The sequence below is a fragment of the Acinetobacter pullicarnis genome (genome assembly GCF_006352475.1).
GTDB classification, from domain to species: domain Bacteria; phylum Pseudomonadota; class Gammaproteobacteria; order Pseudomonadales; family Moraxellaceae; genus Acinetobacter; species Acinetobacter pullicarnis.
This window is the reverse complement of record NZ_VCMZ01000001.1, coordinates 461,374-519,044: the sequence shown is the minus strand read 5'-3', so window position 1 is coordinate 519,044 and position 57,671 is coordinate 461,374. Positions and strand designations below refer to the sequence as shown.

Sequence of the window (57,671 nt, the reverse complement as noted above, 5' to 3'; positions counted from 1 at the left end):
TTCCTTTGTCTTAACCCCATGCAAATAGTTACATTATGTAAAAAACCGCAATAGCTAGACTAAAGTTTAATTGACAAGAAAAAACCATATTAAAAAAGATAAACCCTTATATTTCAACATGCTTCAAAGCGTATTTATTCAGACTTCACCCCTTAGCATCTATTTTTTATATGAGTCGTAAAAATCACCCTATACACTAATACTTATCTTACATTTTCATATCGCTGTTTTATATCAATCCCGCCCTCTTCTCCCCATTAAAACAGCAACATCAGCTTTGTTTAAATCCTAAGCACGTCCCGTCCAAATTGAGTCGTGACGTTCCTCAATATTTTCAAACAACATTTACTCATGCACTAGCCACAAATAAAAAAACGCCAGTTCGCATACCGCGAACTGGCGTCAATTCCCAAATGTCTTACCGCGACTTAGCTTTGTGCTGCCTTGGCTTTAGACATGGTCAAAGCGAGATCTTCGATCATATCTTCCTGACCGCCCACGGTGCCGCGACGACCAAGCTCCATTAAGATTTCACGTGCTGAAACCCCATATTTTGCTTCTGCACGTTTAGCAAACAATAAGAACGATGAATACACCCCAGCATACCCCAGCGTCGCTGCATCGCGATCCGCACGAATCGGATTGAGCATCATTGGAATCACCAAGTCTTCTGCAATATCTTGAACCTTAAACAGATCGACACCCGTTTCCAAGCCCATACGATTGGCAACGGCAATAAACAGTTCAAGTGGTGTATTGCCTGCACCTGCCCCTAAACCAGCCGCCGCCAAGTCCACCCGAGTCGCCCCAGCATCAACTGCGGCCACGGTGTTAGCCACTCCCATGCCCAAGTTATGATGCCCATGAAAACCAATTTCAATTTTGGCATCTAGACTTTGGCGTAAAGCTGCAACACGATCCGTCACATCTTGCGGCAACATATAGCCAGCAGAGTCGGTGACATAAATACAGTTAGCACCATAGGACACCATTTTTTCAGCTTCTTGCAACAGCTGCGCAGGTGTAGCCATATGTGCCAACATTAAGAAACCAACCGTATCCATCCCCAACTGTCGTGCCGTATGGATGTGTTGCTCGGACACGTCCGCTTCCGTACAGTGCGTGGCGACACGAATGGTACTCACCCCAATCTCATGCGCCATTTTTAAATGGTCGACCGTGCCAATTCCCGGAATCAGTAAAGCTGAAATTTTAGCCTGCTGCATGCGCGGCACCACCGCAGTCAGATACTGCTCATCCGTCGCGGCCGCAAAACCATAGTTCACTGACGAACCACCCAAGCCATCACCATGTGTCACTTCAATCAGTGGCACCCCTGCTTGGTCTAAAGCAGTTGAAATGGCAATCATTTGTTCAATACTTGTTTGATGACGTTGTGGATGCATACCATCACGCAAGGTCATATCGTGCACAATAATTTTAGACATGCGCAGACTCCTCAGCACGTTTCACAAGACGTTCAGCAAACATTTCCGCAGTGCGCGCAGCAGCAGCGGTCATAATGTCGAGATTACCGGCATAAACAGGTAAGAAATCACCAAGACCCTGAACTTCCAAATACACCGAAACACGATTATCTTCAAAGATCGGGCCATTCACCAAGCGATAGCCGGGTACATATTGCTGTACTTGGGCAATCATGGCGTGGACGGATGCGGTAATCGCAGCTTGATCTGGCTCACCTTCAACCAAACAATGCACCGTGTCGCGCATCATTAATGGCGGCTCAGCCGGATTGATAATAATAATGGCCTTGCCTTGCTTGGCACCGCCCACCTGCTCAATCGCCCCTGCCGTGGTTCGAGTGAATTCATCAATGTTTTTACGTGTTCCCGGCCCAACCGACTTGGTCGATACCGTTGCAATAATCTCTGCATAAGCAACCGGCTGTACTTGTGAAATTGCCGCAACCATAGGAATGGTGGCTTGTCCACCACAAGTCACCATATTCACATTGGGTACTTGTCCAGCATCTAATAAGGCATTCAAATTCACTGGTGGTACACAGAAAGGACCGATTGCAGCAGGCGTGAGATCAATCATCAATACGCCAAGTTCATTGAGCTTACGACTATTTTCCGCATGCACATAAGCCGATGTCGCATCAAATGCAATTTGCACTTCATCCGCCAAAACGTGTGGCAACAAGCCATCCACCCCATCACTGGTGGTTTTTAAGCCCATTTGCGCTGCACGAAGCAAGCCTTCAGACTGCGGATCGATCCCCACCATCCAGACTGGCTCTAAAATTTCACTACGTTGTAATTTATACAGTAAATCTGTACCAATATTGCCTGGGCCAATTAAGGCGCATTTTATCTTTTTCATTTAGCGATTCTCTTTTCTGGTTCCATCAATTCGATGCCGCAGCGAATACCGCACTGAGCTCACCCAATCCTTCGATCTCAACCTTAAATACATCACCCGCTTGCACCACCACCATGGGTCCCAGTGCTCCGGTCAAAATCAAATCTCCCGCACGCAGTGGACGACCACGACGTACCATTTCATCTGCCAACCACACCGCAGCATTCAATGGGTTGCCCAAACAAGCACGCCCAGTCCCCTGTGAAACCACCTCATCACCACGGGTCATCTGCATTTTGCAATTGAGTAAATCCAAGTTTTCCAGCTTGACTGGACGTGAACCCAATACAAAGGCCGCTGAAGACGCATTGTCCGCAACGGTATCAATAATCGAGATTTTCCAGTTTTCAATGCGGCTATCAACAATTTCAATTGCAGCCAAGGCATAGGCGGTCGCACTGATAATATCGGCATAGTTGTGCTGCGCCTTATCAAGATCGTGTTGCAACACCAAGGCAATTTCAGCTTCAACTTTGGGCTGAATAAACTGATCTATTGCAATGCTTTCACCATCGCCATAAGCCATATCGGCAAATAACATTCCAAAATCAGGCTGATCAACCCCCAACTGGGTTTGCACGACTTTTGACGTCAGCCCGATTTTCCGTCCAACCAAGCGACGACCCTGCCCTAAAGCGGCTTGCGTATTGATTTCTTGAACAGCATAAGCAGCATCCAAGTCTGCATATTCACCACCAAGTTCAGCACGAACGGGAGCAATCGCAGCCTGATGATGCGTGGCTTGTCTCAAGGCCAAGGCAACTGATTCAATCAGCGTAGAATTCGACATCAACGTTTCCTTAAACTGCAAATAAAAACAATCATGTTTTCAATGGGGAAAGCCTTTCAAATGCAATAAAGACTTCACCGGCACAGGAAGCTGCAACGATGGTTTAAGCATCAATGAGAGATTCAATAAAATAAGTGGCTAGCATCCTGCATATGCAATTTTTGAATATGAATGTGCAGCTGAGCTGTCCTGTTTTGATCGCTCAATCGAAGCAGTCCCTTGAAAACAGAGGTGTATATAAACAATTTAAGAATCGTGAATTTAGGCGTTGAATACCAATACTTATTATATGAACTAGGATAGCTGATAACTATTAGTGCCCAGATCGTCTTTAGCGTCGACGACAGCAACTTGATTCATCCATGAGTCTGCTGATTTTTTTATTTTACCCAAACAATAAGGTCGCTGCTTAAGCAACGACCTTATTGTTTGCAATAAACCAAATGATTAAATGCTTTACCCCTGTGCAAGCACAGTACGGTGACTTTGTAGCAATTGATTAAGGTAGTCATGCAAGGCTGCAACATCGGCCACAATATTAAGCGGAGCAAACTGTGCAAGCGACTCTACTGGATGCACACCATAGCCAACACCGATGCTTTTCATTCCAAGATTTCTTGCCATCTCAAGATCATAAGACGTATCGCCAACCATCACAGCTTGCTCTACAGCAATACCTGTTTCGGCCAGAATCTCTTCAAGCATGCATGGATCGGGCTTCGATTTGGTCTCACTGGCGGCACGGGTGGTCACAAATAAATCATGACTATCGGTATGATTCAGCACACGATCTAAGCCACGACGACTTTTTCCGGTCGCCACAGCCAATTGCACGCCTTGCTGCTTTAGATCCTGTAGCAGTTCCGCCACACCATCAAACCAACGATCGTCGGCTGAATTTTCTGCATAGTGACGGGAATAGGATTCAAGTATGCCTTGATGTAATTCAGGTGCTTGTGGAAATAAAACCTGCATCACCTCAGGCAAGCCCAAACCAATAATGCTTTTGGCAGCATCATCGGTTAACGGTTGCTGAAATTGCTGTGCAGCAAAATGTAGACTTTTTACAATCTGGCCAACCGAATTATACAAAGTGCCATCCCAATCAAAAATAACCAATTGAATTGGGTCAACACTCGGATTGATTTCGCGCTCCTGTTGCACAGCCACAGCAACATCAACATCTAGACTCATTGTGACTGCGCTCTTAATTGCGCGACCAAGCTTTGCATATCTTCAGGCAATGGTGCTTCAATCACAGGAAAACCAGGAATATCAAGGCGCATTGCATGTAAACACAGGCGACGCGGTGCAGGTCCTTTATATTCGGTCTGATGACCGTACTTATCATCACCAATCAAGGGATGACCAATACTTAGACCATGTACACGAATCTGATGGGTTCGGCCCGACAATGGTGAGGCATAAACCAAGGTCCCATGACGAAAACGTTCTTTTACTTTCCACTGGGTCTGGCTTGGCTTACCTTCTTTGGCAATGCGCACACGACGCTCACCATTAGACAACTCGTAACGCAACAAAGGTGCATCAATCAATTGTTTATCGAGGGCGACCTGACCTTTTACAATCGCAGCATAGGTTTTTTGGATCTTATGTTCACGCAACAAGTCTTGTAGCGTTTTTAAAGTACTGCGCTTTTTACTGATCATCACCAACCCAGAGGTATCACGGTCAATACGATGAATCAGTTCTAAATACTTTTTACCTGTCGCTGCACGCAAGGCCTCAATGAGACCATACGCCACGCCGCTGCCGCCATGCACCGCAATGCCTGAGGGTTTATTGATCACCAATAAGCCTTCATCTTCATAAACAATGCGATTTAACAGACTTTGTGCAACTTTATCGGACACTGGAACATCGGTTTCTTCTTTTTGTTCATAGCGAATTGGTGCTACACGGATTTGATCACCTAGCACCAATTTGGTTTCTGCTTTGATTCTTTTTTTATTGATACGCACCTGACCCTCACGCATTAAGCGATAGATTCGGCTTTTAGGCACCCCTTTGAGACGGCTAAATAAAAAGTTATCAATGCGCTGACCGACTTGATGTTCGTCGACTTCAAACCAAGTGACACTTTGCCATTGCTGTGTAGAATCCATACAGTTACTCAGAGCTATAAAAATTAAATTTGATTGAAAATTGATCACTTAGATGATGTTTTTCACAAGAAAACTAAGCTTACCCCATAGGCAGATGATCGAAGGTTTGCTATAGTCGGGCAACGGATACCACCGTAATAGAGTCGCTTTTTAGACATTTCAAAATAAATGAAATTCAGTACTAATCCAGCCACTCGTTTTTTACGCGGAAAGGTCCCCAAAGAATATGCCGACGCCGAAGGCTTTATTATATCGGCAAAAACACAAACTGTTGCGTTTAATTGTGCTTTTGCACATAAATCGACATGTTGAAAAACATTATGTTGCCAACTTCGATGTTGGTTTTTAAAAGTAAACTGATCCACATCAGCCAAATTGTGACCAAGAGTTTTCAGAACACAAGCGTTTGAGGCATTGGAACTGTGCCATTGTAAAGATACGACGATCATTCCGTATCAAGACATACTGCCTATCATGCAGTTGATCTTCGAACAAAGTACAGTGAAAGTAACGCATCTAATGCACCGCTTGAAGTTTCAGTGAAAATATTGGGAACTTTAATCGAAGTCAGATTAAAGTGGACTTGCCTACATTTATAGGTGAATCAAAGCAAAGCCATAAAGGCCGCTATACTCAAAAATTGCACGGTAAGTAAATGTGATTGAGTGTTGTTTCATCTTCAAAGATGTCCGCAAATCTGCTTAAAACAATTTGTTGGTGTGAATCACTATTAGGTGTTACACCCATGAAACGTATGTTGATCAATGCAACACATGCCGAAGAAGTTCGCGTTGCACTTATTACTGGTCACCGTCTTTACGATTTTGATTTAGAAAATCGTACCCGTGAACAAAAAAAAGCCAATATCTACAAAGGTCATGTGACTCGCGTAGAACCATCGCTTGAAGCTGTATTCGTTGAATATGGTGCTGGGCGTCAAGGTTTTTTATCGATGCGAGAAATTGCTAACTCGTATTACAAAGCTGACCCACGTCAAACCTCAAATATTCGCGAATTGATTACCGAAGGCACTGAGCTTTTAGTCCAAGTTGAGAAAGAAGAGCGCGGTAATAAAGGTGCAGCCCTTTCGACCTTTATCTCATTGGCTGGACGTTATTTGGTCCTTATGCCAAACAACCCGAAAGGTGGTGGCATTAGCCGTCAAATTTCTGGCGCAGTCCGCGACGAATTAAAAGAAATGTTAGCTTCCCTCAATGTCCCACGTGGCATGAGCGTAATTGTACGTACTGCAGGTATTGGTCGTACTCAAGAAGAATTACAACTTGACTTACAACACTTGCTTGACCTTTGGACGCAAATCCAAAGCACAACCAATAGCGGCCCTTCGCCAATGTTGGTACACCAAGAAGCTGGCGTTGTCACTCGCGCTATCCGTGACTATTTACGTGATGATGTGACAGAAATCTTAATTGACAATGAGCAAGCTTATAACGAAGCCTATAACTTCGTAAAAGCAGTGATGCCAAATCAATTAGACAAACTCAAAACCTATACTTTAAATGAGCCTTTATTTGCACACTTTGCAATTGAAAGCCAAATTCAAACGGCTTATGAGCGTGAAGTAAAACTTCCTTCAGGTGGTTCAATCGTTATTGACCAAACCGAAGCGTTGGTTTCAATCGATATCAACTCAGCCAAATCAACACGTGGCCATGATGTTGAAGAAACTGCACTCAGCACCAACCTAGAAGCAGCCGAAGAAATTGCCCGTCAACTTCGTTTGCGTGATATCGGTGGTTTGGTGGTGATCGATTTCATCGACATGAGCAAAGAACGCAATCAACGTATGGTTGAAGCGAAATTACGTGAAGCCACTCAAAGTGACCGTGCACGCATTCAGTTCGGCCAATTGTCTCGTTTCGGTTTAATGGAAATGAGTCGCCAACGTTTACGCCCATCGCTTGAAGAAGCGACTGGTTATGTTTGCCCACGTTGCCACGGTACTGGCATGGTGCGTGACTTACGCTCACTTTCGCTTTCGATTATGCGTAAAGTAGAAGAAATTGCATTACGCGAACGTCGTGGTGAAGTTCAAGTCGAAGTTCCTGTTGAAATTGCAGCTTTCTTGCTCAATGAAAAACGTCATACTTTGGTGTATTTAGAGCAATCTTCAGGTGTTCGTGTGACCGTGCTACCGCACCCGCATTTAGAAACACCACATTATCAAATTTCTTATAATCCGGATGGTTTCGCACCAACCAGTTATGAACGCACAGAAGCAACTCGCTCTAGCGAAAAAGAACTGGGCTATGCTTCATCAGAATGGCATTTAGAAGAAGAAAATAGTGCACAAATTGCTCCAGCAACTGCACAAGCAGCAGCGCCAGCAAATAAAAAACCAGCTGTGGCAGCACAACAGCAACACGCCAGCAAAGCTGTGGCTGCACCAGTGGCACAAGCCACCAATAGCAGCAGTCCTTGCGCATGGTTAGAAAACTTGTTTGTACAAAAACAAGCCAGCACAACAGATCAAAACCGTAATGCAAACAATGCAGCAGCTGCGATTGAACAAATGATTAACAACGGTGCCGTTAGCCGTGGTCAATTTGGGCAAGTCAATCCTGCAACGGGGCGTGAACAGGTTCAAGTGAGTGAGCAAAACAATGCTTATATCAGCGCGAACAACGCAAAAACTGAGCCACGTGAATTTCCAGAGCGATCTGTTGAAAAAGACGAGCGCAACCCGCGTAACAACAATAAAAAACGCACCAAGCAAAAAGAACCACGCGATCAAAACGTTGATTCGAACGTCGATGAGAACCTACAGAGTTCACGTTCAGAACAACGCGTAGATTCACGCCAAGATCAGCGTCAAGACTCACGCCAAGATCAACGTCAGGACTCACGCCAAGATCAACGTCAGGACTCGCGCCAAGATCAACGTCAGGACTCGCGCCAAGATCAGCGTCAGGACTCGCGCCAAGATCAGCGTCAAGACTCACGCCAAGATCAGCGTCAGGACTCACGTCAAGATCAGCGTCAGGACGCTCGTCAAGATGCTCGTCAAGAGCAGCGCGATCAAAAGCGCCCTCAAAGACGCCAGCAAAACAATGAGCAACAATTTGACGCACCGACTGAAAACGTTGTCCCACGCCGTGACCGCAATAGCCCACAGCGTCCTCAACGTCCAACTCGTCAACGCGATCAAACTGTTTTCAATGAGCAAGCGCCATCAAACGTAGCGACTACACCTGTTGTAAATGATCCACAACAACCTGTTGTTGCCATGATTGATGTTCCACGTCATGAAGCGCTCACCACTGCATTGGTCATTAATGTTGATCAACAGCAAAGTGAAATTGTTGCCTTAAACTCGGTTGCTACACCGGTACAACAGCCGCGCGTTGAGACCGCAACTCGTCCAGTTGCTCCAGCTCCTGTCGTCGAACCACGTCCAACTGAAGTTAAAAAACCAGTTGTGGTTGAGAAAGAGGTTGCGCAAGATCCACAGCAACCAGCCGTACGTGCCAGCAATGATCCACGTGCACGTCGTCGCCAACGCGATTTGCCAAAAGCAAAAACGGCAACCGTTGCGAAGCTAAATCCTTCTCAAGTACCGTCACTTGCAAAATACACCGTAGGTAGCTTGATTCGTCATGTTTATGGTGAAGACTGCTCGGTATTGATCGAACAATTCGGCTTAATCCCGACCTTCAACCGTGCGTTAATCAAGTTCACTGATGAGTATGCAGCGACGATCGCGACCGCAACTGAAGTCAACAGTCCAGCTGAAGCAGAGCAAGCGCCTGTAACACGTGATGCTGTTGTGACCAAAGCACAGCTTGAAGTGGCACCTGCTGCAGTTCTTGACTTAACCCCACCATCACCAAGTGCTGAAAACCGCGTTGCGAACGATCCTCGTGAGCGTCGTCGTCTTGCAAAAATGGCTGCAGAACAAGCTTTTGAACAAGCAAAGCAAGTTCAAGCATCAGCCATCGCGCAAACAGCACCGGTTGAAGTCGTGACTGAAGCAGCAGACGTCGTAACAGCAGCACCAGAGACGATTACTGCGCCTGAAACCGTTGTTGTACCAGCCGAAATCGTTGTCGCTGACACGGTCGACACCACTGTAGCACCGGTCGTGACGCCAATTGAAACAACAGTTGAGTCTAGCCCTGCTGTTGTTGTCGCTGAGGAAACTCCAGTCGCAGCTGAAGTTGAAGCCGAAGTGATTGCACCCGTTGTTAAGGCTGAAAAAGCAGCGACGCCAGCGAAGACTCGTGCACAAACCGCAAAAGCAAAAGCAGAGCCAAAACAGCCTGACTTAGCTTTAGCACCAGAAGCCAGCCAAGACGAAAGTGAAGCACTTGCGGCAGATGGAGACAAACTACCTGCACGTCCGCGTCGTCCACGTGGCCGTCCACCAAAAAAAGTAACCCCAGTGGCTGAATAACAATTCGCTTAATTTAAGTCACTTTCTAAAACCTAGTCATTTCGGTGACTAGGTTTTTTTTGTTATTTTGGGCAGATTAGGTTGTTTGCACTAGACGATTCGTCTTAAAAATGCAGGTTGGGCGATGAGTTTCGAATATGAGACTCAAACCTTTAATTGGATGAGCAAAATAAAATAGGATTCATATGAGCCAAACAACACAAAGCGACCTCATTGGCCTCGCAGATGTGGCTGCTAAGCTGCCAAAATTTATCAACAAAGTTCCAAATTTATTGACGGGGTTAAGACAAGCATATTTACGTACACCCAATACACCTGCAGGCTTAGCTTTAGCCTTTGAAAAGGCTGTTAAAAAGCACCCACAAGCCACTGCACTCTTGTTCGAAGAACAGCGATTTAGCTATCAAGCCCTCAATGAATGGGCCAATCAAATTGCGCACTATTATTTATCGATTGGTACACGCAAAGGCGATGTGATTGCCATCATGATGGAAAATCGCAGTGAATTGCTTGCGACTGTGATTGCACTGGCCAAAATTGGTGTGATTTCAGCACTGCTCAATACTTCACAAAGCGGTCAAGTTTTGGCGCACAGCATTAATCTGGTAAAACCATTTGCTGTGATTGTGGGCGATGAATGCCATCAAGCCATACAGGAAGTGCGTGAAGCGCTTTTAGTAGCAGATGACCGACTACATTGGTTTGCAGATCAATACACGCTGATTACGCCAGGACAAGCGCCTGCTGGCTTTATTAACCTCGCCACGCAAATCACCCACTTTCCAAAGTTTAATGTACCAACCACGCAAACCGTTAAAGGTAAAGATGGGCTATTTTACATCTACACCTCTGGTACAACTGGCCTGCCTAAAGCCGTCACTTTTACCAATAGCCGCTGGACCTTGGCCTATGGTACTTATGGTCATGTGCTCAACCTAAACCAAACCGATGTCATGTATTGCACATTACCGCTTTACCATGCCACTGGCATGGTGGTGTGTTGGTGTAGCGCCATTGCAGGCGGTGCAGCCCTCGCCATTCGTCGTAAATATTCAACTTCGGCTTTTTGGAGCGATGTTAAAAAATTCGATGCCTCTGCCATTGGCTATGTTGGTGAATTATGTCGTTATTTGATGGATGCACCTGCCTCAGAACTTGATCGTAAACATCGTGTTCGCAAAATGATTGGCAATGGCATGCGTCCAAACATCTGGAATAAATTCAAACAACGCTTTGCAATTGAAGAAATTTTAGAACTCTACGCATCCAGTGAAGGCAATGTTGGTTTCAGCAATGTTTTCAACTTTGACAATACTGTCGGCTTCTCACCAACGCCTTATGCCATTGTGCAGTTTGATAAAGATAAAAATGAAGCGGTGCGCGATGCCAAAGGCAATTGCATTCGCGTCAAAAAAGGTGAAGTGGGCTTACTGATTGGAAAAATTACCCGTCGTTCACCTTTTGATGGCTATAGCGATCCGGAAAAAAATCGCGCAGTAACCATGAAAAATGTGTTCCATCAGGGAGATGCTTATTTTATGAGTGGCGATTTAGTCCGTGACATCGGCTTCCGTCATGCACAATTTGTTGACCGCTTAGGAGATACCTTCCGCTGGAGAGGTGAAAATGTTTCCACCACCCAAGTCGAAAATATCTGTAGCGACTATGAAAAAATTGCCGAAGCTGTGGTGTATGGGGTTGAAATCCCACATACCAATGGTCGTGCTGGCATGGCAGCCATCACATTGCATGAAGGTGAACAGCTTAACGTGCAAGACTTAACCCAAATGGTGAGCTTATTTAAGCAACATCTCCCGACTTATGCCGTTCCCGTGTTTTTACGTGTACAAAAAGCAGCCGAAACAACGGCAACGTTTAAGTATCAAAAAAATAAATTGAAGGAAGAAGGCTTCGATCCCGCAAAAACCAGCGATAAAATCTTGGTCCTTCTCCCCAATGCAACCGCCTACTGTGCAATTGATGCTGAAATTTTAGACAACATCAGCAACTATAAGTATCGGTTTTAAAGCATATTTGGTTATTTTTTGACGTTTAGAGCATTAAATTGCGCTATTTATAATCAAACACAACAAAGTTTGATAATTTCTACTTGCGCTCGTTTGAGATGTTGCTACAATACGCAACATCAAAACGAGTTGGGTCGTTAGCTCAGTCGGTAGAGCAGTGGACTTTTAATCCATTGGTCCCGCGTTCGAATCGCGGACGACCCACCACTTAATTTGATACTGTTATGGGTCGTTAGCTCAGTCGGTAGAGCAGTGGACTTTTAATCCATTGGTCCCGCGTTCGAATCGCGGACGACCCACCAAATTCGAAAAAGCCTATCTTCTAGATAGGCTTTTTTTATGCATGATATTTGAATGATCTAGACTGATCCGTCAACACATACAGCCACCTTACTTACTTTTCAGCAGGTGTATCTTTTTTAAGGTGATAAGCATAACTTGGTAACGGATATCTATTTTCAAAAAAATCATTATTGATCTTATTTTTATTTAAGGTCTTATCCAAAGCCAGAATTAAATCCTGCTGTAGTCCAATCTGATAAATTAAGTCCGCCCCTTCAATCAAATGCACAATAATCTCATTCGATTCAGCATCATAACTCCATGAGTCTTTGCGGTAGGTTTTCACAATCCCCGTTTTCACACTATAAACCCGACCCAAATGAACGATACTGCGATGTGCACTGCCGTCTGGGAGCAAATTTAAAATATAATCGACATTCCCATCTTCACATTGCAACAGAGAGTCTGCACAGCTCATTTCGGTGTGATAGCGCCCAACGTACTGTAATTGTTGTTCAGAGGCTCGACTGCTGTGCTGATGCGCCTGAGGCTCATGATGATACTTTGGCACGGCTGACTGGCTTACAACATCAATCAGTGTTACTCCACCACCATTGTCTGGCAATGCTTTAGCTTGCTTGGCTGCTGCTGCGCTTTGCTCTTGATTTCGCTTAAGTTCAGACAGCGACGTACTTTGTCTACGCTCACAAGCTGTGAGGAATACGAGTAAAATACTCAAACCCAAGGCACAGCTAAAACGAAAATAAAAAGTACGCATATTTTGCTCACCAAATAGCGGGATGTCTCAATAATTTTTTAATTGACCATTTGATCTAATCATCATCCTATTGAGTTTTAACTTTTCATCAATCATTTACGGAACTTATTTACAAATTTACAAAATATATTGATGAAATATACATTTATCTCTGGCATTAATCCGTGTTTATTAAACAGTACATGTATTTATTTAGATTATCTATCCCCTGATAAATCTCAGATATATGTAAATAAAGCCAAAGTTCATTGTAATATTGGCTTTAAAATTTAAAAAATGTCGCCATTATTAAACTTATACTGAATGATACAAAGCAATTCAGCTACATCCAACCACAACAACGAGAGATCGAGGAGATTTACATGAGAAATAACGGGCTATACCGTTCTAATCAACACAAGATGATCGCTGGCGTGATGGGCGGTATTGCGGAACGTTTTGGTTGGGATGTCACAATATTACGTATTGTCTTTGTTTTAATTTCTATTTTTAGTGCTGGTTTCCCAGGCATCTTGGTTTATTTAATTTTATGGTTTGTCATACCGAAACAAAATTTAAAACTGACTTCGACTGCCGAGCCAATAAATATACGCACCGTCTACGATGAACAGCAATACAAACGCTAAACATCCTCTATAACGAACCAAACAACATTAACCACCAGCCTAAACTCCCTGTAACGCTCGTGGTTTTTTTATCCCTTTTAATTTAAAAGCACGTTTGATTAAACGACAGCAGCAATGGCTTGACGATGCCAAACCGTTTCAATTTTCACACCCGCATCTTTAATCAAATTATAAATTGGGCAACGTGTTGCAACCAAGTTCTTTAGCTGATTTAAGCGCTGCTCAGATTCATCCGTTTCAATGTAAACAATAAAGCTGAGCGTTTGAAAGTGTGATGATATTCCTGCAACGCCATATAACCCACGTAAATCGATGGTGCCATGCGTTTCAAAACGCAATGCAGTAAATTCAAACTTTAATTCTTGCGCAATTAAAGGAATCATCACTGCTTTACAACCATTCAATGCAGCCGTCAAATACTCCAAAGGATTTGCACCAGTATCTTGCCCCCCTAGAGAAGTCGGTTCATCCATGATGATGGGTGCAAAATTACGAATCGTTGAAACAGAAGCGACACCAGAGGTCCACGTGGTTGCGGAACGAACGTGAAGAATTTTTGAATTTGTCATGACACTTCATCTAGATGATTAAAATGAATTGAATCATAAACATAAGCCTCTATGATTCAAAATCATCTTTTTATATAAGCATATAAAAAGATGATAACGTTGATTGGCTTGATTTTACTAAACCCCAAGCCATCTCATGAAAAAAATTCATTCACGATCAACGATAATGCAGATAGAACTGATTATTAAAAATTTCACTCGGATCATATTTCTGCTTTAACTGGAAAAACTGATCAGCTTGCGGATAGGCCAAGCGCATGTTCTCGCGGCTAATATGCAAACGATAAGGTAAATAAAAGGTTCCCTTATTTTGAATGGCCACCTCAAACAATTGATTGGTGAGTCGTTGCATTTCCTGTTCTTGTGCGGGATTTTTCTGCTGATTAAATAAAAACACCAAACCAAATACTGGCTCCCGTGCATAATTCATAAAGGCATCATGATCAGGTTTCACCTCACGCAAGGTGATATTGAGTAAATCTATTTTTGAAGCCTGCAAAATCGGTTTGATTTGTTTTATAAACGAACTTAGATTTTGCTCTGGAATAAAATACTCATGTAATAAATCAGTAGAGTTTGGATCTTTATTCTCGATAAGGGATGCATGTTCATCTAAGATTTCGTTGCGACTAAATACAGACAATGGGATGACTTTATTAAGGCTACTTTCTAGATCCCAGCGCAGTCGTTTTCCATATTCACTGTCTGCCGAACCCCGAAATACAATCCGCTTTAATTCAGTATTACTGTTGCGCTGTGCATCTAAGCTGGCTGGTTTTTCAGGGCTTTGCTCAAAATAATTTAAACTGGCCTGCTCTAAAAAATGCTTATTGGAAATACGCAAACGCCCATAAGCAAACTGCACTTTGGGATTATCTGTGACGTAGCGTTGATATTGAGCGACAAAATCTGCTGGGTCTACTGCAACTGAATGAAAATTCAAAGCCGCATTATCAACCACCTTCAGTTTTACATCTAAAATCACTCCAAATAAACCATAGCCACCGAGCGCCAATTTAAAAAGTTCAGGATTTTCAGTCCGACTACAATTTAAGATTTCACCTTGAGCATTCATTAGAGTAAAAGAAATCACACTCGATGACAGTGGTGGTGAATTCTTTTGCCAGCCATGCCCATTAACACTCATCGAACCGCCAATCGAAAAATTACTAAAAGATTGCATCACCGCAATCGATTTTCCATAACCATCTAAATAGGCAATCGCATCCTGCCATAATGCCCCAGAACCAATACTTAAAATATTGCTTTGCGGATCAAACTGCATCTGTTTATAAGGCAGCATATTCAACACAATCCCATCGGGATAAATGCTGTGCCCACCCATACTGTGCTGCGCACCTGCAATCGATACTTTTAAATGCTTGGCTTTGGCTTCACTGAGTAACGCGCGTATTTGCGCTCGCATGGCTTCTGGTTCTGCTGGAATATCCACGACTTTATAAACTTTGGTTAAGTTTAACTGACTGGCATCATTGCTATAACCTGCTGCCAATGGCACTTGCGGCAGTTGTTGATTGAGCTTGGTACGCAGTAAATGTATGGCTGGAATTAAAATCAGCACACAGAGCACAATCAACGTGCTCCATAAAATATATTTTTTATAACGATTAAAAATGAGTGGCATCTTATGTTTTTCATTATGAATCATTAATGCGCTATCTTATATCTGAATCCGCTTTTTATGAAATCTGGAATAAGAGCAGCTGACATCCCCAACCGAATAGCCTTATTTCAATTATTTATTAATTATCGGCGCTGACGACTTAGTTAGACCACAAGACCCAATCTACGACTTTAGCCTTAGTTAACACAGATACACTCGCCTTAGCCCACAACCGTAAAACAGCCCACTTAAAAGCAACAAACAACTGATTTTTAAATAGATACTTCACTCAACGCGCTAAATCAATGTGCCATTTTTTTTGACTTACTGTTCAAATATAAATCAATAAAATAGTTAGAAACCCTTCAAAAACAATTATTTCATTATATTTTACGTGGCTAAAACGGTAACATTGGCAGCATTTTTGTCTCTTGGGGTTTTTCATGACAGACACGCATACTGCGTCTCCTTCCGACATGATGCCGAAAGGTATAGTCAAAGGTTGGATATTAATCGTTGTTGCGGCACTTGTTTCGTATGCACTGTATAACTTCCTGCCTTATGAAGAAAATGCCAATAAAGGCTTAGCACTGTTGGCATTCATTGGTATCTTATGGCTTACAGAAGCCATTCATATCACCGTTACTGCATTATTGGTTCCAATCCTTGCTGTTTTAATGGCAATGCCGATTGAGAGCGCGGGACAATTTAAACCCATCAGCACCAAAGCCGCATTTGCGACTTTTGCTGATCCAATTATCTTTTTATTTTTTGGTGGTTTTGCCTTAGCTACAGCGCTGCATATTCAAAAACTCGACCGCAAAATTGCAATGTGGATTATCTCCATGTCTGGTGGGCATTTGGGTGTGTCCGTCTTGGCTATTTTCTTGGTCACCGCTGTCTTGTCCATGTGGATCTCAAATACCGCGACTGCTGCGATGATGTTGCCTCTAGCACTCGGTATTCTGTCCCATTTAGATGCAAAAAAAGAACGTAATACTTTTGTCTTTATCCTTTTAGGGATTGCTTATTCTGCCAGTATTGGTGGGCTGGGAACTTTAGTCGGTTCACCGCCCAATGCCATTGCAGCCAAAGCACTCGGCTATGATTTTAGCGATTGGATGAAAATCGGTTTACCGATGATGCTGATCCTACTTCCAGCGATGCTGGTGAGTTTGTATATCATCTTGCGTCCAAAGTTAAATCACAAAGTGCATTTTGAAACAGAAGATATTCCATGGAATCGCGCGCGTGTATTAACCATGATTCTGTTTGTTTCTACAGCCGTTGCTTGGATTTTCAGTAGCTCCCTCACTGACGCTTTCGGCATTAGCCAGCCAGATACCTGGGTTGCTGTCGCTGCCGCATCTTTGGTGGTGATTTTAGGAACGGCTAGCTGGAAACAGATTTCAGACAATACTGACTGGGGCGTTTTATTCTTATTTGGTGGTGGTTTAACCCTAAGTGCCATCTTAAAAGATTCAGGCAGTTCCTTGGTCTTGGGACAAACCCTTGCCAATACGTTTGGTGATACTTCACCATTTCTGATTATTTTTGCAGTGACTGTATTTATTATTTTCTTAACTGAATTTACCAGTAACACTGCTTCAGCAGCCCTGTTGGTTCCTGTTTTTGCTGCAATTGCAGATCAAATGGGGATGCCAAAAGAAATCTTAGTCATCGTCATTGGGATCGGTGCATCTTGTGCCTTTATGCTGCCGGTTGCGACACCACCGAATGCGATTGTGTTTGGTACTGGTCTGATTCGCCAATCTGAAATGGTTAAGGTTGGTATGTTACTGAATATTCTATGTATTTTCATTATATCAACCTTCGTCTATTGGTTCTTCATCTAGATAGATGCAATAAATAAACGACGTCTAAGGTCAAATTAGTCCAATCTTGCTCAAGATTGCGCATTAATTTCAACCAAAAAAGCCTCACAGCATGCTGTGGGGCTTTTTTAACCTTTGCCACCCAACCGCAAAATCCTTATACTTGAACGCAATTTTTCGCTAATTTTAAATGGATGCACCATGAGTCGCGCCATATCGCATATCGATACTTTTCAAGGCCTCATTATGGCCTTACAAAACTACTGGGCTGAACAAGGCTGCGTCGTTTTACAACCCTATGACATGGAAATGGGTGCAGGAACCTTTCACACTGCAACCTTTCTACGTGCGCTTGGGCCAGAAACATGGAATGCGGCTTATGTGCAACCATCACGTCGCCCGAATGACGGTCGTTATGGCGAAAATCCAAACCGCCTACAGCACTACTACCAATTCCAAGTCGTGCTTAAACCGAACCCAGACAACATCCAACAATTGTACTTAGACTCGCTCAAAGCCATTGGTATTGACACCTTGGTACATGATGTTCGCTTTGTCGAAGACAACTGGGAATCTCCAACACTTGGCGCTTGGGGCCTCGGTTGGGAAGTCTGGTTAAATGGAATGGAGGTGACACAATTTACTTACTTCCAGCAAGTGGGTGGAGTTGAATGCTATCCCGTGACAGGCGAAATCACCTATGGTCTAGAACGTCTGGCCATGTATTTACAAGGTGTTGATTCAGTTTATGACTTGGTATGGACCAAAGGCCAATTCGGTACCGTGACCTATGGTGATGTGTTCCATCAAAATGAAGTGGAACAATCTACCTATAACTTTGAATATGCGCCGATTGCAGAACTATTCAAACTCTTCGATTTCTATGAAGTTGAAGCCAATCGCTTAATGGAAGCCAAACTGCCATTGCCAGCCTATGAACAAGTGATCAAAGCGTCGCATAGCTTTAACTTGCTTGATGCGCGTGGTGCAATTTCAGTGACGGAGCGTCAACGTTATATTTTACGTGTGCGTACCTTGGCACGTGCCATTGCACAAAGCTATGTGCAAGCCCGTGCTGAACTCGGCTTCCCAATGGCTGAACCGCATTTACGTGATGAAGTTTTGGCACAGATGAAAGCCCTCGCAGACAGCGAAACTGCCAAAGCACAGGCCAATTCAGCGGAGAATAAAGCATGAGCCAACATACCGTTTTATTCGAACTCGGTTGTGAAGAACTCCCACCGAAAAGCTTAAAAAAATTACGTGATGCGCTAAAAGCAGAAACCAGCAAAGGCTTAAACGACGCAGGTCTCGCTTTTGCTGCAATCGAAGCGTATGCCGCCCCGCGTCGTCTTGCCCTTAAAATTGTAGATGTTGATGGTGCACAAGCAGATACCCAAAAACGTTTTGATGGCCCTGCCCTACAAGCGGCCTATGACAGCGAAGGCAAGCCGACCAAAGCGCTTGATGGCTTTATGCGTGGTCAAGGCATTACAGCTGATCAAGTTTCAACGTTCCAAGCCGGTAAAGTAGAAAAAGTCTGCTATTTAAAAGACGTTAAAGGTCAAAGCCTTGATGTACTTTTACCGCAAATTTTGCAAACCGCATTGGACAACTTACCAATTGCAAAACGCATGCGTTCTGCGGCAAGTCGTACCGAATTTGTTCGCCCAGTCAAATGGGTATTGTTGCTCAAAGATGATCAGGTCATCGAAGCCAACATCCAAGATCACGCAACGGGCAATCTGACCTATGGCCATCGTTTCCATGCACCTGAAGCAATCAGTTTAAAACACCCAAATGATTATTTAGCTGCATTGCGCCAAGCCAAAGTCATCGCAGATTTTGAAGAACGTCAACAGATCATCGACGGTCAAGTTAAAGCCTTGGCTGACGAAGTCAATGCGATTGCAATTGTGCCAGACGACTTACGTGATGAAGTGACAGCATTGGTTGAATGGCCAGTGGCTTTACGTGCCAGTTTTGAAGAACGCTTCCTTGCGGTACCACAAGAAGCCCTGATCACTACCATGCAAGACAACCAAAAATATTTCTGTTTGGTTGATGGCAACAACAAACTACAGCCTTATTTTATTACTGTTTCCAATATTGAATCTAAAGATCCAATTCAAATTATTGAAGGCAATGAAAAAGTTGTACGTCCTCGTTTGTCGGATGCAGAATTCTTCTTCTTGCAAGATCAAAAACAACCATTGGCCAGTCGTCAAGATAAGCTTGCCAATATGGTGTTCCAAGCACAATTGGGTACTTTGTGGGACAAATCAACGCGTATTGCGAAATTGGCTGCAGCCATCAGCCCAATTTCAGGTGCAAATCCTGCGGATGCTGAAAAAGCAGCACTTCTTGCAAAATGTGACCTGACTTCTGAATTGGTCGGTGAGTTCCCTGAACTTCAAGGCATTGCAGGTACTTATTACGCCCGTATTGAGGGTGAAAACAATGAAGTTGCCCAAGCATTAGGTGAGCAGTATTTACCTAAATTTGCGGGTGATGTGCTACCAGCAACCAAAACGGGAACCACATTGGCACTGGCAGATCGCCTAGATACCTTGGTGGGTATTTTCGGGATTGGTCAAGCACCGACAGGTTCTAAAGACCCATTTGCATTACGTCGTTCTGCCATTGGTATTTTGCGTCTGATCACTGAAAATAATTTAGAGGTCACGATTGATCAATTGATCGATCTTGCACTCGACGCTTATGGCAGTGTGATCCAAGATCCAAGCAAAACTAAAAATGATGCCAGTGCCTTCCTACAAGGTCGTTATCGTGCCAAATATGAAGACCAAGGCGTTGCAGTCGATGTGATTCAAGCGGTGCAAGCCATGTCTCCGAATTCACCGCTCGATTTTGATAAACGTGTTAATGCAGTGAATCATTTCCGTAACCTGCCAGAAGCAGCAGCTTTAGCAGCAGCCAACAAACGTGTTGCCAATATCTTAGCCAAAGAAGCAGCCCCGACTGGTGCAGTAGTTGAAACGGCATTGGTTGAAGCCACTGAAAAAGCGCTCTATAGCGAGCTACAAGCACTTGAGCCTGTGGTACAGCCACTCTTGGCAGCCAAAGATTACACCGCAGCATTGTCTAAGTTAGCAGCATTACGCGCACCGATTGATGCCTTCTTTGACAATGTTATGGTCATGGCAGACGATGCTGAACTCAAAGCCAACCGCCTACGTTTATTGGCGCAGCTGCGTGGTTTATTTACCAGCGTTGCGGATATTTCTGTGTTACAGCATTAATCCTCACTCGCGAAAGCGCAAAGCCTTCAATAAACAATCAACCCCGCTCTCAATCAGCGGGGTTTTTCTTAAATCATCCAGCTCAATTTGGCGCTGTGTGCTGTTCTTTTTCGGTTCACTATATTTTTCAGTATTGACGATTGCTGAAATATATTGAAAGGATTATTGACTGCTTGCGACTATTTTCCTTGGCATCTTGTGCTTTTTCGATTTTTAATAAAATCGCTCGGTTTAAATATTTTCCAATAACCGCTAAGCTAAACGATCCCCAACACGATAGAAATAAAATGAGATTTAATAAAATATGCTTGGCCAGCATCTTAACGGGTCTTAGCCTGACCGCATGTACCACGACGACCATCCATTCCAATACGCCAGTCGTACTGGAACAACATAAAAACATTCAAGCAGAACCCAACACCAAAAATAATCAAGCACGCCTCATTCAGCAAAAAGACAATTGCGTTATTGAGTTCACTGGAAATTTTGAAATGGGGCAAGCTACCGAATATTGGATTTTCAAAGGTGATCAACTGCTTTCTGCCTATACTCGCATTCATGCTGACACTGAACAATTCCAAAATGTTTTTGATGTTCACAATGCTGTACAGCAACAGAATTTTAAAATTCTACAAAAAAACTTTAAAAAATCAAATCTGGCTAAATGCAGTTAAGCGCTTCACATGCTTGTCCCCGCATTGCTAAGCTGGAATGTAGGGATGATTACTTTGAATGGCTATAATTATTTTTTAAGTTTTAACTTCAGCCGATCCAATTAAATGGTCAAATAAAGTGTAATGGGTTGATCTAAAAAGTTGATGCTAGGTTAAATATTTCATTCCTTACTCCAGTCTAAAAAACCAATTTGCGCAGCATTTTATACCACCTGATACAGTGTGTTTTTTGATCATTGCATTCCATTCTATTGACCGCTATAGATAGAGGAAACAAGGATGAGCAGTGCAAATGAAGCAAAATACGGTATTGATCACAGGAGCAACAGGCTTTATTGGTTCACATTTAATTCAATATTTATTAGCACGGCATTATTGGGTCATTGGGCTAACTCGCCGTACAAACCCACCATTTCAGCATAAAAATCTCGTTTGGATTCAACACCTACATCAATTAGAACCCTTACAAATCGATTATGTAATTAACCTTGCTGGTGAGAATATTGCTCAAAAACGTTGGACCAAATGCCGTAAACAGCAATTGCTCGATAGCCGTATTGATGCCACGCATGCACTCTATCTTTATTTAGAGCAACATAAAATTTATCCCAAACGAATTATTTCGGGTTCTGCTGTTGGTTATTACGGCATTGATACCACAGAACAGTGGCAAGCCTCCTGCGATGAGCAATCTAAAGGCCAAGCCATTTTTATGTCTGAACTCTGTCAATATTGGGAGCTTTCCGCCTTAAGTTTTAGCAAGCAAAAAACCAAAATTATTCGCATGGGTGTGGTCTTGGCTGCAGATGGCGGTATTTTAAAACAGATGCTTATTCCGATTAAAATGAATCTGTTTGGTCGCATCAGTCATGGTCTACAGCCATTGGTCTGGGTACATATTCAAGATGTTTTGGGTGCAATTGAATTGCTCATGCACAGTGAAAGTACCCAGAAAATTTATAATCTGGTCGCCCCGAGCCAAAATACTCAACAGGACTTTGCACAGCTTGCGGCACAACTGCTTAAACGTAAGCCAAGGATGGAATTACCCGCTTGGCTGTTAAAACTGCTATTAGGTGAACAATCCCAATTGATTTTAAATGGCCAATTTGTGCATGCCAAGGCGCTCGAAACTGAGGGCTATCAGTTTCAATATCCACAGTTATTTGGTGCGCTTTATGAAATACTGAAACATAAAAAATAGCTTAATATTAACGACCTATGCTCTTCCACATCATTGTAGTGTGTATTCTGAGCAAGTCATTTTTATAATATTTAATATAAAATGAGAGTATTTATTGTTAGGTTAGGAACTAAATATAATCAGCTAAAATAACTGCAGCTTTATTATCTTCTAGTTCTGCAATTGAAATAGAATAAAATTTACTTTCAGGTTGTTTGATTAAGCTTCTTGTATTACTTATTGTTTTATTCTGATCATTATTATCAGAAACTAATCGATGTAAATCTATGCAGTTATTATCAGTATCGTCTGCAGAACAACTAAATTCAGAAATATAACCATTAATTTGTATGGTTTCTGCATAAAGCGCAGATGTACCCATCAGCAATACTAAAGTTGAAATTCTTAGATATTTCACTTTGCGCACCTCACTTTAAGTGAAACTTGATCATGAGATATTTAATTCTTTTTAAACAGTTTCTTATTGTTGCTTAATTTATTGTTTTTTATATTTTTTATACTAAACATTCACTTTTATAGGTATTATATTTATCTTCAAAATTAAGCAACGATTTATTTAATTTACAATGTGATTTAATCGATATTTCAAAATATGACTTATTTAAAAGATACCGTTGAATATATGCTGTATGTCACCTTATTCTATTTTTTAGGTAAATATTTATGCGTTGGATAAAAAACACGTTTATTGCAGCAGTATTCGGTTCAAGTGCACTGTGCTTTGCGGTATCACCCGAAGTGAAGCCAATAACACCAGCAACAGCGGAAACACCAGCAACAACGGTAAAAGCCCCACCAGCCTATGGTGATAATCCGAATATCTTTAAAGTTTTAGCGCATAAAACCCAGGAAAAAGTTCAACATACTGCAGAGAAAGTGGAGGATGCAACTGAAACGGGTCTTGCCAAAATTAAACCCAAAGTGAACCAGGCTTGGGATGCTGTGACAGGCGGTGAAGCACAAAATGTACCAATCGAACAAAAGCCACTCAATCAGTCTTCAAATAATACGCCAGCGCCCAAACCTAATCCTGTTGCACCCGCTGCGATTGTACAACCACCGATAACACCCAACATTCCAGCCAAGTCAAATGCTGAAACACAGCAACCTGCGAGTGCGACAACCGAGGCTTCACCAGCAGGAAGTACGATGCCAGCAGCACCCCGCTTACCAACACCGCCCAAGACAGCAGAAGTTGTTCCCAATAAAGTCTTTTTTCTTTAAAACGGGAATTCGCTGTTTCGGCTGCGGTTAAAGGGGTTAGGATCGGAATAACTGATTTCAGTTCACTTGACGAAGTGCTTTGCCTTGGCTAAATGCTTGCATATTTTCAACCATTTGATTCACGATACGCTGTCTGGCATCGACGCTGCCCCATGCACTATGTGGGGTAATAATCAGATTTGGCACATCGCCTGACAATAAAATATGATTGGCTGGTGGGGGTTCAATACTGAGTACATCAATTGCCGCACCCGCAATCTGGCCTTGGGTTAATGCCGTCACCAAAGCCGCTTCATTGACGATACCACCACGCGCACAGTTGATTAAAAAAGCGCTGGTTTTCATGGCGGTAAAGGCTGGTGTATCAATCAAATCACGCGTTTGTTCCGTCAACGGGCAATGTAATGTGAGAAAATCCACTTGCGGTAACAATTCAGCCAAAGCTACACGGTCAGCGCTGTGCGGACGATGTGGTAAGGCTGCGACCAAAACATTCATCCCAAAAGCTTTGGCAATGGCTGCAACGGCTTGGCCGAGTTCGCCATAGCCCACAATACCAAGCGTTTTATTGGCCAACTCTACAATTGGGAAATCGAGCAAGCAAAACTGCGTCGAGGTTGACCAATATCCATCGCGAACTGCACGATCATATTTAAGTAAGGAAGTCGCCAAGGCCAACATCAGTGCAAAGGTATGCTGTGCAACTGCAGCCGTGCCGTAGCCTTGACAGTTGGATACCACAATGCCTTGCAGTTTTGCTTGCTGCAGATCAACGTTATTGGTACCTGTTGCAGAGATCAAAATCAGCTTTAACTGTGGACAATGCAGTAGCATTTCACGGTCAATCACCACCTTATTGGTGATGACGACATCAGCATCTGCAATACGCGCTAAGCTTTGTTCAGAAGTACTGGCTGAATAATATTTCAGCTCAGTAAAAAGTACTGCTAATGCATTGAAATCTAAATCATTTTGGTCCAAAGACGCATGGTCTAAAAATACAGCTTTCATGCCTTACTCCTGTATCTCGACGTTCAGATTATTGAATCCAGAATTTAGTCTGCTCAATGATATCTTCGCTATCAAAGTAGCACTGACCTTCGTCACTACGCATATTCAATTGCTTATAGGTTATTGCACAGAATTCACTATAGACCTTAATAATAATTGGCGTCATATCTAGGCTTAGAGGTGCATTGAGCTTAAATAACTTAATCACACGCCTTTCATTCATCGCAATAAAATAACGCTCATTATTGACTTCAACCTGCGCCAGTCCAGTTTGTTTGACTTGTAATGGAATAATATATTTACCATTAATATCAATAACATCTTGTGGATAGCTTTCTATTTTTTGGGTGATAATGTTAAAAACCAATACCTGTCCCAAATCATCATGCAGTTGGGTTTTTTTCTCAAGCGATAAATTGACTTGAATGCCAAGCTTTTGTAAGTCTTGTTCATCGACACGTTTATTGCTCAGCAGAATGCGCGTAATCGTCTGTTTTAAATGGCTATCAAAAAACTGATTATCCAGTTGCAAATCACGACCTTTTAAAATCTTGCCCAAGGCCTCATTGTGACCGCCAAGTAAGCGCGCAATCACACTGCGATAATAAAACTTGCTGTTCTTTTTCACCTCACGCATTTGCTTGTAAAAATACGTCGGTTCAAATTCACGTTCAATAAAATCATGCAATAACGCAGAACTCGCCAATACTGCAATCACATCGTGCCCGGTATAAGGCAAATGCAGCGTATGTAATGCTGAGGCTGGGATGACGGCTTGTATTTTTAAATAGTGCTCACGGTCATGATCAAAATAAGGATCATAAATAATGATATATTCGCAATCGCTTGCTAAGTCTTGCGTTTGAATCCGCATATCAGCATGCAAATCAATATCATAAAAATCGCTATAACGGCGATCTTCAACTTCTTCTGGATCAATCGAATACTGAGGCACCATCGCAACAACACGCTTGAGGCCAAGTAATTTCGAATACTTAATTGCGGCATAACCGCCCATTGAACCGCCATATCCAACAATACGTTGAAACTGCTGTAAAATTGGAGCAAGTTCTAACATTAAAGCCTGCATACTGTCAGCAGGAAACCAGGATTTCTGTTTAGGCATTATGCCAATCACAGCATAGTCATATTTAATTAATGATTTTTCAGCATTAATCAGCGTCCCTTTGGCACGCGTAATTAAATCACCAAAAGAAATCACCAAGGTCTTCGAAGTACCTTTTAAATAAATTGCTCTGATATGATCATCTTCAAAAATAATTTGCTTATCCATGGCAACACCGAAAAAGGTTAATGACAATCCTTATTTGCTTTGAATGATACATAAACACCGCAACTTAAAGCCAAGAGGTCTATTTTAGCCATGCCAAGCAGATAAAAAAGCACATTATCTTCCACATTGTCAGAAAACCAAAGGCAAATCCGCTTTTTTGTATGAATCCAACTCAGCGCGGTACAGCCACAGCCATTTCAGCCCCATTCCACATCGCCTCACTCGGTCAGCACATTAATCAAATACCTGCCCCAATCGCCCATCCAATTCAAGCTCTTGTTCTCGACACCACAATCACGACTTAGATAACGTCGAATCTTCAAGACCGCCTTCGATTCGGCTGCAAACAATCCTCCTGCGCTCTGGTCTTTATACTTGAGCTGATCCACAAGGTTTACGCTGCACTGGATTAAACCCATTCATCTTACCGACTTTAAATATCGTTATGTTGCAGCCAAATTTTGTGTTTTCAGCAAAGTCGGTTAGCGTAGAGCTGAGCGGCATAGCCAACTTTTAACAGAACGTTGTTCATCACCACAAGCTGATTAAAAAGGTGTGTAAAAACAATTGAGTCAAACAGTCCATTAAAACAAATACGATAGAGGCAATATCCATGACGGATTCAGTTCATCAGACGGCACAAAGCGGCTTCAGTTCAGCAGCCGAGTTATATCAACAAGTTCGCCCTAACTATCCACAAGAGATTGTCACGTGGTTACAGCAAAGTTTGCACTTAAATCACACCGCCAGTCTGGTTGATTTGGGTGCAGGCACAGGTAAGTTTATTGATTATTTAACCCAAGTCAGCCCCAATGTTATTGCCGTTGAGCCCGTGACAGCAATGCTACAACAATTGAAATTGCAGCATCCGCACATCAAAACCATACAGGCTGCTAGTCATCAAATCCCCCTCAGCCCGAAAAGTATTGATGCTGTGATTTGTGCCCAAGCATTTCATTGGTTTGCAGATATTGAAAGCCTACAATCTATTCATCAGATTCTAAAACCTCAAGGGGCATTGGGCTTGGTGTGGAATCAACGGGATGAGCAAGTCGGCTGGGTTAAAACCTTGGCGGATCTACTGGCCGAATATGAAGCCGACACCCCGCGCTATCATAGCGGTGCATGGGAACATGTGTTTCAACAACAAGCTTTATTTGAGCGAATTGATGTACAAGTATTTGAGCAAATACAATATGGTCGTGTTGAGGATGTGGTCAGTAAGCGACTGCTCTCTACCAGTTTTATTGCAGCAATGCCTACCGCGCAACAGCTTGAATTGAAAAATAAATTTGAACAGATTGTGCAACAAGAAACGGGGAAATCGCCCCAAGATCAGATTGGATTCCCCTATAAGACCTATGCCTATCACTATCAAAAGCAATAAACCAGCGTCCGAGATGGAGTAACTAAATGACGTTCCTAAAATTAAATAAGCTGCTAATCGTTTGTGTGAGTATCGGACTATTTAGTGCCTGCACGCCAAAATCTGATCAGAATCAATCGGCATCTACTGCTGAGACGCATAGCTCATCCGCGCATATGCCTGAGCAGCAGACACTCACGCTTCGGACTTTTGCAGCAAGCAAAGATGATGCACATGACATTGCAGTGCTGGAGACCTTTTATGAAAAAATCGATTTGCTGCGTACCGATGTAGAGGCAGATTTAAAAAACTTACAGCAGCAAGGCAATCTAAGCACCGATATCGCAGTACTGCGCCAACGTGATTATATGCAGTCTGCATTACATATGCTGAAAGCACTGAATCTCCGTACAGAGCAAGGCCGCTACATTCAAGGGCTGCTCTATCAATACTGGGAAAGCCAAGCACAGCAAAGTCTGCCCGTCAGCCATGCCACTGCAGAGCATCCAATTCGCTTAGAGAGTGACACGGTAGATCGTACTGATTATTTAAGTGCACAAGCACAGTTAAATAATTGGAAATCATTACAAACAAAAACTTAAAACATTGCAGAATACTGATAAATTAATATGCGTAAAAAATGATACATAACAAATGCTAGACCGTTTTACTCCGCCTTCTCCTTTGGGAGAGGGCTTTTTTTTAGCCGATATATAAGGGCATTTCAGCGCACTGAGACTTAGATATTTTGTCGTTCGATCCATTGAATGGAATCGACCCGAATTAAGCGGCAAGCCCCATCACCAACGCCATTCCAATCAAGTGCAGATTTCCAAACCAAGTCTTTATCATTAATTTGCACCAGATCACCTTGCAAGCGAACCAAATCTCCCCGTTTTACTTTTTTGATTTGCTCAGCAATTTCTGGGTTGCCTGGAATAATGTGCATATTGTTCACCAATTGGGTGGCAAGATGCGGTGAGATCGGTGGGCGCGCCATTTTCCAATTTAAAAACCGATCATATTGATTGATCGAAATTTGCCGCGCGATTTCCGGCTCAGTAAACATTCCACGGGTCACGGCATAATCAATCGGTGAGAATTTTGCCTGTTCATCTTGGTGATATTCTTTTGAACCTAAAATCCGGAACTCTCCTGCAAAAGGTTCAAGTACAGACATTTGCTGAGACTTTAAGGTCGGTGCTAAACCTTTGGCAATATTAAATTCAGCAGACTGATTGCTCGCAGATTGATCGAATGAGATTTGACGACTGGCGATCGGTTGTAGGTCTTGTTTCGCAAAGCTCGCTGCCTGAACCTGCCATGCACTACTGCATACTAGTGCTGCATAAACCATATTTCTTAACATACTCACCCCCAACAATTTCGCTGATTTCATCCTACCCGACCAAGGCCAGTCATTCCACTTGCCGCTATCGTTTCGTGCAACCTTGCACTGCTAACGCTCAAACACTCAAACACTCAAACGCTCAAACGCTCAAACGCTCAAACGCTCAAACGCTCAAACGCTGCTATACCTGCATATGTCACTTGAAGTATCAAGCTTATGTACAGAATGAGAGATTAAAATCCATCTCCGCTAACGATACCGTTTAGATTCGTGATTGATTTGTCATGATTCTGTTTAATCGCATTCAATTTTTATTCTTCATTAAAATCAATGTGAACCGTTTCAAAACGCACCCGTCCAGCCTGAACTGCCGCTGCAATCGCCTGTTGACCTTTGCTTAAGCGTGCACCACCACTTTTGATATCAATTAAAACCACTTCAATATCTTCAGCTGTTCCATCCCCATCCCGAAAATCGGTATATCCATCAAAGACCACATAATCAACTGGGTCACCTAAAAATTTAGCATCACTGGGCAAGTATCGAAACTGTGGTAAAAGTGGGGCAAGTTGCTCAGCCATTTTGCCTTTGAGTACCGCACGACTGGTATTGACACTGCGACGCTGTGCATTGACTAAGGCCTGTTGATGTTCCAACTCTAACTCTGCAATATACTGTTCATATTCAGCTTTTGTTCTTGCACTCCGACTTCCTGATAACAAAAATGTGGCCACAATCATGCCCAAACAAGCACCAATAAACATTGCCACCCAAATTGACATCGCCTCCCCCCTCTCAACAGAATTCAGCACAGTGTAAACAACACTCAAACTTTTGTCGTGCCCCGATGAATCAACGGAAAATGGTGGTAAGCTAGAAACAAATCTTAATTGACTTTATGTAATACAAAATATGAAGACGATACTTATTGCAAATCAGAAAGGCGGCTGCGGAAAAACTCTCACTGCGATCACATTAGCGTCAGCATTAGCACATAAAAATTATACTGTCGCACTCGCTGATGCCGATAATCAAAAATCGGCGTTACAGTGGTTAAAACAACGCCCAGACTCAACACCAACAATACTGAGCCTAGATTGGCGCCAAGAAAAATCAATTGGGGATGTTCCTAAAAACCTAGACTATCTGATTATTGATGCACCAGGTGCCCTAACCGGTGAGCATGCGGAGCAACTGATCAGTGAATGCCATGCCATTGTGACCCCATTACAGCCCTCATTTTTTGATATCGACAGTACCCGACGCTTCTTAAAGCACATTCATGACATTAAACGCATTCGTAAAGGTAAAGTTGATATCCATTTAATTGCCAATCGCGTCAGAGCCAACAGTGCCAGCTCCAAAGATATTCAGCAGTTTTTTGAAAAAATTGAACAACAGCCGGTGGGATGGATTTCCGAGCGCTCCGCTTATGGTTCTTTGGCAATGCAAGGGCTCAGCGTTTTTGATAAAAATCAAAAGAATTTTTTAGCGATTCAACAACAATGGCAACCTGCACTTGATGCTTTAATAGATGATCCAAGTGATTGGTTTTAATATCCAAATTCACTACAAGCTGCGTAGTCATGTTGTTTAATGAGCAGCTGGAGCATCCTTAAACAGCGATCGTAAATAATCAAAAAACTTTGGGTTATTCCGTTTCAATCTGAATAACCACCATGATCCTTTAATTTAAAGAAGAGAACTGAGTGCAAGAATTAAATCCATCCTTACAACGTGTATTGTTATTTTGCCTATGCTTGATTCTGATTTTTTTAGGCTATGACGTTCTCAAGTATTTTATTGTGCCCGTTCTTTGGGCCAGTATTATTACGTATATGACCTGGCCCATTTATAAATATATTCAAGCGCGCTGTGGTGAACATCGTCGTAGTTTGGGTGCCGCGATTATGATGTGCTTGGTGACCTTAGTGATCGGGTTGCCCTTAATCTTTGCTGTTTTTTTATTACAACAAGAAGGCCGAAATCTATATGTCGACTTACATAGTCAATTAATTTCAGGTCATATCTCTATTCCCGACTTTATCTTAAACCTCCCCATGATTGGCCCAGAAATCGCGCGTATTGTGCAAGAAATCAATGCCAACCCAAGCAGCTTAACCCAAACTATGAATACCTGGATTCAAGCCAATTTAAGCTACGGTAAAGTCGTGGCCAGTGAAATCAGTCGCAATCTGGTCAAACTTGGCTTTGTAATCATGACTTTATTCTTTTTCTATCGTGATGGAAAAGTCATTCTGCACCAAGTCAGTAAAGCCCTCGAAAAAATTGTTGGTCCGCGCGTACATCACTATTTAGATACCATTTCAGACACCACACGTGCGGTGGTTTATGGCGTTGGTCTCACTGCAGTCGCTCAAGCCCTGTTGGCTGGATTAAGCTATTTTGTTGCAGGGGTTCCCAACCCAATGGTACTCACCCTGATTACCTTTATCTTTGCTTTAATTCCATTTGGCACACCTTTCGCTTATGGCGCGGTGTCTCTCTGGCTATTTTCTCAAGGACAAACACTTGAATCTATTGGTGTAATGGTTTGGGGCATCTGTATCGTCAGTACCTCAGACAATGTAATTCGTCCCTTGGTTATTTCAGGTGCGACCCAGATTCCATTTATTCTGATTATGTTTGGTGTACTGGGTGGAATTGCCAGTTTTGGTTTGGTTGGTTTGTTTATTGGTCCCGTGCTGTTGGCCGTTCTCTTGGCAATCTGGCGTGAATGGCTACATGAAAGTCCTGAAGCAACGTTATTGCCCGATGCAACAATGGCACATGATATTGACGATCAATCCCCACCACTCTACTGAGTCATTGGGCGTTAATAAAAACCATACAAAGTAGTGCAAGTTAAGCTTGTACCCCATTCTTAGCTTTGCTTTAATTGATTGATCTGCATAATAAATTTAGGAAGTTTCGCATGTCGACTCAAGCTTTTAAAATAACTACATTGGTTGCAACCCTGTTTTTTAGCGCAATTGGATGCAGTACCGCTTTCGCTAAAAAACCACCACAAACACCCAAACAGACTGTGAACTTAAATGCCGTAACAGCACAAGGCATTGGTCAAAATATTGGCGAAGTGACGCTATTTGATAGCCCTCAAGGGCTGACCATACAAACTAAACTCAGCCATCTTCCTTCTGGCTTTCATGGCTTTCATATCCATGAGCATGCTTCATGTGCACCTGCTGAAAAAGACGGAAAAATGGGCGCTGCTTTGGCTGCTGGTGGTCACTTCAACCCCAACAATGTTGCTAAACACGGCACGCCCAATGACGGACACCTTGGTGACTTACCGGTCTTAAATGTTGATGGGAATGGCAATGCACGTACCACTGTGATTGCGCCACGGCTAAAACTCGCGGACATACAAGGCCGTTCTATCATGGTACATGCTGGTGGTGACAACTATTCAGATTATCCAAAACCACTGGGTGGTGGCGGTGATCGTATTGCTTGTGGTGTGATTCAATAATTTAACGGCTCCTGTTGATTTTAAAGCGCCAGTTGTGGATATCTCGATGGATATCCACAATTGCATCACGCAAAATAATGCACTCAATTTTTCACCGTTCAAACCCATAAGAACCTCATCTCCCCATCAAAAATCAGTTGACTGTAAAATCGAATCCGACCAGTCTACTGCTATCGCATTGAAAACCGAGAAACCACTGTGAATAACTTCTTCGGATACTTTCAAAACGTTAAATCAAATTCAGTGCTGATTTACTGCTGCCAAATGTGCATTGTTTTGAGTGGAACCACCTTAGGATTATTCTTCAGTGGTCATGAAAATTTGATTGTACCCGTCACACTTGGAGCCATTGCCACAGCGCTGACTGACTCTGATGATCGACTCAGTATCCGACTGCGTAATTTGGGCTATGTCTGCATCTTATTCTTTACAGTTAGCAGTATCTTAGATTTTCTCTACCCGCATAAAATTTTATTTATCTTATATTTATCGCTATCAAGTGCTGCTTTTATGCTGATGGGCGCCCTTGGGCAACGCTATGCCAGCATTTCATTTGGTACGGTGTTACTGTCGATTTACACCATGTTTGGCTTAGGTGAGTACGCCACTTGGTATACACAACCCAGTTATTTTGTGATGGGCACGCTGTGGTATGGCCTGACGGCGATTATTTTTTATTTACTCAAACCCACCCAAGCGGTACAAGACAATCTGGCGCAAAGCTTTACACAGATTGCCGAACTGTTTAAAACCAAGGCTCGCTTATTTGATCCCGACAATAGCCATAATATTGAACAATTGCTTTATGCCTTATCGCTACAAAATAGTCAGGTGGTCATCAGCTTAAATAATAGCAAACGTAGCTTGCTGACGCGGCTCAAAGCCTCACGCGCCAATCAAGATACCATTGAATATTTAAACCTGTACTTCCTTGCCCAAGACTTACATGAGCAAGCCGCATCGAACTATTTACATTATGAACAACTACATCGGCAATTTAGTCGTAGTGATTTAATTTATCGCATTCAAAAGAATTTAGGTTTAAAGGCCAAGGCCTGTAATCAGCTTGCTGACTGTATTGTGCAGCAGCGCCCTTATCATATCGATTCCGATCAAGCCTATGCTTTAGCACAACTTGAGCTTTCAATTCATGATTGGATCGCACGCAACCCAGCCAATTTAGAAGTCAAAAATCTGCTGCTAATTTTAAAAAACTTAAGCAACATTGATGAACAATTCAGTCGCGTGGGGCAGCAGCAACATTATGCCGCACAGTATTCAACGCAACTGGATGACCTAAATCTATTGGATGATGATATCCATGGCGCAACGGATTTATGGCTTAAACTCAAACCGCATTTAAGCCCGCAATCTGCGCTATTTCGTCATGCAGTACGCATTGGTTTTGTCTTTGCGGTTGGTTATGCTATTTCGCTGCTGCCTTTTGCACAACATGGTTATTGGATCTTACTCACCAGTTTATTTGTTTGTCAGATCAGCTACTTCGCCACTAAAAGCCGTTTAAAACGACGTACCTTGGGTACAGTGTTGGGGGTATTACTGGGCATTCCGATTTTGTATTTTGTTCCCAGTATTGAGGGACAACTCGTATTGACCATTGTCTTTGGCGTTGCTTTTTTCTATTTGCGCTCAAAAAAATATGCCATGGCCACCCTCATGGCAACCTTAATGGTATTACTGATTTTCAATTTAAAAGGTGCCGGTTATAGCGTGATTTTGCCACGGATTATCGATACCTTACTCGGCTGTTTAATTGCATGGTTTGCGGTGAGTGTGATTTGGCCAGACTGGAACTTTCGTAATATTTCTAAGCATATTAAAAAGAGTCTGCACAGCAGTTTGGATTATTTTGATCTGGTCATCGCCCAATACCAAACGGGGAGAGATAACAGCGTGACCTATCGCCAAGCACGGCGCTCTGCCCACAATACACAAACTGAATTATCGAGCATGATTTCCAGTTTAAGTACTGAACCCAATCCCAATCCCGATTTAATTCAAACGGCATTTCGCTATCTGGTTTATAGCCACAGTCAACTCAGTTATATTTCGGCACTCGGCAGCCATCGTGTGCAAGTACAAGATCCGCAATTACTCAATTTAATGCAGTGGTGCCAGCAGTTATTGCATGCGGTGTTATTAGAACAACGGGCTTTAGACTTGCCGCAAATTGAATTTAAATTAGCAGAAATTCAGCAACTCAGTGCGCAAGAGGCGTTATCCGATGATTTATTATTGGCACTTAAACAGATTAGTTTATTGCTAGAAACCTTGCCTGAGTTTTTACAGTTAAGAAATAAATTATTGGCTCTGGATATTCAGTGAAGGTGCAGATCTGTGAAAAATACCAATATGATTTGCTATCCTCAAAATCTTCTCTTCCAATCCCTCAAACATACCTGAGCCTCATCTCCAAGTCTGTTTGAGGGATTAAATCAATTGGGTGCTATACCGAATAACCCACCAACATTTTTTTCTTCAATGCTGCAATATCGGCATCACTGAGTAGCAAAGCCTGTTTTGCATATTGCTCAATAGAGCCAAAAGTGGTTTTTAACGCGGTTAATTCAGCATCTAAAAATGCATCTTGAACCCTCAATACCGGGGCATAGGCATCTGCAATTTTTTGCCCATATGTTTTAACTGCATCTGCATAGCTCTTTTGCACTCTTTCTGCAGTATATGTATTGGTTAATAAATAGTCGGATCGAATCACCTCCTCATCAACACCCAATAACATTTGAATCACCGCTGCGGTCCAACCAGTACGATCTTTTCCATCGGTACAATGAAAAACTTGTGAATTTAAATTATAAATTAAGCCGCGAATCACCACCCCAAAGCGGTAACTCACTTCAGGATGCATAATAAAACTGCGCACCAATTGCGTCATATAATCAATGGCATCAGCAGATATATGAAACCTAGGAATGGAAACCGTATCTATGCCCATGATATTAATCAGCGCAATATCTATTGCTGGGCTGAGTAAATCAGGTTGTTTTTTTCGTTCTGCCATCGTTCTTAAGTCATAGACCATTTTGATGTCTAGGTCTTGCAAGGTCTGTTGATCTGCATCTTGGAGCGGTAAATAATTCGACCGATAAATCAGACCACGACGTAAGCGAAGTCCATCACGATTTACATAGTTGTTTGCAGTGCTATCCCCCGCAATATCTCGAAAATTGTCAGCGGCAATTAACCGTGGTGTATCAGCAAGTACAAGATTAGGTTGAATAATATGGGGTTTTGGATGCGTAATTGCGGTGGGTTTATTGATTTCAGCACTCGAACTTTGGTTATACATCAGCATGGTACTCTATGAAAACGAGTCGTCCTAAAATGGGTGACAGGATGAATCCCCATAAAAGTCTCGACCCATAAAATTTAATTCTTCTTAAGTTATATTTCAAACACGTTTGATCTATGACATTGATCGTATTTTTTATTCTATATTCTAAAAATATAATGAGATAGCCAAACTGCGCGACTACAACATTAAAGCCAAAAATATTAACAGTTTAAATATATACCGCACGCACCCAGAGCGACGAATGTCCGCTCCACAGTCAATAATCAATCCCTTAAATCATTGTAGTAGCGTCATATAAAATAGGAGGCTCAACACCGTTAAGTGTGGCCTCCCTGTTCTTTTATATTTAAAACTGACCCTGTTGCTTACGTTCTTGCATCAGTTGTTTGATGGCACTTCTTGGAAAACCAAACCAAATCGCCACCAAGGCGAAGCAAAGCAAGCTATACGACCAGATATGCCATTGCGCATACAAGATCCGCGATGCCTCAATCATGATAAAGACGATAGACATCATCAGCATAGAGACTGCGGCTGCGACTGTTCCTTTAGAAACCTCAGAGGACATCAGGGCAAAACGGAATAGTATTGAAAAGCTAATCCCTTCACCAAAACTCATGAGGCTCATGCCCAGCAACAAACAAAACAGCAGATAGTCTTGCCAAATCATTCCTACCAGCAGAATCACGCCACCCAATAACATCATCGGCACACCAATCAGGATGGTTTTCCCCAATGGATATTTGTCGATAATTTTCATCAGCAGTACATTGCCTAGAATTAAGGCGCCTAACACCGGAAATTGTGCCAGACCATATTCAAAACCGCTTAAGCCCAATTCTTCAACCAAAATAATGGGGGATAATGCGACCCACAGCATGATCGGCCCGCAAACCAAAGGCAAAGACATGGTCAGCGCCAAAAAACGTTTATTGCGGTAAACCTGTTTGAAATCATCAAAAACAGTGCCAAAAGAGCGTTTGGTATAACTGATTTGATGCGTTGGCATTTTGTACTTTAGACCAAACCAACTCAGCCCAGCCATCAATGCAATCGCAATAAAGCCCCAATGCCATGACACATGATCAATCAAAGCAGCCCCAAAGATGGGACCTAACAGCGGTGCAAGCAATGAAATATTGGCCATCAATGCCATGACTTTAATTGCATCACGCTCTTCAAAGCTTTCTTGAATTGCAGCATAGCCCACAGCACTAATCGCAGATAGACCAAAGCCTTGTAAGAAACGCAGTACTAGAAACTGTTGGATATTCTGGGTGAATAAGATCAGTAAACAGCAGAGTACAAAGAACAATACTCCAGCCAATAACACCCGTTTACGACCGAGACGATCTGACAGTGGCCCCAATAGCCACGCGACGGAGACCCCGCCCAATAAATAAAATGACATGGACGAAGGTGCCCATGAACTACTCACCCCAAAATCGCGGGTAATTGCCAACATTGCCGGTTGGACTAAATCGTTGCCGATATAAACTGAAAACTCAAAAAGAACCAATGCCAATGGAAACATCAGCGTGGCACGACTCAAGGTTGTGGTTGGAAGCTTTTGCATTTTGAACTACACATATGGAACGGCTGGTCTTGCTGAACCTTATTTTAAGAATGGTAAAGGTCAGCCCAATGACAAGCACTGAGTAAAAGGTAATTGTTTGGTAATGCGCTTAGAACAAGCGACTGGATACACCGTATTCACAAGGTGTTAGATCGAGATCAAAAAAAGGAGGAGCAACGACTGAGAATGATGGCAAGCTGCCTCTAAACTCGATGATTGTGCTAAGTGCGGACAGTTTAGCAGAAATTATTTAATTGAATATCATTTAGATTAAATAAATGCATATTGTCGCAAATAAAAATAGAAGAATGCCATTACTCAGTTCAACCTAAACTGAGTAATGGTGTTTAGACGGTCTATCTTAGCCATAATAATGCTGTTTTAACTGAAAACTATAGTCGGTTAAATAACGTTGTAATGCTACTGCATGTGGACCTTTATTCGGTTCATGGGCTGTTAAATCCGCAATTTTATTAGTCAATAAGCGGGTTACAGCCTGTTGCTCAAGCTCAGATAACAGTGCTTTCTCACGTTGTTGTTGCTTAATTTCGAGATAGTCTTCACCCCATTGCCGTAACGGATCATTCGGGGTGATTTGTTGAAATAGCTCAGTAATTTTCAGCGCTGGCATTTGTTGTTTTGCAGCAAGTTCAGCGGACAATAAGCCACGAATCGAGTAAAAGACTTTTTTATAGGTGAAATTGGTTGGCGTTTGCATCACGCTCATGCCACCCTTTGCCAAGGATAAATAATGAAAATATAAAGCCTTATAATCAATTTTAGCCAATAAACCATCAACGAACGGGCTCCAACCTGCGAACTGGTTAAAGTAAACAACATGCGCTCTCACCCATTCCAATACCGTCGGATTACTTTTGGCCAGTAAACCAAACATTTTATCTAAATCAAAAGAGACAAAATCGAAATCACCATCCATGATTTCAATCAAATCACGATGTTTCTGATAATCAAAGTATTGTGCCTTAGAGGGCAAATGAAAACCGCGTACATCATAATCACTGTCTGGACTGGCCATGCCCCAAAGACGACTACCACTTTCGATATAAAACAATGGAATATCGTCACGATCTTGAAAAACGTGCTGGATGTGTCGTTGGATATCCATTTTAAATCGCTCACTCTATTTTTTTTGAACTAATGGGTATAGCACTGGCAATACTAAGATACAAGTCTCAGGTTTGCTTGCCATTACTGACTCACCAGTCATCTCACGGTAACTCTCGCCATTGAGCCATCTATCGGCTTTGTTTAGATTAGTCCGCTTGCTTTGCTTACCACATGACATGCTGGGCTTAGATTGACCAACGTGCTCGATTGAGTGTTTCAATATGATTCAAATTTTAAAAAAATCAACACCAAGTTTAAATATTCGTGCCGGCGCATTGGCACGTCAGCTGATTGCTGATGAAGGTTTTAAAGCAGAACAGGTTGATATTATTCCCGGTGCTGCTGGCGGTCCAAAAGGAATTGGAATACAAGGGCTTGATCAAGCTATTTTCGGAGAATTCCTCCCTCAAGCGCCACAACGTCGCACCCTCATTGGTGCTTCAATTGGCAGTTGGCGTTTTGCCAGCATTTTGGCATGGGGAGCCAAACCAGGGACTGAACGTCTGGCACAGCTTTACACCGAACTGGTCTTTGACAATAAAATGTCACGCCAGACCGTCAGTGACGTTTGCCGAGGCATGCTTGCTGAATTAATCAAAGGCAAAACCGAACACTTGGTTCAACATCCCGATTATCACCTTGCGGTGATCTCGGCCAAAGCCCAACATCTGTTTCAAAGCGATAAGAATCTCCCGCTCTTTGCTTCGGTGGCCGCCATTATTGGCAGCAATGCAGTCGCCCGTAAACATTGTCAGCATTTTATGCAACGTGTGATCAGTCAGCCGCAACATGCACAACAATTGAGTTTCGAACAGGATGCATTTCAAACCCATTATCAACAGCTCACCGCTGAAAACGTCGAAGCATGGTTGATGGCTTCCGCCTCTATTCCAGGGGTAATGAATGCGGTACGTGATATTCCCGATGCCCCAGCAGGCAGTTACCGAGATGGTGGTCTGATCGACTATCATATTGACCTGCCATATAACAGCCAAGGTATTGTGTTATATCCACATTTCACCGATCAGATCATTCCCGGCTGGTTTGATAAAATGTGGAAATCGCGGCAAGCCAACCCACAAAACCAAACCCGTACCTTGTTGATTTCACCCTCTGCCGAATACCTTAAAAGCTTACCTTTGGGACGTTTACCCGATCGTAAAGACTTTACTTTAAAGGGCATGGATCAACAAAAACGCATTCAGCTGTGGCAACAATGTATTGCTGAAAGCCAGCGCTTGGGCGATGAGTTTTTGGAAATGGTGGAAAAACAGAATTTTACTGAGCATTTACAAGCGCTTTAAATAGCGCAAGTACTTCTCTAGATTCTTTTGCCGATCTGATTCAATTTGGTATTTTCATAAAAATAATTTGGGCAAACTCAAGGCTTTCCCTTACACTATGAGGCTGATGCGGTGTGATCCTACACGCTTTTGATCAATGAATTTGGTGATATCTCTATGAACAATCTGCAATGGCTTGATGAAGTAAAATTTAATTCACAAGGTTTAATTCCTGCAATTGCTCAGGACCATCAAAGCGGCCGTATCTTAATGGTGGCGTGGATGAATCGCGAAGCCTTAAGCTTGACTGCTGAAAAAAATCAAGCGGTGTATTTTTCACGTTCGCGTCAGAAACTTTGGCATAAAGGCGAAGAATCTGGGCATTTCCAAACTGTACATGAAATTCGCTTAGACTGTGATGCCGACGTAATTGTGCTGCAAATTGAACAACATGGTGGCATTTCTTGTCATACTGGTCGTGAATCCTGCTTCTACCGCAAGCTCACACCGCAAGGCTGGGAAATTGTCGATGCCCAACTCAAAGACCCAAGCCAAATTTACGCAGAAAAATCAACGAATCCGCATACGCTTGCAATGCAAAGCTCCAATGCACAGGCTGAAACGGTTGAAGTGCTTAGCTATTTAGGTCAGATGATGACTGAGCGCAAAGGTGCCAACCCGGATTCTTCTTATGTGGCATCGCTCTATCACAAAGGCTTAAATAAAATTTTAGAAAAAGTTGGTGAAGAAAGTGTTGAATTGATCATTGCTGCTAAAGAATATCAGCACGAAAAAATTGCCGACCATAAAAACGATCTGATTTATGAAACAGCAGACTTGTGGTTCCATAGTATTGTTATGCTTGGTTATTTCGACATTGAACCACAAATTGTTTTAGATGAATTGGCACGTCGCCAAGGTCTATCGGGCCTGAAAGAAAAAGCCAGTCGTCAGGATTAAGCCCTCTCCCTGACCTTCATCCCAAAGGGAAAATAACCCAGTACGTTTCCCCTCTCCTTTTAAGGAGAGGCTGGGCGAGGTTGCTTTTCGAAAAACCATCCGTACCTTATGACTCCCCTCTCCCTAACCCTCATCTCAAAGGGCATAGGTATCTACACATCTTTTGATATATGGATTACGATTCAAAGCAATCCATCCCAACCTTCCTTTTTCTAAGGAAGGAGCGTTGTGTAGCATAAACTAGGCTTTGAATTCCCAAAAAAGTCCCCCTCTTTGGAAAAGAGGGGTTAGGGGAGATTGGGGATTTCTGAAATTCAATGAAATTTGCATTCAGCCCTAAATTCCAAATCTAAACAGGACTTAAATACCTTGTATTAAGCTCAAATAGATTACATATTTCGACTACATATATTTCTTAAATATTTGTGTAGATACCTATGCCCAAAGGAAGAGGAAATATAGCCTTAACGCATTTCTCCTCTCCTTTTAAGGAGAGGCCGGGAGAGGTTGCCTTTCGAAAAACCACACCACCTATCTTATTAATCAAATCCACTATTTTCTGCTTATTTTAAAGTGGACATAAGCCTGCATCTCTTAATATTTATTGCGCTCTACCGCAGTATATCGCCTCAAAAGTTAGTTTAACTTAAAATGAGAAAGCACATAAAAAATTAATATAAACAAAAATCAAAAATACAACCAAGCAATTGTTTTATAAAAACTAATTATACAAATAAAATAAAAAGTGAATAATATCGTTCATTTTTTATCACTTTTAGCTCCGATGAAATCAGGTTAGTTTCTGCTGCACGTTAGTTTCAAATTAACGACGTTTCTTTCACAACCAATATGGAGAATATGTAATCTATGAAAGAATTAAGTACAGAACAAATCCAATATGTCTCAGGTGCTGGCATTTTATCTGATGCACTCGGCACTATTGCCGGTCAAGTTGGTGGCCAAATCGGCAGTCAAATTTCAGGGCAGATTGGTCAACAATTCGGTCTAACAGGCAATTCCAAAATCGGTGAAGCAGTTGGTAAGGCTATTGGTACCGGCGTAATAAACTTAGGTTTACAAATCGGTAAGGCCATTGGCACAGCGGTCTTGTCTTCATCTGGTTTAGGGGCAGCTAAATAAACCCTGCTTGTATATTGTCAATTTCTATTATTAATACCCATGCAAGTTTCAGCATTTCCTCCCCTTCATAAAGCCTCAATTTCATATTGGGGCTTTAACTCCCTTGGCTACACAGCTTGCAAAAGCCTGTATCAAATGGCCTGAAACAGTTACAGCATCCACGCATCTTAGGATTATAGTTTTAAGCCTTATCCAATCAATGATTGATCTTTATGGACCGTGACAATCCATCAAATCAAATATTTAGACCAGAAGTGATTCAGGTTAAAAAAAACCGCTGGTTGGGCGATGCAATATTAGTATCGCAAATTCCAGCCTATTGGTTTGGATTGGGATCAGCCTTGATCATTGCATTATTTTTGGTCTTCATTATTTTCGCTCAATTTACTCGTCGCGTCAGTGTGACTGGCGAAGTGATTTCAATCCCCCATCCCGTCAATATTTTCGCACCGCAGCAGGGTTTCATACTCAACAGTTTTTACAGCACCGGACAATATGTCCAAAAGGGTGATCCCCTATTTAAGCTGGATGTCAGCCGCAATACCAGCAATGGCAATGCCAGTCAAAATACCCTACAGGCAATTGAAAAACAGTTGAACGATATTGAGGTGATTATGCAGACCTTAAAGGAAAATAAACGCATTCATGTCGCGAGTCTAAATACCCAACTTGAAAAATATAAAATCGCCAATCAGCAAGCGATCAGCCGCTACGTTGACGCGCAAAGTGGTCTACAAGAAATGCAGAAAATCGCCAAGGATTATGCCCAATATCTAAAGCAAGGGCTGGTTAATCGTGAGCAAGTCAATCAACTGCGTTATCTTTACTATGAGCGGCAAAGCAGCATTGACAATCTTAAAGCCCAATTGATCCAACAAGATATCCAAATCAATGATGCCGAAAAAGAAGTGATCTCTAAGGCAACCGAGTTTGAGCAGCAAATTTTACAGTATCAAATTCAACACAGTGCGCTTGAACGTCAATATAACGATGCCAATGCCGAGCATGTTGTGGTCATACAAGCGCAGCAAGCCGGCTATATTGAAAGCATTGCGGTCAGCCAAGGCCAAATGGTGAATGCTGGTGATAGTTTGGTCCAACTCTCTCCGCATAAAAAGACGCAATTTTCCATTGTTTTATGGCTGCCCAATAGCAGCATCCCCTATATCAAAATCGGTGATCCCGTTAACTTGCGCTATCAGGCTTTTCCCTATGAAAAATTTGGTCAGTTTGCAGGGAAAATCACAGCGATTTCCAATGTTCCGGCCTCGAACAATGAGCTCTTGCGTTATGGCAGCGCCCCTAAAAATAACGACAGTGCCTATTATAAAGTCAACATTCAACCGCAGAAAAACAGCATCGACTGGAAAGGAAAATCATTACTTCTCAGTTCTGGCATGACCACTGAAGCCACACTTTTTCTAGAAAAAAGACCACTCTACCAATGGATCTTCTCACCGCTTTATGGCATTTCAAAAAGTGTAGGTGATTCAGATCATGAATAAAGACCTCATTGCTGAACTCAAAAAAAAACTACAGTTTAATCTAAGACCAACTATTCCGCAGGTGTTACAAACCGAAGCAGCTGAATGTGGCTTGGCGTGTTTGGTGATGATCTGTCGTTTCTTGGGCAAGGACATTGACCTATTTAGTCTCAGACAAAAATATGGCATCTCATCACACGGCGCAACTCTAGCGATATTAATTGATATTGCACATAAACTTGGTTTGGACAGCCGCCCGCTCTCTTTGGCCCTAGACGAAATCCACCTGTTAAAACGGCCCTGTATTTTACATTGGGACTTAAACCATTTTGTGGTGTTGGTTGGCATCAAGCGCAACAAAGCCATTATTCACGACCCTGCTTTTGGTCGCTACAGCCTGTCTTTTCCAGAGCTCTCGCAGCATTTTACTGGCGTCGCGTTAGAGCTTTGGCCCAATCCAAATTTTGCCAGAGAAACCGAACGCCAAAAACTACACTTCCGTAGTTTGCTAAAAAATATCAATGGATTCCCAGGCTTTCTGCTGCGAATTTTGGCACTATCTGTGGTGCTTGAAGCTATTAATATTTTATTGCCAATAGGCACACAAGTGGTCATGGACCATGTGATTTTGGCTGCCGATCACGACCTACTCACCTTGATTTGCTTGGGCTTATTCTGTTTTATTATTTTCCGCACCTTGGTGGCAATGCTGCGTGCTTGGATGACCTTGCTCATGGACACCTTTTTAAGTGTGCAATGGAATCATGGTTTTTTTCAACATCTACTCAGGCTCCCACTGCATTATTTTCAGAAGCGTAATCCTGGTGACATTCAATCTCGATTTCTCTCGCTTGATGCTGTTCGTAATACCTTAAGCACAGGTTTGGTCAACGGCTTCATCGACTGTCTGATGTCGATCGGCTTAATGATCATGATGTATCTCTATGCGGGATGGTTGCTGTGGGTGGTGCTGGCTTTCACGCTGATCTATGTCCTGCTACGTGTACTGACTTTTCAACTTTACCGCCAAGCTGCTGAAGAACAGATTATAAAACAGGCCAAAGCCAACTCACATTTTATGGAAAGCCTCTATGCGATTTCCACCTTAAAAGCCTTAAGCCTCAATCGCAACCGTGCGCAATTTTGGATGAATCTTAATATCGACACCACCAATGCTGGCATACGCGTTGCGCGCTTAGACATGCTGTATGCAGGGGTCAATTCATTGATCACCACACTCGATCAAATCTTGATTTTATGGTTGGGTGCATCGATGGTGATTGATCACCAACTCACGCTCGGAATGTTTGTGGCCTTTAATATTTATCGTGGTCAATTTTCAGAACGTTCAGCGCAACTCATCAATTTAATCCTAGAGCTACGCATGCTGTCGTTACATCATGAACGTTTGGCCGATATTGCGCTCAGTCCTCCCGAACCACAACAAGAAAGTCGCATCTTGGCACTGCCCAATCAAGCCGCCTCCTTTGAAGTCCAAAACCTCAGTTATGCCTATGATGCTTTTTCCGCACCCATTATTGAAAACCTTAGCCTCCTGATTAAAGCCAGTGAGAGTGTCGCCATTGTCGGGCCATCAGGCGTAGGCAAATCAACCTTGATGAAACTCATGAGCGGTTTACTCATCACAGAAAAAGGCATTTTATTATTTAATGAGCACGATATTTATAAAGTCGGTCTCAACAATTATCGCCAATCCATTGCCTGTGTATTACAAGATGACAAATTATTTGCAGGCTCGGTTGCCGACAATATTTCTAGCTTTGATCTGCATAAAAATGAAGCCCGCATTATTGAATGTGCCAAGAACTGCAATATCTATGACGAAATCATGCATATGCCGATGGGCTTTGAAACCCTGATCAGCGCACTTGGATCGAGTTTATCGGGGGGGCAAGTGCAACGCCTCCTCATTGCCAGAGCGCTGTATCGACAACCTGCGATCTTATTTATGGATGAAGCCACCAGCCATCTGGACCCCGAAAATGAAGCCATCATCAACCAATCGATTCGCGCTTTAAATATCACTCGAATATTTATAGCCCATCGCCAATCAAGCATTGATAGTGCCGATCGCATTATTCAAATTGCACGTTAAAGGCAGTACACAACACTTAAAAGGAGCGGGAAATGGCAATTAAATTTTCACAACTTGCACTGTTTTGTGCACTGGTTGAAGAAGGCACCATTTACGCAGCAGCTGAAAAAATGCATTGTGTTCCCTCCAATATTACTGCACGTATTCACGACCTAGAAGATATTCTAAAAGTAACCCTCTTTAATCGGAAACAACGCAAACTCAGTATTACGCCCGAAGGACGCGCCTTTTATATCGAAGCCAAAGCCTTGGTCAAACAAAGTAAAAAATGCCAAGACTTATTTAATCAGCATCAATTGGTTGGCGATTTAAATATTGGGACGCTGAATATCGTGTTAGAAAAATATATTCAGCAACAGACCATTCAGTTCTTAAAAACGCATGCTGCGGTACAAGTGAATATCTCTTGTTGTTCTTCTCTACTGCTGTTAGAAAAATTACTGGCTGCCGAGTTTGATCTCATTTTTATCGATGCCAACGTACAACACCCCCAATTACACAGTCGGGTCATTATTCAAGAAACCCTTTATTTGGTCTTCAATGCCGCCTCATGGCAAGACTTTAAATTGCATGCAGCAGAACAAATTTTATTTCGCTATGGTGGCCCCAGCATGCATGAACTGTTGCTAAAAAACTGGTTGGCACAACAGCAAATTTGCGTGCACCGTCAATGTGCGATTGAGTCCTACAGCTTGGCCCTAGATGCGATCCAACAACACCTTGGCTTTAGTGTGATTCCAAGTCCATTTTTAGCTGAAGCACAGCACAGACAACTGCAATGTCTGGCACTCACCAACATCGAAAGCTGTGATATTTCTATCGCCTGGCAAAAAAATAGTGATTCTAAATTGATTCAACACTTTAGCGCCTTATTCGGCTAACGAAGCTCAGCCCTTTGCTTGGTGTAAAATAAGATCAATGCGCGCAAGCACTGGATAATGTCCTTCTCACGCAGAACTTTGCTATACTCGACCCGCTTAAAACGATATCAATTTAATTAAAGATTCTAATACTGTGCCTGATCTGTTTAGTCCGACCCCCGAACAACGCTTTGCAATTGCAGAAGCTGAAAAAGGCCAATCCTTTAAAGTGATTGCCTATGCAGGCACAGGTAAAACCACGACATTGCAATTAATTAGTGATGCCATGCCACAGCGACGTGGAATGTATTTGGCATTTAACAAAGCGATTGCCGCTGAAGCACAACAAAAATTTCATCGCAATGTAGACTGTCGTACCTTTCACTCATTGGCCTTTCGCAGCGTGCCCCGCGGAATTACTGATAAATTACGTCTACCACGTTTAAGTCCAAGTTTTATTGCCAAAGAATATCGTCTAGAGCCGATCACCTTGCGTCGCATGATGGGCGGGCGTTATGAAAAATATGTATTAATGCCAAGTCGTTTGGCCAGTTTAGTCGCCAATGCGGTCAGTCATTTCTGTTCAACCAGCTCACAATATCCTGCGCCACGCCATCTGCAAGCCCCTTCTTGGCTGCATCCAGACGATATCGATAGCCTACAAAAGCATTTATATCCTGCGGTGGAGCGACGTTGGTTAGAGTCGGTTGATATGCAACACCAAGCCGGTATTGGTCACGACATTTATTTAAAATTGTGGGCACTGTCTGAACCTAATATTCCCGCGGATTATGTCCTTTTTGACGAAGCACAAGATGCTGACCCTTTAATGCTCGGTATTCTACTTCGCCAAAAACAAACTCAAGTCATCTATGTCGGTGATGCACATCAACAAATCTATGCCTGGCGCGGTGCGATTAATGCCATGCAGCATCTGCCTTTGCCTGAGTCGCGCCTGACCACATCGTTCCGTTTTGGTGAACCGATTGCAGAAGTTGCCAATGCTTTACTCGGTGGCCTCAACGAAACCGTGCCATTAATAGGCAATAGCCATGTGAAATCACGTGCCGTCAATAAACCACATACCAAAATGCGCGATGCAATTTTATGTCGTACCAATGCCCGTGCCATGGAACTGCTGTTATCGGGCTTAGTCCAAGGCGATAAAGTTGGTCTCCAAGCCGATCAGGTTAAACTCAATCGTTTTGTCGATGCCGCCAGTCTGCTTAAGCAAGGCAAACGCGTCACTGATGTTCCTGAATTGGCGTGGTTTAATTCATGGCATGATGTGCATGAGTATTGTGAAACCAACGATGGTAGTGATATAAAACCTTTAGTGAAATTGGTTGACGATCACGGCACTGCCCCACTGAAAAAGGCCTTGGCCAAGATTACCCCGATTGAACAAGCGGATTATGTGATTTCCACGGCGCACAAAGCCAAAGGTCTCGAATGGAATCGGGTACATATTGAAGATGACTACCAATTTAAGATTAATGGCTTAGAACATAAAATTAGCGATGAAGAGCTGCGCCTCTTATATGTGGCGTGTACCCGTGCTAAAGTAAGCCTAAACATTCATCATATCTATGATTTAGTACAACAATTGAAACCTAAAGCACCCTTTAAAAATAAAGCAGCTGCCTCATGAGCGCAGTCATGCACCATGAGGTGAACGATGCAACTCAGTTATTTACAACTCAAAAATTGTTATCATTTTAATCATTTAAAAATTGACTTCCAGATCACTGCGCATCCCGTCACCTTGATTTTAGGTGAGCAAGCCAGTGGTAAAACTGCGATTATTAAAAATATTTATCAAGGGTTAAGCTGGTTTCCCTCACGTTTTAAAGACATTCGCAGTGCCGGTGTGGTGATGTTAGATCAAGATATTCAGTATCAGCAACATCAGTCTAAAATTGATATCGGCATACAGATTCCGACTGAGATTGGTTGCTTACCAGAAAGTAGTGACCCTCACCCACAAAATCTCAATTGCTGCCATTGGCAACTGTATAAAACCTTACTGCCCAATGGGGTTGGTCATAGTAAAGTTGAAACTAGGCAGCTTGACCAATGCGTCGAACTTTACTACAAAGCCATCCAACACGACCCTTTACAAGGGCTACCGATGATTGCCTACTATCCTAGCGAACGTTTTAGCAATGAAATCAATTTGCTCAGCAAGAATAATCCCAGCCTGTTCCAATCCCATGCAGCTTATGAATTTGCAGCAATTCCCTTTACCACCTTTGCCCGTTTTTTTGAATGGTTACGTGAAGTTTCAGATATTGAAAATGCCCAAACAGCACAACGCTTTCAACAGTTCATTGCCGCAGAGCCCAATCCTCAAACCGCAACAGCAGAACAAAAACAAGATTATCTGAATCAAACCTTACAAAAAATCCACTCGCAGCCCATTGCCCCAAATCTGTTGGCCTTAAAGCGGAGTCTAAATATTGTTATTCCAGAAATTAGTGATATTTACCTCGACTACCAACCTAAAATGCAACTGATGGTTTGCTATCAAAATCAGATTTGTTTATATCAGCAATTGTCTTCAAGTCTTAAAAACTGGGTGGCCTTAATCGGGGATATCGTGCGTCGGCTTTGCATTCTCAATCCGATGAGTTTGTATCCATGTGAAGAAGGTGAAGGGGTCTTACTGATTGATCAGATTGATGCGGGACTTGATCAAGAAATGAGTGCAGTCATCTTAGATCGGTTACATCAGGCTTTTCCGCAGCTTCAAATTATTGCCACGGGGCAATGCCCTGACCTTTTAGATAATTCACTTGATTATCAATATCTCAGATTACAACAACAACGTTTATATTCGATCCAACCTAAAAAAAGTTGGCACGACTACGAAAACCAATATCAGCACATGCTCGCGCCGCTCTTGGTGGCACATCCTGCGCATGAAACAGCCACAGCACCCTCCAAAGCTGAAGAGATATTTGCACAAATTCAACAACTCACGGAACTTGAGCAATCGGAGTTAAACCGCCTGCTCCAAGCTGATGACGACACCAAGACGCATATCCTGCCCTGTTCGCCTGAAATTTAGACATTCTACGTTTAATTCAACCGCATACTCGAATTAAATCCCTATAATTAACCTCAAAGTGTAAAATGATTTGATGTTGTTTTAACCATGTAATAAGATCAAAACCGCTTTTAGTTCTATCTTTCTATGTGGCGGTTTTACCACCTCTTTTACGAGTTGCGCAACACAACTTGTTTTCTTTTCATCTGTAATTAACTTGGCTTTCAAGATTGAACATTTTGGATCTTTCCTTGAGCTCCTGTAATCCTTGAAAGATAATATTCATTTAGGTTCAAACCTATTCACGACATTGGATACGAGTGTGCTACCGATTATTATATTGTTACCGTTAATACTTGGCACTACCCTTGTCTCGTGGTTGAAGCAGTTTTCGCGCGGGGTAATGGCTCTAGGAGCTATAGGCGTCAGTTTAACCAGTTTTATCTTGTTACTGACTCAAACCAAACAGGTCTTTCAAGGCGCAACCATCATTGAGAGTTGGCCTTGGCTCTCCACTTTAGGGGTTGACCTCAGCTTCAGGCTTGACGCACTCGGTTTGATTTTCGCTTTGCTGATCAGTGGGATCGGCACCCTCATTTATATTTACGCCTATTACTATCTGAGTCCGCAAAACTCGTTGAGTAAGCTCTATAGCCTACTCATGCTGTTTATGACAGCTATGCTCGGTATTTCACTCTCCAATAACCTAATGATATTATTGGTTTTCTGGGAGCTTACCAGTATTTCGTCCTTTCTACTGGTCGGTTACTGGAGCAATTACGATGCCGCGCAACGTGGCTCACGTATGGCTTTGACCATCACTGGTATGGGTGGTTTGGCCATGCTCGGTGGCTTCATTCTTTTGGGTAAAGTAACAGGTACCTATGAGATTGATCAGATTTTAGCAATGGGCCAACAGATTCAACAAGACCCTTTATTTGTTCCGATTTTATTGTTGATTTTACTGGGTGCATTTACCAAAAGTGCGCAGTTCCCCTTTCACTTCTGGTTACCCAATGCCATGGCTGCACCGACACCGGTATCGGCCTATTTGCATTCGGCCACCATGGTCAAAGCGGGGATCTTTTTATTGGCGCGGTTATTGCCAATTTTTGTGGGGGCTTCGCTCTATCACAACATCGTGACCAGCGTTGGTTTATTTACCCTGTGTATGGCTGCGTTATTTGCCATTTTCAAAGAAGATTTAAAAGGCTTATTGGCCTATTCCACCATCAGCCACTTGGGACTGATCGTCTGCTTACTCGGCATCGGTTCACCTTTGGCCGTTGCAGCAGCAATTTTCCATATTATTAACCATGCAACATTTAAAGCGGCATTGTTCATGATCGCAGGTATTATCGATCATGAAACCCAAACCCGCGACTTGAGAAAACTCAGTGGCATCTGGCAACTACTGCCATTTACTGCAACCTTGACCATGATCACGGCTGCAGCAATGGCAGGTGTCCCACTGACCAATGGCTTTATTTCCAAAGAAATGTTCTTTACTGAGCTGCTGGCAAATCTCACTGGCCCATTCATGATTGTGGCTGCTGTGATTGCAACCTGTGCAGGTCTATTTGCCGTCGCCTACTCCACTCGCTTAGTGCATGGGGTATTCTTCGACGGCCCTGTTGGCAAAGATGTGCCCAATAAACATGCGCATGAACCCCCAATCGGCATGCGAGCGCCAGCGGTTCTCTTGGCGACCATTTGTATTTTGGTGGGGATTTTACCGGCACTGCTGATTCAATCTATCATCAATGCCGGCACCCGAGCCAGTACCCAACTTGCTGACTTCAAAGGCGCTGAACTGGCCATTTGGCATGGTTTTAATTTGCCATTGTTGATGAGTGCGATTGCGCTGGTTGGTGGGGTGTTGTTTTACTTCGCCCTAGCACGCAATGGTCGTATTCGAAAAATTGACCTTGACCTGTATTTGGGTAAATTCCAAGGCAAACTCATTTTTGAAAACGGCCTTAAACAGTTGTTGCGTGGTTCTCGTTTTATTAAGAAAAAAACAGAAACAGGCTCCTTACAAACCTATTTGGCTTGGATCTTACTATTCACCATTGCGATTGTGGCCGTCCCGCTGTTCAATCAAGGTCTCACCGCAGGTAGCCGTGAATTAACCGCTGCACCATTGGTGGCGATTGTCCTATGGTTATTGCTATTTTCAGCCTGTTGGATGCTGTTGTGGTTCCACCACGAACGCATCAAAGCCGTGTTGATTACTGGTGCAATTGGCCTTGTGGTCACCATGGTATTCGTCACTTTCTCTGCACCCGATTTGGCATTGACCCAGATTAGTGTTGATGTGGTCACCACCGTATTATTGCTGATGAGTCTGTCGCTATTACCACAGCTTACCCCTTATGAATCGAATCGAGGCCGTCGTTGGCGAGATGCGGTCATTGCAATTGTGGCAGGTCTGGGCATTGGTTGGATCACTTGGATGTTGCTGACCCGTGACCATCATTCAATTTCATGGTTCTTTGTCCAACAGTCCCTGCCGCTCGGCGGTGGATCAAATATCGTCAACGTGATTTTGGTCGATTTCCGTGGTTTCGATACCTTCGGGGAAATTACCGTGTTGGGAATTGCCGCGATTGGTGCGCTCTGCCTTATGGATGGCATGCGTACCCACGGCACCACCATCACCCAAGGGCTCAGCTACCGTTTTAATCCATCACCGTTGATGTTCCGTATGACGGCTTCGTGGATTTTGCCACTGGCTTTGGTGGTCAGCTTATACATTTTCATTCGCGGACATAACTATCCAGGCGGGGGCTTTATTGCTGGCCTTATCACCTCAATGGCTTTGATTATTCAATATATCGCCTTGGGTCAAGACCATGCCGAGAAACTATTGCGCGCCAACTCTGGTCGCCGCTATGAAACTTGGATTGGCCTTGGACTCAGCATTGCGGGTGTTTCTGGTGTTGCAGCATGGTTATGGGGGCGTCCGTTCCTGACCAGTGCGCATATTTATGTGGATACGCCATTATTCGGCACTTTCCATTTGGCCTCTGCGGCAGCTTTCGATTTAGGGGTATATATCACCGTGGTCGGTGCCACCATGTTACTCATTTCTGTACTGGGTGACTCACGACATTCCAGCATGTCTGGCCCATTACCTAAGGAGTAATTCATGATTAGTTTAGAATTTTTACTCGCTTCTTCAATTGGATTACTGGTTTCTGCAGGCATTTATTTAATTTTGCGTGCAAGAACATTTCCAGTGGTACTGGGTTTAGCCACCATCGGCTATGCCGTGAATTTATTTTTATTTGCCATGGGTCGGCTCCAACTGACCTCCCCTGCAATTCTGACCGATGCCACCAAAGTCACCGATCCACTGCCACAAGCCTTGGTCTTGACGGCAATCGTGATTGGCTTTGCAACCACTGCATTTATTGTACAACTGGCATTGCGCAGTCGTTATGAAACTGGAACCGATCATGTGGACTCAAAAGAGGAACCCACCGCTGTAGATCTACGTGAGGATGAGCCTTAATGATGAGTTTTCTAGACTTTTGGCAAAGTCACGCGCCCATTTTTGCAATTTTAATTCCAGCATTCACCGCCTTTGCATTGGTGATACTGGGCAATCCAGGTTCGGGTTCTTTGGCACACGACTGGCGACAACCATGGCGTCGTGGCATCAGTTTACTGTCTGTGGTTTTGGGCTTTATCACTGCGGTGAGTTATCTGATTCAAGCCAGCAACGGCAATATTGTGGTCTACGAACTCAGTGAATGGACCGCCCCTTTTGGGATCGTTTTGGTTCTTGATCGCCTTTCAGCGCTCATGGTTTTACTGACCTATGGCTTGGCTGTCCCTGTGCTCTGGTTTGCCAGTAAAGAATGGGATGAACGTGGTCGTTATTTTCATGCGATGTTCCATTTCCTTTTAATGGGACTCAATGGCGCATTTTTAACGGGCGACTTATTTAACCTGTTTGTATTCTTTGAAGTTTTGTTAATGGCATCCTATGTGTTGCTGTTACATGGTCAAGGCAAAGCACGTTTTCAATTGGGTATCCATTACGTCACCATCAACTTATTTGCGTCTGCACTGTTCCTGATCGGCCTCGGCATGATCTACGGCAGTGTCGGCAGTCTGAATATGACAGATGTGGCACGCATCATCCCTCTGCTCGAAAACGATCAACATAAGTTGGCCACGGCAGGTGGTTTATTGTTATTCGTGGTCTTTGGGATTAAAGCTGCGATGTTGCCTGTGGGCTTTTGGCTACCAAAAACCTATGCGGTTGCGACCACTCCTGTTGCTGCAATCTTTACCATCATGACCAAAGTCGGTATTTATGCCATTCTGCGGATCAACGGGACGGTGTTTCATGATGCGTTCAGCCAAAATATTATCAGTTCTTGGTTATTACCAATTGCCTTGATCACTTCACTGTATGGGGTGATTGGTGCATTGGCGGCAGATCGCTTGCGTCGCTTTGTCGGCTTTATGGTGCTGTCTTCGATTGGTACGATTTTAATTGCAATTTCGATGCAAAACCGTGATGCATGGGCCGCGGCACTATTCTATTTGGTACACAGTACCTTAATTGCTGCTGCATTTTATCTGCTCTGCGGTTGGGTGACCTCACAACGTGGTAGCTTCAAAGATCATTTAAAAATTGCACCCAAAATGAAACAGCACTATGCCGTTTCAATGACCTTTTTTATCATTGCCTTAATGATGGCAGGTCTACCACCATTTAGTGGTTTCTGGGGTAAAGTCTTGATTTTAAGCGCTACCACCAACACTGCTACACAAGGTTGGATTATTGGCACCATTTTAGTGGTGAGCTTGCTCAGTATTTTGGCCTTTACCCGTGCTGGTTTTATTTTGTTTTGGCGTGCAACCACACCAGAAGACAATCCCAAGGAAGCGGCTTATGCAGCTTATCAAGCCTTACCAGAACACGCACCACCACGTAATGACAAGGCGATTTATCTCTTATTGGCTGCATTGGTGGTCTATGTGGTTTGTGCCGCGCCAATTTTGACGTATATCGAGCAGACCGCAACACAAATCAGTGATCGTCAGCAGTACATTGATGTCATTCTAAAAACTGATCAAAATAATCAAGTGATTAGCGTACAGCCATTTAGCCCAGACTATTTGCCTGAAACCAAATATGCCGGTGAAAGTACCGATATCTACGCCAACTATATTCCGTATCTCATCCATCGGAACACCTTAGAAGGCGAACATATTTCACCGAATAAGCAACAGCAAATTCAGCAACAACAAGATGCCAATCGTCTGGAACATCTTGTTCCTGCTGAAATAAAGCCGATGGAGCCTTAACTCATGAAACAGAAGATTTCTTTTCTCGATCGTATGCTGCCCCATCCCTTTGTCTCGGTATTGGTGGCCATCACTTGGCCGATGCTGAATGAAACGCTGGATGTCTTCAATATAACGGTCGGCATCTTATTGGGCCTTATTATTCCTAAAATGGTTCAGCCTTTTATTGTTAGAACCCCGAATATTCAGTGGGGCCAAGCTTTAAAGTTATTTTGGGTGGTGCTACGCGATATTCTGGTCTCGAATGTCGTGGTCGCTAAACAAGTTCTGGGGCCGATGCAACAGCTCAAACCCAAATGGTATCGTGTGCCACTCGATACCAACCATGAACAAGTCAACACCCTCCTGGCGATGATCATCACCACCACCCCTGGAACCGTAACTGCTGGTATCGATCAAGAGCGCGGTGATATTTTGGTACATGCACTCAATTGCGACGATCCAGAAGCGGATATTTTAGATATCAAAACACGCTATGAGGCACCATTACTCGCGATCTTCAATGCCAAGCAAGGAGACCCTTCATGACCCTATTGCCTTATGCCTTGGGCATCAGCTTATTGGCAGTGACGATTTCAATGTTGCTGTGTTTGATCCGTTTAATTATTGGACCTTCGATTGTTGACCGACTGTTGGCCTTGGATACGCTATTTTTAAATGCCACCTGTTTAATCATCATTTTAGGCATTTATTGGACCACAACCTCTTTATTTGAAGGGGCTCTTTTGGTGGCCATGTTGGGCTTTGTCTCAACTGCGGCACTGGCCCGTTATTTCACCACTGGCCATGTCATCGACTAGGAGTCAACCATGCATCAAAGCATTGAAATCATTGTGTCGATCCTATTAATTATCGGGGCATTTTTTACACTGGTCGGTGGAATTGGGATGGTGCGCCTACCCGATTTATTCATGCGACTACATGCACCAACCAAGTCAAGCACCTTGGGACTTGGAAGCTTTTTGCTGGCTGCCATGATTTATGCAGCAGGTCATGGTCGTTTTGGTTTTGCCGAACTTATCATTACCTTTTTGGCTTTTGTGACCGCACCAGTATCGGCCAACTTGATTGCACAAGCCGCCATTCATTTGCGCTTACGTTCAATGGGCGGTGATGTGCCTGAGGCCATCAACCGTCCCTTGCCTTGGCAAAAACACAGCCGTAAAGCACGGAAATTTAACAATGATCTTTAAGTGGAGTTGCTTGGTGAAGTGCTCCTTTACGCACAAAGCATATCGCCAATAGAAATAGCAGCCCCATCACAACCACTGCACTATGAAAGGCCAACAACTGTGCAGTGGTCTGTGCCAATCCTTGTTGCTCACCTCGCACTGCCACTAGTGTCATTGTCGTACCGAGTATTGCGACGCCAAAAGTCATGCCCAACTGCCGAAGCGTATTTAAAATCGCGGCTGCGAAGTTAATATCTTGCGGTTCTACAGTCCCCATAATCAATGTGCTTGAACCTGGAACAATCAACCCAACGCCTGCACCCAATAACGCAGCCAAGCTGATATAGAGCAGCAAAGATGAATCCGCCTGAAAACTCAACATGCCCAATAACGCTACACCACTCATCGCCAACCCAGTTTTCAACAAACGGATCAAATGATATTTCTGCGCCAACCGAGCAAAGACAATAGATACGATGGCTTGCATTAAGAATTGTGGTACAATCAACCACCCCGTTTCTGCCGCTGAAAGCTGGACTTGATCTTGGTAGAACAATGCAAATACAAACAATGAACTATAGCCAGCAAAGCCTAAAATAAATGAAATCGCGTTATAGGCTAAAAAAGGTCGATTTTTAAATAAATGATTGGGAATTAAAGGATATTCCGCATGCTTTTGTCGCCAAATAAAAGCCATCATCGCCAACATAAAAATCAAACCACAGCCCAATAACCACTGAATTTGATCTGCTTGCTGCAACATGATGATGCTATATACCAAGGTTGCCACAGCCACCGCACTGTAGATTAAACCTAGATAATCAAAGGCAACCACATGGGTTGTTTGGTCTGCCTCAATCCCACGCCATCCCAAATATAAAGTCAGTATGCCAACGGGCAAGTTCAACCAAAAAATACTTTGCCAGCCGAAATAATGCACCATCAAGCCGCCGATCAATGGACCAACCACCAGTGAAAAGGCACTAAATGAACTCCAACGACCAATCTCACGGGCTTTGTCTTGTGGTTGCTGAAAATGATGAACCAAAATCGCCAAGGCCAATGGAATCAGCACTGCACCTGCCACCCCTTGGATCAAACGGCCAATAATCAGTACACTAAAACTCGGTGCAATCGCACAAATCACTGAGCCTAGAATAAAGATCAGCACGCCAATCAACCACAATCGCTTGCGGCCAATACGCTGACTCAAAGCACCGACAGCAAGCATCAAACTCGATAGGCTTAAGGCATAACTGTCGATCACCCACTGAAGATCAGCCATATCACTTTGAAATTGCTGCTGAATCACGCTAAGTGCCAAATTGACACTGCTTAAATCGACCAAACATAGAAAGGTACTGATATACAGCGCAGCGATCAGATAAATCGGCTTACTTGAGAGTGACATCTGAGGACTCAATATTCATTGAATAAGAATCACTATACTTAATTCAGCCACCAATCTGTTAATTATTTTCATAGAAATCAACGCAGAACAAAACCTTTTGCTTTGCATAACTGCGCGTTGCGGTATAAGGTAAACTCAATCCTTTATTGTTTCCGAACACTCATCAAATGTCCAACGATTGGGCTGAAAGCTTTCAGGTGGATAAGGTTCGCTACTTTCATCACCTAGACGATATAAATCCTCGTTATTCAAATTCACTCTAAAATAATGAGTTTTTGGACAATTCCATTTTTTGCCCTGTTCAATAAAATGATAACCCTCTGCCAAGATCAAAGTTCCTGCCCTAGGATAGACCGTAATGACTGACATGCCATTTATCTGTACAGGATATGGAAAACGAATCGCTAGGACATTATTTAAATCACGTGATGACTTATATTCAAAACCAAACAGTATAGACTTATCAATATTCGTTCCTGCAGGTAAAACAA

47 protein-coding genes, 2 tRNA genes and 1 pseudogene (1 of these 50 running past the window's edge) are annotated in these 57,671 nt (G+C 43.0%); 32 read left to right on the top strand and 18 right to left on the bottom strand.

Annotated elements, in window-relative coordinates:
- Positions 1-428: 428 nt before the first annotated feature.
- From dmpG to FD716_RS02205, 5 genes are all read right to left on the bottom strand, one after another.
- Positions 429-1,448, bottom strand: a complete 1,020-nt coding sequence (gene dmpG, locus FD716_RS02225) for a 4-hydroxy-2-oxovalerate aldolase (RefSeq protein WP_139850739.1) — start codon at positions 1,446-1,448, stop codon at positions 429-431.
- Positions 1,441-2,349, bottom strand: a complete 909-nt coding sequence (locus FD716_RS02220; RefSeq protein WP_139850738.1) for an acetaldehyde dehydrogenase (acetylating) — start codon at positions 2,347-2,349, stop codon at positions 1,441-1,443. Before FD716_RS02220 ends, dmpG begins: the two co-directional genes overlap by 8 nt.
- 25 nt (positions 2,350-2,374) lie before the next feature.
- Positions 2,375-3,178 (bottom strand): 2-keto-4-pentenoate hydratase, encoded by an 804-nt coding sequence (gene mhpD / locus FD716_RS02215; RefSeq protein WP_139850737.1) that lies wholly within the window; start codon positions 3,176-3,178, stop codon positions 2,375-2,377.
- A gap of 456 nt (positions 3,179-3,634) precedes the next feature.
- A complete protein-coding gene (locus tag FD716_RS02210; protein ID WP_139850736.1) occupies positions 3,635-4,372 on the bottom strand; it encodes an HAD-IIIA family hydrolase in 738 nt (245 codons plus the stop codon).
- The gene (locus FD716_RS02205; protein ID WP_139850735.1) at positions 4,369-5,304 is read right to left on the bottom strand and encodes an RluA family pseudouridine synthase; all 936 of its coding nucleotides are present in this window, start codon (positions 5,302-5,304) and stop codon (positions 4,369-4,371) included. The genes FD716_RS02210 and FD716_RS02205 overlap by 4 nt, the downstream gene beginning before the upstream one ends.
- Before the next feature lie 745 nt (positions 5,305-6,049).
- Between FD716_RS02205 and FD716_RS02195 the strand changes: the two genes are divergently transcribed.
- The 4 genes from FD716_RS02195 (at position 6,050) to FD716_RS02180 (ending at position 12,047) form a co-directional block, all read left to right on the top strand.
- Entirely contained in the window at positions 6,050-9,718 is a 3,669-nt protein-coding gene (locus FD716_RS02195) for an Rne/Rng family ribonuclease (RefSeq protein ID WP_139850734.1), read from the top strand.
- A gap of 185 nt (positions 9,719-9,903) precedes the next feature.
- A complete protein-coding gene (locus tag FD716_RS02190) occupies positions 9,904-11,745 on the top strand; it encodes a long-chain-acyl-CoA synthetase (RefSeq protein WP_139850733.1) in 1,842 nt (613 codons plus the stop codon).
- A gap of 131 nt (positions 11,746-11,876) precedes the next feature.
- Positions 11,877-11,952 (top strand) — tRNA-Lys (locus FD716_RS02185).
- A gap of 19 nt (positions 11,953-11,971) precedes the next feature.
- Positions 11,972-12,047 (top strand) — tRNA-Lys (locus tag FD716_RS02180).
- A gap of 92 nt (positions 12,048-12,139) precedes the next feature.
- Here FD716_RS02180 and FD716_RS02175 read toward each other — a convergent pair.
- Complete coding sequence (locus tag FD716_RS02175; RefSeq protein ID WP_139850732.1) at positions 12,140-12,805, bottom strand: hypothetical protein; 666 nt, start codon at positions 12,803-12,805, stop codon at positions 12,140-12,142.
- A 362-nt stretch (positions 12,806-13,167) separates the two neighbouring features.
- Between FD716_RS02175 and FD716_RS02170 the strand changes: the two genes are divergently transcribed.
- Complete coding sequence (locus tag FD716_RS02170) at positions 13,168-13,431, top strand: PspC domain-containing protein (protein WP_139850731.1); 264 nt, start codon at positions 13,168-13,170, stop codon at positions 13,429-13,431.
- Between the two features lie 98 nt (positions 13,432-13,529).
- On the opposite strand, the gene FD716_RS02165 is transcribed toward FD716_RS02170, so the two are convergent.
- Both FD716_RS02165 and FD716_RS02160 read right to left on the bottom strand, forming a co-directional pair.
- A complete protein-coding gene (locus FD716_RS02165; protein ID WP_139850730.1) occupies positions 13,530-14,000 on the bottom strand; it encodes an OsmC family protein in 471 nt (156 codons plus the stop codon).
- A 157-nt stretch (positions 14,001-14,157) separates the two neighbouring features.
- The gene (locus FD716_RS02160) at positions 14,158-15,645 is read right to left on the bottom strand and encodes an FAD-binding protein (protein WP_171476978.1); all 1,488 of its coding nucleotides are present in this window, start codon (positions 15,643-15,645) and stop codon (positions 14,158-14,160) included.
- Positions 15,646-16,067: 422 nt separating this feature from the next.
- On the opposite strand from FD716_RS02160, the gene FD716_RS02155 reads away from it, so the two are divergent.
- From FD716_RS02155 to FD716_RS02135, 5 genes are all read left to right on the top strand, one after another.
- The gene (locus tag FD716_RS02155) at positions 16,068-17,480 is read left to right on the top strand and encodes an SLC13 family permease (RefSeq protein WP_139850729.1); all 1,413 of its coding nucleotides are present in this window, start codon (positions 16,068-16,070) and stop codon (positions 17,478-17,480) included.
- 180 nt (positions 17,481-17,660) lie between these two features.
- Complete coding sequence (gene glyQ, locus FD716_RS02150; protein WP_139850728.1) at positions 17,661-18,656, top strand: glycine--tRNA ligase subunit alpha; 996 nt, start codon at positions 17,661-17,663, stop codon at positions 18,654-18,656.
- Positions 18,653-20,722 (top strand): glycine--tRNA ligase subunit beta, encoded by a 2,070-nt coding sequence (gene glyS / locus FD716_RS02145; protein ID WP_139850727.1) that lies wholly within the window; start codon positions 18,653-18,655, stop codon positions 20,720-20,722. The genes glyQ and glyS overlap by 4 nt, the downstream gene beginning before the upstream one ends.
- Positions 20,723-21,009: 287 nt before the next feature.
- The gene (locus FD716_RS02140; RefSeq protein ID WP_139850726.1) at positions 21,010-21,396 is read left to right on the top strand and encodes a hypothetical protein; all 387 of its coding nucleotides are present in this window, start codon (positions 21,010-21,012) and stop codon (positions 21,394-21,396) included.
- 292 nt (positions 21,397-21,688) lie between these two features.
- Positions 21,689-22,600 (top strand): TIGR01777 family oxidoreductase, encoded by a 912-nt coding sequence (locus tag FD716_RS02135; protein ID WP_139853589.1) that lies wholly within the window; start codon positions 21,689-21,691, stop codon positions 22,598-22,600.
- Positions 22,601-22,709: 109 nt separating this feature from the next.
- Here the strand turns inward: FD716_RS02135 and FD716_RS02130 are convergent, their stop codons facing one another.
- Positions 22,710-22,997, bottom strand: coding sequence for a hypothetical protein (locus FD716_RS02130; RefSeq protein WP_139850725.1), 288 nt, complete (start codon positions 22,995-22,997; stop codon positions 22,710-22,712).
- A gap of 266 nt (positions 22,998-23,263) precedes the next feature.
- Between FD716_RS02130 and FD716_RS02125 the strand changes: the two genes are divergently transcribed.
- Positions 23,264-23,824: a hypothetical protein gene (locus tag FD716_RS02125; protein ID WP_139850724.1), complete on the top strand. Its 561-nt coding sequence runs from the start codon at positions 23,264-23,266 to the stop codon at positions 23,822-23,824.
- Positions 23,825-23,881: 57 nt separating this feature from the next.
- Here the strand turns inward: FD716_RS02125 and FD716_RS02120 are convergent, their stop codons facing one another.
- Entirely contained in the window at positions 23,882-24,835 is a 954-nt protein-coding gene (locus tag FD716_RS02120; protein ID WP_139850723.1) for a 2-hydroxyacid dehydrogenase, read from the bottom strand.
- Between the two features lie 28 nt (positions 24,836-24,863).
- Complete coding sequence (locus FD716_RS02115) at positions 24,864-26,129, bottom strand: hypothetical protein (protein ID WP_139850722.1); 1,266 nt, start codon at positions 26,127-26,129, stop codon at positions 24,864-24,866.
- Between the two features lie 161 nt (positions 26,130-26,290).
- Between FD716_RS02115 and FD716_RS18800 the strand changes: the two genes are divergently transcribed.
- The 3 genes and pseudogenes from FD716_RS18800 to FD716_RS19360 all read left to right on the top strand — a co-directional run.
- Positions 26,291-26,434, top strand: coding sequence for a hypothetical protein (locus FD716_RS18800; protein WP_171476977.1), 144 nt, complete (start codon positions 26,291-26,293; stop codon positions 26,432-26,434).
- Positions 26,435-26,742: 308 nt separating this feature from the next.
- On the top strand, positions 26,743-27,516 hold the full coding sequence (locus FD716_RS02110; RefSeq protein WP_139850721.1) for a class I SAM-dependent methyltransferase: 774 nt from the start codon (positions 26,743-26,745) through the stop codon (positions 27,514-27,516).
- 347 nt (positions 27,517-27,863) lie between these two features.
- Positions 27,864-27,959 (top strand): annotated as a pseudogene (locus FD716_RS19360) (hypothetical protein); the annotation flags it as partial.
- A 275-nt stretch (positions 27,960-28,234) separates the two neighbouring features.
- Here the strand turns inward: FD716_RS19360 and FD716_RS02100 are convergent.
- Entirely contained in the window at positions 28,235-28,894 is a 660-nt protein-coding gene (locus tag FD716_RS02100; RefSeq protein WP_407641861.1) for a hypothetical protein, read from the bottom strand.
- Between the two features lie 263 nt (positions 28,895-29,157).
- Positions 29,158-29,628: a Holliday junction resolvase-like protein gene (locus tag FD716_RS02095; RefSeq protein ID WP_139850719.1), complete on the bottom strand. Its 471-nt coding sequence runs from the start codon at positions 29,626-29,628 to the stop codon at positions 29,158-29,160.
- A 130-nt stretch (positions 29,629-29,758) separates the two neighbouring features.
- Here FD716_RS02095 and FD716_RS02090 point away from each other — a divergent pair, with 130 nt between their 5' ends.
- The 4 genes from FD716_RS02090 to yccS all read left to right on the top strand — a co-directional run bounded on the left by FD716_RS02090 (position 29,759) and on the right by yccS (position 34,685).
- Entirely contained in the window at positions 29,759-30,403 is a 645-nt protein-coding gene (locus FD716_RS02090; protein ID WP_139850718.1) for a ParA family protein, read from the top strand.
- 152 nt (positions 30,404-30,555) lie between these two features.
- A complete protein-coding gene (locus FD716_RS02085) occupies positions 30,556-31,671 on the top strand; it encodes an AI-2E family transporter (RefSeq protein WP_139850717.1) in 1,116 nt (371 codons plus the stop codon).
- A gap of 110 nt (positions 31,672-31,781) precedes the next feature.
- Positions 31,782-32,339 carry a superoxide dismutase family protein gene (sodC, locus tag FD716_RS02080; protein WP_139850716.1) on the top strand — a complete coding sequence of 186 codons (558 nt, stop codon included), beginning with the start codon at positions 31,782-31,784 and terminating at the stop codon, positions 32,337-32,339.
- A 198-nt stretch (positions 32,340-32,537) separates the two neighbouring features.
- Positions 32,538-34,685 (top strand): YccS family putative transporter, encoded by a 2,148-nt coding sequence (yccS, locus tag FD716_RS02075; protein ID WP_139850715.1) that lies wholly within the window; start codon positions 32,538-32,540, stop codon positions 34,683-34,685.
- A 121-nt stretch (positions 34,686-34,806) separates the two neighbouring features.
- Here yccS and FD716_RS02070 read toward each other — a convergent pair whose 3' ends face one another.
- The 3 genes from FD716_RS02070 to FD716_RS02060 all read right to left on the bottom strand — a co-directional run bounded on the left by FD716_RS02070 (position 34,807) and on the right by FD716_RS02060 (position 38,375).
- Positions 34,807-35,673 carry a tyrosine-protein phosphatase gene (locus FD716_RS02070; protein ID WP_139850714.1) on the bottom strand — a complete coding sequence of 289 codons (867 nt, stop codon included), beginning with the start codon at positions 35,671-35,673 and terminating at the stop codon, positions 34,807-34,809.
- Positions 35,674-36,019: 346 nt separating this feature from the next.
- Positions 36,020-37,249 (bottom strand): chloramphenicol efflux MFS transporter CraA, encoded by a 1,230-nt coding sequence (craA, locus tag FD716_RS02065; protein WP_139850713.1) that lies wholly within the window; start codon positions 37,247-37,249, stop codon positions 36,020-36,022.
- 361 nt (positions 37,250-37,610) lie between these two features.
- Positions 37,611-38,375 (bottom strand): nucleotidyltransferase domain-containing protein, encoded by a 765-nt coding sequence (locus tag FD716_RS02060; RefSeq protein WP_139850712.1) that lies wholly within the window; start codon positions 38,373-38,375, stop codon positions 37,611-37,613.
- Between the two features lie 223 nt (positions 38,376-38,598).
- Here FD716_RS02060 and FD716_RS02055 point away from each other — a divergent pair, with 223 nt between their 5' ends.
- The 14 genes from FD716_RS02055 to FD716_RS01990 all read left to right on the top strand — a co-directional run bounded on the left by FD716_RS02055 (position 38,599) and on the right by FD716_RS01990 (position 55,790).
- Positions 38,599-39,681 (top strand): patatin-like phospholipase family protein, encoded by a 1,083-nt coding sequence (locus tag FD716_RS02055; RefSeq protein ID WP_139850711.1) that lies wholly within the window; start codon positions 38,599-38,601, stop codon positions 39,679-39,681.
- A gap of 156 nt (positions 39,682-39,837) precedes the next feature.
- The gene (hisIE, locus tag FD716_RS02050) at positions 39,838-40,620 is read left to right on the top strand and encodes a bifunctional phosphoribosyl-AMP cyclohydrolase/phosphoribosyl-ATP diphosphatase HisIE (protein ID WP_139850710.1); all 783 of its coding nucleotides are present in this window, start codon (positions 39,838-39,840) and stop codon (positions 40,618-40,620) included.
- Between the two features lie 867 nt (positions 40,621-41,487).
- Positions 41,488-41,760: a hypothetical protein gene (locus tag FD716_RS02045; RefSeq protein WP_139850709.1), complete on the top strand. Its 273-nt coding sequence runs from the start codon at positions 41,488-41,490 to the stop codon at positions 41,758-41,760.
- Positions 41,761-41,972: 212 nt separating this feature from the next.
- Positions 41,973-43,265, top strand: a complete 1,293-nt coding sequence (locus tag FD716_RS02040) for an HlyD family secretion protein (protein ID WP_139850708.1) — start codon at positions 41,973-41,975, stop codon at positions 43,263-43,265.
- On the top strand, positions 43,258-45,360 hold the full coding sequence (locus FD716_RS02035) for a peptidase domain-containing ABC transporter (RefSeq protein WP_139850707.1): 2,103 nt from the start codon (positions 43,258-43,260) through the stop codon (positions 45,358-45,360). Before FD716_RS02040 ends, FD716_RS02035 begins: the two co-directional genes overlap by 8 nt.
- Before the next feature lie 32 nt (positions 45,361-45,392).
- Complete coding sequence (locus tag FD716_RS02030; protein ID WP_139850706.1) at positions 45,393-46,241, top strand: LysR family transcriptional regulator; 849 nt, start codon at positions 45,393-45,395, stop codon at positions 46,239-46,241.
- 133 nt (positions 46,242-46,374) lie between these two features.
- Positions 46,375-47,871 carry a UvrD-helicase domain-containing protein gene (locus FD716_RS02025; protein WP_139850705.1) on the top strand — a complete coding sequence of 499 codons (1,497 nt, stop codon included), beginning with the start codon at positions 46,375-46,377 and terminating at the stop codon, positions 47,869-47,871.
- A 27-nt stretch (positions 47,872-47,898) separates the two neighbouring features.
- The gene (locus tag FD716_RS02020; protein WP_139850704.1) at positions 47,899-49,290 is read left to right on the top strand and encodes an AAA family ATPase; all 1,392 of its coding nucleotides are present in this window, start codon (positions 47,899-47,901) and stop codon (positions 49,288-49,290) included.
- 289 nt (positions 49,291-49,579) lie between these two features.
- Entirely contained in the window at positions 49,580-52,417 is a 2,838-nt protein-coding gene (locus FD716_RS02015) for a monovalent cation/H+ antiporter subunit A (RefSeq protein WP_139853587.1), read from the top strand.
- Between the two features lie 3 nt (positions 52,418-52,420).
- Positions 52,421-52,786: a Na+/H+ antiporter subunit C gene (locus tag FD716_RS02010; protein WP_139850703.1), complete on the top strand. Its 366-nt coding sequence runs from the start codon at positions 52,421-52,423 to the stop codon at positions 52,784-52,786.
- The gene (locus FD716_RS02005; protein ID WP_139850702.1) at positions 52,786-54,597 is read left to right on the top strand and encodes a monovalent cation/H+ antiporter subunit D; all 1,812 of its coding nucleotides are present in this window, start codon (positions 52,786-52,788) and stop codon (positions 54,595-54,597) included. The genes FD716_RS02010 and FD716_RS02005 overlap by 1 nt, the downstream gene beginning before the upstream one ends.
- A 3-nt stretch (positions 54,598-54,600) precedes the next feature.
- On the top strand, positions 54,601-55,125 hold the full coding sequence (locus tag FD716_RS02000; protein ID WP_139850701.1) for a Na+/H+ antiporter subunit E: 525 nt from the start codon (positions 54,601-54,603) through the stop codon (positions 55,123-55,125).
- Positions 55,122-55,397: a monovalent cation/H+ antiporter subunit F gene (locus FD716_RS01995; RefSeq protein WP_139850700.1), complete on the top strand. Its 276-nt coding sequence runs from the start codon at positions 55,122-55,124 to the stop codon at positions 55,395-55,397. Before FD716_RS02000 ends, FD716_RS01995 begins: the two co-directional genes overlap by 4 nt.
- A gap of 9 nt (positions 55,398-55,406) precedes the next feature.
- A complete protein-coding gene (locus tag FD716_RS01990; RefSeq protein ID WP_139850699.1) occupies positions 55,407-55,790 on the top strand; it encodes a Na+/H+ antiporter subunit G in 384 nt (127 codons plus the stop codon).
- On the opposite strand, the gene FD716_RS01985 is transcribed toward FD716_RS01990, so the two are convergent.
- The gene (locus FD716_RS01985) at positions 55,774-57,180 is read right to left on the bottom strand and encodes an MFS transporter (protein ID WP_139850698.1); all 1,407 of its coding nucleotides are present in this window, start codon (positions 57,178-57,180) and stop codon (positions 55,774-55,776) included. The genes FD716_RS01990 and FD716_RS01985 overlap by 17 nt on opposite strands.
- Before the next feature lie 135 nt (positions 57,181-57,315).
- Positions 57,316-57,671, bottom strand: the 3' portion of a protein-coding gene (locus FD716_RS01980; RefSeq protein WP_139850697.1) for a hypothetical protein. Its footprint extends 307 nt past the window's final position; 356 of the gene's 663 nt are visible here — the last part of the coding sequence; its start codon lies off the right edge, out of view — the gene reads right to left on this strand; the stop codon is at positions 57,316-57,318.

What these genes read in the sequence shown, in the direction of transcription:
- FD716_RS01990 (WP_139850699.1), top strand. Translation starts at nt 55,407, where the DNA reads ATGCATCAAAGCATTGAAATCATTGTGTCGATCCTATTAATTATCGGG.
- sodC (WP_139850716.1), top strand. Translation starts at nt 31,782, where the DNA reads ATGTCGACTCAAGCTTTTAAAATAACTACATTGGTTGCAACCCTGTTT.
- FD716_RS02155 (WP_139850729.1), top strand. Translation starts at nt 16,068, where the DNA reads ATGACAGACACGCATACTGCGTCTCCTTCCGACATGATGCCGAAAGGT.
- FD716_RS02040 (WP_139850708.1), top strand. Translation starts at nt 41,973, where the DNA reads ATGGACCGTGACAATCCATCAAATCAAATATTTAGACCAGAAGTGATT.
- FD716_RS02035 (WP_139850707.1), top strand. Translation starts at nt 43,258, where the DNA reads ATGAATAAAGACCTCATTGCTGAACTCAAAAAAAAACTACAGTTTAAT.
- FD716_RS02020 (WP_139850704.1), top strand. Translation starts at nt 47,899, where the DNA reads ATGCAACTCAGTTATTTACAACTCAAAAATTGTTATCATTTTAATCAT.
- FD716_RS02170 (WP_139850731.1), top strand. Translation starts at nt 13,168, where the DNA reads ATGAGAAATAACGGGCTATACCGTTCTAATCAACACAAGATGATCGCT.
- FD716_RS02005 (WP_139850702.1), top strand. Translation starts at nt 52,786, where the DNA reads ATGATGAGTTTTCTAGACTTTTGGCAAAGTCACGCGCCCATTTTTGCA.
- FD716_RS18800 (WP_171476977.1), top strand. Translation starts at nt 26,291, where the DNA reads ATGAATCCAACTCAGCGCGGTACAGCCACAGCCATTTCAGCCCCATTC.
- FD716_RS02045 (WP_139850709.1), top strand. Translation starts at nt 41,488, where the DNA reads ATGAAAGAATTAAGTACAGAACAAATCCAATATGTCTCAGGTGCTGGC.
- FD716_RS02195 (WP_139850734.1), top strand. Translation starts at nt 6,050, where the DNA reads ATGAAACGTATGTTGATCAATGCAACACATGCCGAAGAAGTTCGCGTT.
- craA (WP_139850713.1), bottom strand. Translation starts at nt 37,249, where the DNA reads ATGCAAAAGCTTCCAACCACAACCTTGAGTCGTGCCACGCTGATGTTT.
- FD716_RS02205 (WP_139850735.1), bottom strand. Translation starts at nt 5,304, where the DNA reads ATGGATTCTACACAGCAATGGCAAAGTGTCACTTGGTTTGAAGTCGAC.
- FD716_RS02090 (WP_139850718.1), top strand. Translation starts at nt 29,759, where the DNA reads ATGAAGACGATACTTATTGCAAATCAGAAAGGCGGCTGCGGAAAAACT.
- FD716_RS02175 (WP_139850732.1), bottom strand. Translation starts at nt 12,805, where the DNA reads ATGCGTACTTTTTATTTTCGTTTTAGCTGTGCCTTGGGTTTGAGTATT.
- FD716_RS02110 (WP_139850721.1), top strand. Translation starts at nt 26,743, where the DNA reads ATGACGGATTCAGTTCATCAGACGGCACAAAGCGGCTTCAGTTCAGCA.
- FD716_RS02220 (WP_139850738.1), bottom strand. Translation starts at nt 2,349, where the DNA reads ATGAAAAAGATAAAATGCGCCTTAATTGGCCCAGGCAATATTGGTACA.
- FD716_RS01985 (WP_139850698.1), bottom strand. Translation starts at nt 57,180, where the DNA reads ATGTCACTCTCAAGTAAGCCGATTTATCTGATCGCTGCGCTGTATATC.
- glyS (WP_139850727.1), top strand. Translation starts at nt 18,653, where the DNA reads ATGAGCCAACATACCGTTTTATTCGAACTCGGTTGTGAAGAACTCCCA.
- FD716_RS02000 (WP_139850701.1), top strand. Translation starts at nt 54,601, where the DNA reads ATGAAACAGAAGATTTCTTTTCTCGATCGTATGCTGCCCCATCCCTTT.
- dmpG (WP_139850739.1), bottom strand. Translation starts at nt 1,448, where the DNA reads ATGTCTAAAATTATTGTGCACGATATGACCTTGCGTGATGGTATGCAT.
- FD716_RS02010 (WP_139850703.1), top strand. Translation starts at nt 52,421, where the DNA reads ATGATTAGTTTAGAATTTTTACTCGCTTCTTCAATTGGATTACTGGTT.
- FD716_RS01995 (WP_139850700.1), top strand. Translation starts at nt 55,122, where the DNA reads ATGACCCTATTGCCTTATGCCTTGGGCATCAGCTTATTGGCAGTGACG.
- FD716_RS02160 (WP_171476978.1), bottom strand. Translation starts at nt 15,645, where the DNA reads ATGCCACTCATTTTTAATCGTTATAAAAAATATATTTTATGGAGCACG.
- FD716_RS02140 (WP_139850726.1), top strand. Translation starts at nt 21,010, where the DNA reads ATGAGATTTAATAAAATATGCTTGGCCAGCATCTTAACGGGTCTTAGC.
- mhpD (WP_139850737.1), bottom strand. Translation starts at nt 3,178, where the DNA reads ATGTCGAATTCTACGCTGATTGAATCAGTTGCCTTGGCCTTGAGACAA.
- FD716_RS02115 (WP_139850722.1), bottom strand. Translation starts at nt 26,129, where the DNA reads ATGGATAAGCAAATTATTTTTGAAGATGATCATATCAGAGCAATTTAT.
- FD716_RS02210 (WP_139850736.1), bottom strand. Translation starts at nt 4,372, where the DNA reads ATGAGTCTAGATGTTGATGTTGCTGTGGCTGTGCAACAGGAGCGCGAA.
- FD716_RS02070 (WP_139850714.1), bottom strand. Translation starts at nt 35,673, where the DNA reads ATGCTGATGTATAACCAAAGTTCGAGTGCTGAAATCAATAAACCCACC.
- FD716_RS02060 (WP_139850712.1), bottom strand. Translation starts at nt 38,375, where the DNA reads ATGGATATCCAACGACACATCCAGCACGTTTTTCAAGATCGTGACGAT.
- FD716_RS02135 (WP_139853589.1), top strand. Translation starts at nt 21,689, where the DNA reads ATGAAGCAAAATACGGTATTGATCACAGGAGCAACAGGCTTTATTGGT.
- FD716_RS02190 (WP_139850733.1), top strand. Translation starts at nt 9,904, where the DNA reads ATGAGCCAAACAACACAAAGCGACCTCATTGGCCTCGCAGATGTGGCT.
- FD716_RS02165 (WP_139850730.1), bottom strand. Translation starts at nt 14,000, where the DNA reads ATGACAAATTCAAAAATTCTTCACGTTCGTTCCGCAACCACGTGGACC.
- FD716_RS02055 (WP_139850711.1), top strand. Translation starts at nt 38,599, where the DNA reads ATGATTCAAATTTTAAAAAAATCAACACCAAGTTTAAATATTCGTGCC.
- FD716_RS02095 (WP_139850719.1), bottom strand. Translation starts at nt 29,628, where the DNA reads ATGTCAATTTGGGTGGCAATGTTTATTGGTGCTTGTTTGGGCATGATT.
- FD716_RS02120 (WP_139850723.1), bottom strand. Translation starts at nt 24,835, where the DNA reads ATGAAAGCTGTATTTTTAGACCATGCGTCTTTGGACCAAAATGATTTA.
- FD716_RS02100 (WP_407641861.1), bottom strand. Translation starts at nt 28,894, where the DNA reads ATGAAATCAGCGAAATTGTTGGGGGTGAGTATGTTAAGAAATATGGTT.
- glyQ (WP_139850728.1), top strand. Translation starts at nt 17,661, where the DNA reads ATGAGTCGCGCCATATCGCATATCGATACTTTTCAAGGCCTCATTATG.
- FD716_RS02125 (WP_139850724.1), top strand. Translation starts at nt 23,264, where the DNA reads ATGCGTTGGATAAAAAACACGTTTATTGCAGCAGTATTCGGTTCAAGT.
- FD716_RS02030 (WP_139850706.1), top strand. Translation starts at nt 45,393, where the DNA reads ATGGCAATTAAATTTTCACAACTTGCACTGTTTTGTGCACTGGTTGAA.
- hisIE (WP_139850710.1), top strand. Translation starts at nt 39,838, where the DNA reads ATGAACAATCTGCAATGGCTTGATGAAGTAAAATTTAATTCACAAGGT.